The 57,530-nt window shown below is 73.2% G+C and carries 51 protein-coding genes and 1 riboswitch (2 of these 52 only partly in view); of the genes, 5 read left to right on the top strand and 46 right to left on the bottom strand.

Annotated elements, in window-relative coordinates:
- The 5 genes from JT723_RS27435 to JT723_RS27410 all read right to left on the bottom strand — a co-directional run.
- On the bottom strand, positions 1-333 hold the beginning of the coding sequence (locus JT723_RS27435) for a bifunctional 3,4-dihydroxy-2-butanone-4-phosphate synthase/GTP cyclohydrolase II (protein WP_205047489.1). The gene continues 1,023 nt to the left of window position 1, outside the view; 333 of the gene's 1,356 nt are visible here — the first part of the coding sequence; it begins with the start codon at positions 331-333; its stop codon lies beyond the left edge, outside the window.
- Positions 330-1,004: a nicotinamide mononucleotide transporter family protein gene (locus JT723_RS27430; protein ID WP_205047488.1), complete on the bottom strand. Its 675-nt coding sequence runs from the start codon at positions 1,002-1,004 to the stop codon at positions 330-332. Before JT723_RS27430 ends, JT723_RS27435 begins: the two co-directional genes overlap by 4 nt.
- Positions 1,001-1,600: a riboflavin synthase gene (locus JT723_RS27425; protein WP_205047487.1), complete on the bottom strand. Its 600-nt coding sequence runs from the start codon at positions 1,598-1,600 to the stop codon at positions 1,001-1,003. The genes JT723_RS27430 and JT723_RS27425 overlap by 4 nt, the downstream gene beginning before the upstream one ends.
- Before the next feature lies 1 nt (position 1,601).
- Positions 1,602-2,945, bottom strand: coding sequence for a bifunctional diaminohydroxyphosphoribosylaminopyrimidine deaminase/5-amino-6-(5-phosphoribosylamino)uracil reductase RibD (gene ribD, locus JT723_RS35480; protein ID WP_307864023.1), 1,344 nt, complete (start codon positions 2,943-2,945; stop codon positions 1,602-1,604).
- 124 nt (positions 2,946-3,069) lie between these two features.
- Positions 3,070-3,200, bottom strand: a riboswitch (FMN riboswitch).
- Positions 3,201-3,623: 423 nt separating this feature from the next.
- Complete coding sequence (locus JT723_RS27410; RefSeq protein WP_205047486.1) at positions 3,624-4,796, bottom strand: ROK family transcriptional regulator; 1,173 nt, start codon at positions 4,794-4,796, stop codon at positions 3,624-3,626.
- A gap of 75 nt (positions 4,797-4,871) precedes the next feature.
- Here JT723_RS27410 and JT723_RS27405 point away from each other — a divergent pair, with 75 nt between their 5' ends.
- A complete protein-coding gene (locus tag JT723_RS27405; protein WP_205047485.1) occupies positions 4,872-6,086 on the top strand; it encodes an MFS transporter in 1,215 nt (404 codons plus the stop codon).
- Between the two features lie 48 nt (positions 6,087-6,134).
- Here JT723_RS27405 and JT723_RS27400 read toward each other — a convergent pair whose 3' ends face one another.
- Both JT723_RS27400 and JT723_RS27395 read right to left on the bottom strand, forming a co-directional pair.
- Positions 6,135-7,187, bottom strand: coding sequence for a uracil-xanthine permease family protein (locus JT723_RS27400; protein ID WP_205047484.1), 1,053 nt, complete (start codon positions 7,185-7,187; stop codon positions 6,135-6,137).
- Between the two features lie 326 nt (positions 7,188-7,513).
- A complete protein-coding gene (locus tag JT723_RS27395) occupies positions 7,514-8,356 on the bottom strand; it encodes a helix-turn-helix transcriptional regulator (RefSeq protein ID WP_205047483.1) in 843 nt (280 codons plus the stop codon).
- A gap of 142 nt (positions 8,357-8,498) precedes the next feature.
- Here JT723_RS27395 and JT723_RS27390 point away from each other — a divergent pair, with 142 nt between their 5' ends.
- Positions 8,499-9,209 carry a DUF5995 family protein gene (locus JT723_RS27390; RefSeq protein WP_205047482.1) on the top strand — a complete coding sequence of 237 codons (711 nt, stop codon included), beginning with the start codon at positions 8,499-8,501 and terminating at the stop codon, positions 9,207-9,209.
- Here JT723_RS27390 and JT723_RS27385 read toward each other — a convergent pair.
- The 8 genes from JT723_RS27385 to rpe form a co-directional block, all read right to left on the bottom strand.
- Complete coding sequence (locus JT723_RS27385) at positions 9,170-10,873, bottom strand: flavin monoamine oxidase family protein (RefSeq protein WP_205047481.1); 1,704 nt, start codon at positions 10,871-10,873, stop codon at positions 9,170-9,172. The two genes, JT723_RS27390 and JT723_RS27385, sit on opposite strands and share 40 nt — an antisense overlap.
- The gene (locus JT723_RS27380) at positions 10,870-11,655 is read right to left on the bottom strand and encodes a carbon-nitrogen hydrolase family protein (protein ID WP_205047480.1); all 786 of its coding nucleotides are present in this window, start codon (positions 11,653-11,655) and stop codon (positions 10,870-10,872) included. Before JT723_RS27380 ends, JT723_RS27385 begins: the two co-directional genes overlap by 4 nt.
- Positions 11,656-11,916: 261 nt before the next feature.
- Positions 11,917-12,900, bottom strand: coding sequence for a DUF2382 domain-containing protein (locus JT723_RS27375; RefSeq protein ID WP_205047479.1), 984 nt, complete (start codon positions 12,898-12,900; stop codon positions 11,917-11,919).
- A 130-nt stretch (positions 12,901-13,030) separates the two neighbouring features.
- Positions 13,031-13,486 carry an Lrp/AsnC family transcriptional regulator gene (locus JT723_RS27370; RefSeq protein WP_205047478.1) on the bottom strand — a complete coding sequence of 152 codons (456 nt, stop codon included), beginning with the start codon at positions 13,484-13,486 and terminating at the stop codon, positions 13,031-13,033.
- 21 nt (positions 13,487-13,507) lie between these two features.
- Positions 13,508-14,956, bottom strand: coding sequence for a GuaB1 family IMP dehydrogenase-related protein (locus JT723_RS27365; protein WP_205047477.1), 1,449 nt, complete (start codon positions 14,954-14,956; stop codon positions 13,508-13,510).
- Positions 14,957-15,031: 75 nt separating this feature from the next.
- Complete coding sequence (locus JT723_RS27360) at positions 15,032-15,328, bottom strand: barstar family protein (protein WP_205047476.1); 297 nt, start codon at positions 15,326-15,328, stop codon at positions 15,032-15,034.
- Positions 15,329-15,417: 89 nt separating this feature from the next.
- Positions 15,418-16,431, bottom strand: coding sequence for a sugar-binding transcriptional regulator (locus JT723_RS27355; protein WP_251513618.1), 1,014 nt, complete (start codon positions 16,429-16,431; stop codon positions 15,418-15,420).
- A gap of 87 nt (positions 16,432-16,518) precedes the next feature.
- A complete protein-coding gene (gene rpe / locus JT723_RS27350; protein WP_205047475.1) occupies positions 16,519-17,184 on the bottom strand; it encodes a ribulose-phosphate 3-epimerase in 666 nt (221 codons plus the stop codon).
- A gap of 200 nt (positions 17,185-17,384) precedes the next feature.
- Here rpe and JT723_RS27345 point away from each other — a divergent pair, with 200 nt between their 5' ends.
- The gene (locus JT723_RS27345; RefSeq protein WP_205047474.1) at positions 17,385-19,505 is read left to right on the top strand and encodes an MMPL family transporter; all 2,121 of its coding nucleotides are present in this window, start codon (positions 17,385-17,387) and stop codon (positions 19,503-19,505) included.
- 428 nt (positions 19,506-19,933) lie between these two features.
- On the opposite strand, the gene JT723_RS27340 is transcribed toward JT723_RS27345, so the two are convergent.
- The 3 genes from JT723_RS27340 to def form a co-directional block, all read right to left on the bottom strand.
- On the bottom strand, positions 19,934-21,376 hold the full coding sequence (locus tag JT723_RS27340; protein WP_372441388.1) for an RsmB/NOP family class I SAM-dependent RNA methyltransferase: 1,443 nt from the start codon (positions 21,374-21,376) through the stop codon (positions 19,934-19,936).
- A 63-nt stretch (positions 21,377-21,439) separates the two neighbouring features.
- Positions 21,440-22,372 (bottom strand): methionyl-tRNA formyltransferase, encoded by a 933-nt coding sequence (gene fmt / locus JT723_RS27335; protein ID WP_205047472.1) that lies wholly within the window; start codon positions 22,370-22,372, stop codon positions 21,440-21,442.
- A gap of 31 nt (positions 22,373-22,403) precedes the next feature.
- Complete coding sequence (gene def / locus JT723_RS27330; RefSeq protein WP_205047471.1) at positions 22,404-22,949, bottom strand: peptide deformylase; 546 nt, start codon at positions 22,947-22,949, stop codon at positions 22,404-22,406.
- 162 nt (positions 22,950-23,111) lie between these two features.
- Between def and JT723_RS27325 the strand changes: the two genes are divergently transcribed.
- Entirely contained in the window at positions 23,112-23,564 is a 453-nt protein-coding gene (locus JT723_RS27325; RefSeq protein WP_205047470.1) for a hypothetical protein, read from the top strand.
- A gap of 527 nt (positions 23,565-24,091) precedes the next feature.
- Here JT723_RS27325 and JT723_RS27320 read toward each other — a convergent pair.
- From JT723_RS27320 to pyrR, 14 genes are all read right to left on the bottom strand, one after another.
- Complete coding sequence (locus tag JT723_RS27320) at positions 24,092-26,200, bottom strand: primosomal protein N' (protein ID WP_205047469.1); 2,109 nt, start codon at positions 26,198-26,200, stop codon at positions 24,092-24,094.
- 165 nt (positions 26,201-26,365) lie between these two features.
- On the bottom strand, positions 26,366-27,589 hold the full coding sequence (gene metK, locus JT723_RS27315; protein ID WP_205047468.1) for a methionine adenosyltransferase: 1,224 nt from the start codon (positions 27,587-27,589) through the stop codon (positions 26,366-26,368).
- A gap of 209 nt (positions 27,590-27,798) precedes the next feature.
- Positions 27,799-29,103, bottom strand: coding sequence for a bifunctional phosphopantothenoylcysteine decarboxylase/phosphopantothenate--cysteine ligase CoaBC (gene coaBC / locus JT723_RS27310; RefSeq protein ID WP_205047467.1), 1,305 nt, complete (start codon positions 29,101-29,103; stop codon positions 27,799-27,801).
- Between the two features lie 117 nt (positions 29,104-29,220).
- Positions 29,221-29,493 (bottom strand): DNA-directed RNA polymerase subunit omega, encoded by a 273-nt coding sequence (gene rpoZ / locus JT723_RS27305; protein ID WP_033174507.1) that lies wholly within the window; start codon positions 29,491-29,493, stop codon positions 29,221-29,223.
- A gap of 68 nt (positions 29,494-29,561) precedes the next feature.
- On the bottom strand, positions 29,562-30,185 hold the full coding sequence (gene gmk / locus JT723_RS27300; RefSeq protein WP_205047466.1) for a guanylate kinase: 624 nt from the start codon (positions 30,183-30,185) through the stop codon (positions 29,562-29,564).
- Between the two features lie 37 nt (positions 30,186-30,222).
- Positions 30,223-30,546: an integration host factor gene (locus JT723_RS27295; protein ID WP_031515413.1), complete on the bottom strand. Its 324-nt coding sequence runs from the start codon at positions 30,544-30,546 to the stop codon at positions 30,223-30,225.
- 324 nt (positions 30,547-30,870) lie between these two features.
- Positions 30,871-31,719, bottom strand: a complete 849-nt coding sequence (gene pyrF / locus JT723_RS27290; RefSeq protein ID WP_205047465.1) for an orotidine-5'-phosphate decarboxylase — start codon at positions 31,717-31,719, stop codon at positions 30,871-30,873.
- Positions 31,716-32,825, bottom strand: coding sequence for a quinone-dependent dihydroorotate dehydrogenase (locus JT723_RS27285; protein WP_205047464.1), 1,110 nt, complete (start codon positions 32,823-32,825; stop codon positions 31,716-31,718). The genes pyrF and JT723_RS27285 overlap by 4 nt, the downstream gene beginning before the upstream one ends.
- 310 nt (positions 32,826-33,135) lie before the next feature.
- A complete protein-coding gene (gene carB / locus JT723_RS27280; RefSeq protein ID WP_205047463.1) occupies positions 33,136-36,447 on the bottom strand; it encodes a carbamoyl-phosphate synthase large subunit in 3,312 nt (1,103 codons plus the stop codon).
- On the bottom strand, positions 36,440-37,573 hold the full coding sequence (locus JT723_RS27275) for a carbamoyl phosphate synthase small subunit (RefSeq protein ID WP_205047462.1): 1,134 nt from the start codon (positions 37,571-37,573) through the stop codon (positions 36,440-36,442). Before JT723_RS27275 ends, carB begins: the two co-directional genes overlap by 8 nt.
- Positions 37,570-38,208, bottom strand: a complete 639-nt coding sequence (locus JT723_RS27270) for a PH-like domain-containing protein (protein WP_205047461.1) — start codon at positions 38,206-38,208, stop codon at positions 37,570-37,572. Before JT723_RS27270 ends, JT723_RS27275 begins: the two co-directional genes overlap by 4 nt.
- Complete coding sequence (locus tag JT723_RS27265; protein ID WP_205047460.1) at positions 38,205-39,494, bottom strand: dihydroorotase; 1,290 nt, start codon at positions 39,492-39,494, stop codon at positions 38,205-38,207. Before JT723_RS27265 ends, JT723_RS27270 begins: the two co-directional genes overlap by 4 nt.
- A gap of 2 nt (positions 39,495-39,496) precedes the next feature.
- Positions 39,497-40,480, bottom strand: coding sequence for an aspartate carbamoyltransferase catalytic subunit (locus JT723_RS27260; protein WP_205047459.1), 984 nt, complete (start codon positions 40,478-40,480; stop codon positions 39,497-39,499).
- 92 nt (positions 40,481-40,572) lie between these two features.
- A complete protein-coding gene (pyrR, locus tag JT723_RS27255) occupies positions 40,573-41,169 on the bottom strand; it encodes a bifunctional pyr operon transcriptional regulator/uracil phosphoribosyltransferase PyrR (RefSeq protein WP_205047458.1) in 597 nt (198 codons plus the stop codon).
- 185 nt (positions 41,170-41,354) lie between these two features.
- On the opposite strand from pyrR, the gene bldD reads away from it, so the two are divergent.
- Positions 41,355-41,855 (top strand): transcriptional regulator BldD, encoded by a 501-nt coding sequence (gene bldD / locus JT723_RS27250; protein WP_073502771.1) that lies wholly within the window; start codon positions 41,355-41,357, stop codon positions 41,853-41,855.
- 78 nt (positions 41,856-41,933) lie between these two features.
- Here bldD and fusA read toward each other — a convergent pair whose 3' ends face one another.
- From fusA to alaS, 14 genes are all read right to left on the bottom strand, one after another.
- Positions 41,934-43,979, bottom strand: a complete 2,046-nt coding sequence (gene fusA / locus JT723_RS27245) for an elongation factor G (RefSeq protein WP_205047457.1) — start codon at positions 43,977-43,979, stop codon at positions 41,934-41,936.
- Positions 43,980-44,422: 443 nt separating this feature from the next.
- Positions 44,423-45,880 carry a pyridoxal phosphate-dependent decarboxylase family protein gene (locus JT723_RS27240; protein WP_205047456.1) on the bottom strand — a complete coding sequence of 486 codons (1,458 nt, stop codon included), beginning with the start codon at positions 45,878-45,880 and terminating at the stop codon, positions 44,423-44,425.
- A 101-nt stretch (positions 45,881-45,981) separates the two neighbouring features.
- Positions 45,982-46,407 (bottom strand): transcription antitermination factor NusB, encoded by a 426-nt coding sequence (gene nusB / locus JT723_RS27235; protein WP_205047455.1) that lies wholly within the window; start codon positions 46,405-46,407, stop codon positions 45,982-45,984.
- A gap of 2 nt (positions 46,408-46,409) precedes the next feature.
- The gene (gene efp / locus JT723_RS27230; RefSeq protein WP_205047454.1) at positions 46,410-46,976 is read right to left on the bottom strand and encodes an elongation factor P; all 567 of its coding nucleotides are present in this window, start codon (positions 46,974-46,976) and stop codon (positions 46,410-46,412) included.
- Between the two features lie 53 nt (positions 46,977-47,029).
- Entirely contained in the window at positions 47,030-48,136 is a 1,107-nt protein-coding gene (locus JT723_RS27225; protein ID WP_205047453.1) for a M24 family metallopeptidase, read from the bottom strand.
- Between the two features lie 77 nt (positions 48,137-48,213).
- The gene (locus tag JT723_RS27220; protein WP_240166257.1) at positions 48,214-49,122 is read right to left on the bottom strand and encodes a P-loop nucleotide/nucleoside kinase family protein; all 909 of its coding nucleotides are present in this window, start codon (positions 49,120-49,122) and stop codon (positions 48,214-48,216) included.
- 406 nt (positions 49,123-49,528) lie between these two features.
- The gene (gene aroQ / locus JT723_RS27215; RefSeq protein WP_205047451.1) at positions 49,529-49,969 is read right to left on the bottom strand and encodes a type II 3-dehydroquinate dehydratase; all 441 of its coding nucleotides are present in this window, start codon (positions 49,967-49,969) and stop codon (positions 49,529-49,531) included.
- Positions 49,966-51,078, bottom strand: a complete 1,113-nt coding sequence (gene aroB / locus JT723_RS27210; RefSeq protein WP_205047450.1) for a 3-dehydroquinate synthase — start codon at positions 51,076-51,078, stop codon at positions 49,966-49,968. The genes aroQ and aroB overlap by 4 nt, the downstream gene beginning before the upstream one ends.
- Positions 51,075-51,602, bottom strand: a complete 528-nt coding sequence (locus JT723_RS27205) for a shikimate kinase (protein ID WP_251513614.1) — start codon at positions 51,600-51,602, stop codon at positions 51,075-51,077. Before JT723_RS27205 ends, aroB begins: the two co-directional genes overlap by 4 nt.
- Positions 51,599-52,783 (bottom strand): chorismate synthase, encoded by a 1,185-nt coding sequence (gene aroC / locus JT723_RS35475; protein ID WP_240166256.1) that lies wholly within the window; start codon positions 52,781-52,783, stop codon positions 51,599-51,601. The genes JT723_RS27205 and aroC overlap by 4 nt, the downstream gene beginning before the upstream one ends.
- 109 nt (positions 52,784-52,892) lie before the next feature.
- Positions 52,893-53,723 (bottom strand): shikimate dehydrogenase, encoded by an 831-nt coding sequence (locus tag JT723_RS27200; RefSeq protein ID WP_205047448.1) that lies wholly within the window; start codon positions 53,721-53,723, stop codon positions 52,893-52,895.
- Positions 53,720-55,555 (bottom strand): endolytic transglycosylase MltG, encoded by a 1,836-nt coding sequence (mltG, locus tag JT723_RS27195; protein ID WP_205047447.1) that lies wholly within the window; start codon positions 55,553-55,555, stop codon positions 53,720-53,722. Before mltG ends, JT723_RS27200 begins: the two co-directional genes overlap by 4 nt.
- A 101-nt stretch (positions 55,556-55,656) precedes the next feature.
- Entirely contained in the window at positions 55,657-56,121 is a 465-nt protein-coding gene (gene ruvX, locus JT723_RS27190; protein WP_205047510.1) for a Holliday junction resolvase RuvX, read from the bottom strand.
- A gap of 59 nt (positions 56,122-56,180) precedes the next feature.
- A protein-coding gene (gene alaS / locus JT723_RS27185; RefSeq protein ID WP_205047446.1) for an alanine--tRNA ligase crosses the window boundary here: on the bottom strand, positions 56,181-57,530 show its 3' portion. 1,320 nt of this gene lie beyond the right edge of the window; only the last 1,350 of its 2,670 coding nucleotides appear in the window; the start codon falls outside the window, past its right edge; its stop codon occupies positions 56,181-56,183.

Raw genomic sequence — 57,530 nt, 5'->3', positions numbered from 1 at the left:
GTACTGCGGGGCGGCGTCGACCGACACGGTGAAGGCGGTGCGCATCGACTCGGTGTTGGCCGCCACCATCTGCGGCAGGTCGAGCCGGTCCAGGTCGTGCGGCTCCATCGGCACGCAGATCAGCCCGCGGCACTCGCTCATCATGAACGCCACGGTCTCCGGGGTGATCTTCTCCGCCGCGACGATCAGGTCGCCCTCGTTCTCCCGGTCCTCGTCGTCCACGACCACGACCGGGCGGCCCGCGGCGATCTCGGCGACGGCGCGCTCCACCGGGTCGAGGCCGAGGTCGGCCTCGTCGTACCAGTCGTCCTGCAGTGCGGTCACGGCGCTCATGCCGTCACTCCTTCCGCGACGGTGCTGCTCGGCTTCGCCCGGCCGGGCAGGTCCGCGGCGCTGCGGGTCTGCTGCCACCAGGCGTACATCCCGGCGATCACCAGGACGAAGTAGACGATGTAGACCAGGCCGGAGAAGGGCAGGCCGCTGTGGAAGTTCAGCGGCACCCCGACCAGGTCGACGGCCAGCCAGGCGAACCAGAACTCGACCCAGCCGCGGGCCTGCGCGTACATCGCGGCCAGCGTCCCGACGAAGATGTACGCGTCCGGCCACGGGTTCCACGACAGCTTCGGGTAGGCCAGGAAGAGCGCGGCGACCGCGACGGTGCCGGCCGCGGTGGCCGCCACCAGCACCGCGCGCTCGCGCCACGTCGCGAACCTGATCGCCAGCTGCCCGCTGCCTGCCCGGCCGCGCCGCCACTGGTACCAGCCCCACACCGCGACGGTGATCACCACAAACTGCTTGCCGACACCGCCGCCCAGGTGCGCCGACCAGAAGGCCGCCACGAGCACGACACCCGACAGCAGCTGGACCGGCCAGGTCAGCATCGCCCGCCGCCAGCCCAGCGCCAGCGCGCCCAGGCCCAGCAGGTTGCCGATCATGTCCGACCACATGACGTGCTGGTCGAAGGCGGTGAAGGCCTCGCTGTTCAGCCAGTGCAGTGCGCTCATCGCGCATCCCCCGGCGTCATCATCCGCTCGACGTACTTGGCGATCACGTCGACTTCCAGGTTCACCGGGTCGCCCGGCTGCTTGATGCCCAGGGTCGTCAGCGCCAGCGTCGTCGGGATCAGGCTGACGGTGAAGTAGTCGGCCGCGGCCTCCACGACGGTCAGGCTGATGCCGTCGACGGTGATCGAGCCCTTCTCCACCACGTACCGGGACAGTTCGGGCGGCAGCGAGACCTTCACGATCTCCCAGTGCTGGGCGGGCGTGCGGTCCAGGACCGTGCCCGTGCCGTCGACGTGCCCCTGCACCAGGTGCCCGCCGAGCCGCCCGCCCAGCGCCATCGGGCGCTCCAGGTTGACCCGCGACCCGGGGCGCAGCGCCCCGAGGCTGGACCGCTTGAGCGTCTCGGCCATCACGTCGGCGGTGAAGGTGCCGCCGCCGAACTCCACGACCGTCAGGCACACGCCGTTCACCGCGATCGAGTCGCCGTGCTTGGCGCCCTCGGTCACGACCGGGCCGCGCACGGTGAAACGCGAGGCCTCGGACTGCTCCTCGACGGCGGTGATCTCACCCAGTTCTTCGACGATTCCGGTGAACACGTCACTTCTCCTGTGCAGCAGTGGGAACGGCGGTGACCCGCAGGTCGGGACCGAAGCGGGCGACGTCTGTCACGTCGAGCCGCAACGCCTGCGCGATGGTGCTGATTCCTGCGTCGCCGAGCGCGGAAGCGCCGGCGCCCAGCAGGGCGGGGGCCAGGTAGCCGACGACGCAGTCGACGGCACCCGCGGCCACGAAGGCCCCCGCGAGGGTCGGCCCGCCCTCCAGCAGAACGGAACGGATGCCGCGGGCGTGCAGCTCGGCCAGGAGGGTGTGGACGTCAAGGCCCACGCCCTCGGGGCGGAAGGCGGCGGCACGGGCCGACCCGACCGGTTCCGCCGGGGCGGGGGGCGCGGTTTGTGAGGCTCCGGGTGCCGTGGGCTCCGCCGGCTCCGCTGCCGCGGGGGGCGTGGTTCGTGCGGCTCCGGGTGCCGCGGGTGCGGTGGGTTCCGTGCTTCCGGCGGCCACGGGTGCGGTGGGCTCGGCGGGTTCCGCCGGCGCGGGGGGCGCGGGCTCCGCAGTTCCGGGTGCCGCGGGTCGGCGGGGGGCGTAGGGGATGCGGACGACCTCCACGTCGTCCGGGAGGTGGCTCGTGTCGGCGTCCTTCGACACCGCGATCAGCGTCGGGGCCGCGTCGTCCAGCACCCGCGCGCCCCTCGGGGTCCGCGCGCGGGAGTCCACGACCACCCGCAGCGGCTGGACCGCGTCCGGGATGCCGCGCACCGCCAGGTGCGGGTCGTCGGCCAGCAGCGTGCCGGAGCCCGCCACCACCGCGTCCGCCTCCGCCCGCAGCCGGTGCACGTCCGCGCGGGACTCCGCCGAGCTGATCCAGCGGCTGCTGCCGTCCGCCGCGGCGATGCGGCCGTCGAGGGTGGCCGCGTACTTCCAGCGCACGAAGGGGCGCCCGCGGCGCACCGACGTCAGCCACGCGACGTTGACCGCCTCGGCCTCGGCCGCCAGCAGGCCGCCCTCGACGTCCACGCCCGCCGCACGCAGCGTTGCCGCGCCGCCGGACGCGGCCGGACTCGGGTCCGACACCGCGTGCACCACCCGGGCCACCCCGGCCTCGATCAGCGCCTGCGCGCACGGGCCGGTCCTGCCGGTGTGGTTGCACGGCTCCAGCGTCACCACGGCGGTGCCGCCGCGGGCTGCCGCGCCCGCGGCGCGCAGCGCGTGCACCTCGGCGTGCGGGCCGCCGGCCTTGCGGTGCCAGCCCTCGCCGACGACGGTGCCGGCCGTGTCGAGGATCACACAGCCGACGACCGGATTCGGGGCGGTGGCGCCGAGGGCGCGGGCGGACAACGCGATCGCTCGGCGCATCGCGTCGGTCTCTGTGGTGGTGGCCACCGGGTCCTCCTGCCGCATCGGGCACGGACTCCGGGGCGAGCGGACGTCTGGTCACGGCCGGGGCACCGCGGTTGCGCGGGCCTGAGCGGCCCGCGGCACGGCGGCGCACCGTTGTGAACGTCCGCCGCGCACTGCCTCCCATCCGGACTTTCACCGTCGGTCCAGGAATTTCACCTGGTCAACCGGCCGCTGGATGCGGACGGGTCGCGGACTATAACCGCCGGTTCGGAATTACACCGACCCCGGAGTGCGCAAACGTCACTGGTACGGGGTCCAGTCTGCCACGCCTCCCCGGCCGGACTCCAGGGGGTTCCCTTCCGGCACCCTCCCGGGGTGCGGTGGGTCGGTGCCGCGCGGTGCGGTGTCCCCGGGGGTGCGCCTGCTCTGTGCGGTGGGTCGGTGCCGCTTCGGGGGTATCTCCTCGGCCTGCGCGCCTCGGCCCTTTCCGAACGAGGCGGCGGGAGTCGCGCGCACGCCTGCGGGGACACCCCCGAACCGTCCCCCTGCGTTCGTTGGCGGCTTGCGGTTCGCCGGTGTGCACGAGCCTGCAGTCGCCGACGGTGGGGCACCGGCCACCGGGAGACCGTTCGACGAACTGCAACACGCACGGGTCTGGGGGCACCCCCACGCGGAGCTGTGGGGGAGGGTGGGAAACAGACCCGCGCCGGCAGGCGCGGGTCAGGGGGTTGGGGGGAAGAGGGCGTTCTGGGCGGTGTCCATGGCCGTGATGACGGCGCCGCGGAGGATGGGGCCCGAGGGGACGGCGGTGGGGCGGACTTCGGTGCGGAGGGGGGAGAGGGTGGCCAGGGTGGACGCCACCCGGGCGGCGAGGTCGGGGCCGCCCGCGGCGCCGACCTCGCCGGCCAGAATGATCTGGCCGGGGTCGAGCACGGCGCAGACCGCGGCCGCCCCGAGGGCGATCCGCCCGGCGAGTTCGTCGAGGAAGCCGGGCGTCCCGGCGAGCACGGCAGAGGCGGCGGCGGCCGCGTCGGAGCCGTGGAGGGCAAGACCGTGGGCGCGGGCCAGGTCGCAGACGGCTCGGCTCCCGGCGAGCCCGTGGAATCCGTCGTCGCAGTTGGTGGAGGTGGGAAGCCGCCCGGATGAGGAGATCGGCAGGAAGCCGACCTCACCGGCACCGCCGGAGTTGCCGCGCCGCAGGCGCCCTTCGAGGACGAGTGCGGCGCCGACGCCGCCGCCGATCCACAGCAGGACGAAGGTGTCGGCGCCGGCCCCGCGGACCCGCTGCTCGGCGACGGCGGCGAGGTTGACCTCGTTCTCCAGCAGCACGGGCACGCCGAGCCTGCCGCGTACCTCGTCGACGAAGTCGCCGTGCCAGGCGGGCAGTTCCCCGGTGGTGCTGAGCCGACCGGTGACCGGGTTGACCAGGCCCGGCGCACCGAAGGCGACGGTGTGCAGGGGTTTGCCGCCGGCGGCGCCGAGCAGCAGGTCGACGCCGCCGGCGATGGTGCGGGCGGGGTCGGCGTCGTAGGGGACGGTGAGGTCGGCGCGGGCGACGGTGCGGCCGAGGAGGTCGGCGATCTCGACGCCGATGCTTTCGACGCGGACATCGAGCCCGGCGACGTACGCCCGGTCGGCGACGATGCCGTAGACCCGGGCGTTGGGGCCGCGCCTGGCGGCGCCGGACTCGCCGACGACCTCGATGAGGCCGGAGTCCTGGAGGCGTTCGACGAGGTCGGCGACGCTGGGCCGGGACATGCCGGTGAGTTCCTTCAACTGCGCGGCGGTGAGCGGCCCTTCCTCCTGGAGCAGCCGCAGGGCGAGCCGGTCGTTGATGGCCCTGGCCGTACGCGGTGACGCGTTCCGGCCGGGCTGCGCGCGGGTAGCGGTCATGCGGGCGATCCTCCCAGAAGCCGGTGGCTTCATACGCCTTAACTTTCAGGCAGGCTTCCTGATAGTTTACGCACCATGACGACGAACGCTCCCAGGGCCGGGTGGTCTCCCGCCAGGGTACGTACCGCCCATCTGGCCATTGCCACGATCTTTGCCGTGCACGGCGCGGTCCAGGGCACGTTCGCCACCCGCATCCCGTGGATCAAGGACCATCTCGGGCTGAGCGCGGGCGCGTTGGGCATCGCGCTGGTGTGCCCCGCGATCGGCTCGATGCTGACGATGCCGCTGGCGGGGCGGCTGATGCACAAGCTCGGGTCGCGGACCGCGCTGCGGCTGCTGCTGGGCCTGTGGTGCGCGGCCCTGTCGCTGCCCGCGCTGGCGCCGGGCCTGCCGTGGCTGTGCCTGTCGCTGCTGGTCTTCGGCGGCAGCGCCGGCATGGCCGACGTGGTGATGAACGCCATCGGCGTGGACGTCGAGGAGCACAAGGGCAAGTCGATCATGTCGGGCCTGCACGGCATGTGGAGCGTGGGCACCCTGACCGGTGCCGCGATCGGCGTGCCGGCCGCGCACGCCGGGCTCGACGGGCGGATCCACCTCGGCGTGGTGTCCGGCGCCCTGGTGGTCGTCGGCTTCCTGGTGTGCGCGAAGGTGCCCGACCTGCACCCGGCGCCGGAGGAGGACGCGCCGCCGCGCTTCGCGCTGCCGCCGCGTGCCGCGCTGGTGATCGGCGCGATCGGCTTCTGCGGGGTGTTCGCCGAGGGCGGCACCGCGGACTGGTGCGCGGTCTATCTGCGGGACATCGCGAACGCCTCGCCCGCGGTGGCGGCGCTGGCGTACACCGCCTTCTCCTGCACGATGGCGACGGCCCGGCTGCTGGGCGACTTCGCGGTGCGCCGGCTGGGCGCGGTGACCGCGATCAGGGCCGGCGGGGTGGTCGCGACCGCCGGCGGGCTGCTGGTGGTGCTGGCGCACGCACCGGTTCCTGCCATCGCCGGCTTCGCGCTGATCGGCGTGGGTATATCCGTGGTGGTGCCGCTGTGCTTCGCGGCGGCCGGGCGCAGCGGGCCGAACCCGAGCCAGGCCATCGCGGGTGTCGCGACCGTCACGTACACCTCGGGGCTCGTCGCGCCTGCGGCGATCGGCGGGATCGCCGGAGCGAGTTCGCTCACGGTGTCCTTCGGCCTGGTCACCGTGCTGACGCTGGGTCTCGTGGTGGGTGCGGGCGTGGTCAGGCCGGCCCCCGTGAAGGTGGCGGGTTCGCCGGCGCCGGCCGGCGTCGCCGCCGAGTAGCCCGCCGGGCGGCGGGCGGCCCCGACCGGAGTGGGAGCCGGTCCGGTGTCACCCGCCGCCCGGCGCCTCCCTTTCGCGCAGGTGGGCGGGCGCGGCCAGGCGCAGCGCGTGGTAGCCGGCCAGGACCAGGATGGTGCCGAGCGCGATGCCGCTGAGCGAGAAGGTGTCGGTGATCCGCAGGGTCACGTTGCCGATGCCGGCGACGACACCGCCGGCGATGGGCACCAGGTTGAGCGGGTTGCCGAGGTCGACCCGGTTGTCCACCCAGATCCTGGCGCCGAGCAGCCCGATCATGCCGTAGAGGATGACGGTGATGCCGCCGGGGACCGCGGCGATGACGGCGCCGAACTTGGGGCACAGGCCGAAGAGGATCGCGAAGCCGGCGGCTGCCCAGTAAGCGGCGGCGGAGCAGATCCGGGTGGCGGCCATCACGCCGATGTTCTCCGCGTAGGTGGTGGTGGCGGGGCCGCCGAGCGCGGTGGCCAGGACCGTCGTGCCGCCGTCGGCGGCGATCGCGGTGCCCAGGACCGAGTCGAGGCGGTCGCCGGTCATCTCCCCCACCGCCTTGACGTGACCGACGTTCTCGGCGATGAGCACGATGACCACCGGCAGCGCGACAAGGACCGCGGAGCCGTCGAAGGCGGGCGCGTGGGTGCTGGGCCAGCCGAACCAGGGGGCGTCGCCCACCCGATGCAGGTCGAGCCGCCAGTGGCCGCCCGTGTGGCCCGCGGGGGTGTGCTTGACGCCGATGCGGCCGAAGACCCGGTCGAAGAGCCAGGAGACGCCGTAGCCGAAGAGCAGGCCCAGGAAGATCGCCACGCGGCCCCAGAAGCCGCGCAGCGCCACCAGGGCGAAGCCGGTGAACAGCAGTGTGAGCAGCGCCGTCCACTGGTCCTGCGGCCAGTACGTGCCGGCGGCGACCGGCGCGAGGTTGAACCCGATCAGCAGCACCACCGCCCCGGTGACCGCGGGCGGCAGGACGGCGTGCACGACGCCAAGGCCGACGGTGCGGCCCCAGCTGAGCCGCTCGTCGGGGCGGACCACCGCCCCGGGCAGTGGGCTGCGGCCGTCGCCGTGCACTGTCCAGCCCGCACCGCGCACCCTGTGCCTCGCCTCCCGCCGCCCGCAGACCCGTGGGGTCTCACCGTAGGCGGGGGTGTGCGGCGGGGCCCCGGCGCGCGCCCTGCGGGTCACGCGGTCGGCTCAGGGGGGTGGGGTGGCCGCATCGCGGCTGGTGGGAAGAGTTCGGCGGACGCGCACGGGGGAATCGCGCCCGCCGAACCGAGAACCACGTTACCGGCGCGTCGGCCCGGAGCGGGAGCCCGGAAGGGGCAATTCCTTCCGCGGGATTACGCCATGGCATACGTTCGCCGCCATCTCGGTTGCCCCGGAGGGGAGTTGACCGTATTTCGGCGGGCGGCGCGGGGTCAGCCGACGGTCAGGTCCTGGAGGCCGACCACCCGCAGGAGTTGCAGCCGCTCGTACGCCTCGGTGCCGGGCCGTGCGGTGTAGACGATCAGCCGCTGGTCGTGCCCGGTGCTGAGCAGCACCTCGCAGTCCAGTTCCATGTCGCCGACGACCGGGTGCCGGAAGCGTTTGGTGTCCGAGCGCCGGACGGCCACCTGGTGCTCGGTCCACAGCCGTTCGAAGTGGTCGCTGGCCGCCCGCAGTTCTGCGACCAGGCTCGCGGCAGCCGGGTCGTCGGGGCGGGCGGCGAGCACGGCCCGCAGGTGCGCGACATGGGTGCGCAGCAGCGTCTCGTGGTCCTCCGGCGGGAAGATGTCCATCGCCGAGGGCTCGGTGAAGGCGCGGCGCACGGTGTTGCGCATCCGCGGCGGGCGCCCTGACACGTCGCCGAGCAGCGCGGAGGCCATCGTGTTCTGCACCAGGACGTCGCCGATGTCGCTGACGACCTGGGCGGGTGTGTCGTGCAGCCGGTCCAGGACCAGCAGCAGCCCGGGGCGTACGTGGCTGCTGCCGCCGGTCTCCCGCGGCGGCTCCTCTCCCGCCAGGTGGAAGACGTGGTCGCGCTCGTCGCAGGTCAGCCGCAGCGCGCGGGCGAGCGCGCCGAGCATCTGCCGGGAGGGGCGGGGGCCGCGGGCCTGTTCGAGGCGGGTGTAGTAGTCGACGGACATGCCGGCCAGCTGGGCCACCTCCTCGCGGCGCAGTCCCGGGGTGCGGCGCCGGGCGCCGCCGCCCAGCCCCACGTCGGCGGGGTTGAGCCGGTCGCGGCTGCGGCGGAGGAAATCGGCGAGTTCTGCTCTGTCCACCCCTCCAGCATGGGGCCGGTGCGGCCGGCTATCCAGGGAGTGCCACTCCCCCGATAAGGCGGCACCCGCCGCGCCGGTGCGCTGCGGGCCCGGTCCGGCGTGCCGGGTGGCGCACCGGCCGCGGGTGCGGACACTGGGGCGCATGGTGATGGATGTGGCCGGTGTGCTGGACCGGATGCGGGGTGTGCAGACGGGTCTGCCGGACGGCGACGGGGTCGCGGTCTTCAACCGGGTCTATGCCGCGGTGACCGAGGAGGTGCGGCGGCGGCTCGCCGCCGGGGACTTCGCGGACCGGGCGGCGGCGGGCGAGCTGGCGGTACGGTTCGCGGGGCGGTATCTGGCGGCGGTGGCCGACGACGCGGCGGGCCGGCGCCCGCCGGCCTGCTGGCGCCCGCTGTTCGCGATGCGCGCCCACCCGGGTGTCAGGCCGCTGCAGTTCGCATTGGCGGGGATCAACGCGCACGTGGGCCACGACCTGGCGCTCGCGGTGGTGGACACCTGCACCGCGACCGGGCGGGCGCCGGCCGGCCTGGAGGCGGACTTCGACCGGGTCGGCGAGGCGCTGACCGCGATCGAGGAGGAGGTGCGGGAGCTGCTGATGCCGGGTCCTGACCTGCTGGAGGCCGCGGACCCGCTGACGCACCTGGTCGGCTCGTGGTCGCTGGCCAGGGCCAGGGACGCGGCCTGGGCCGCGGCCCGGCTGCTGTGGGCGCTGCGCGGCACCGGCGACGCCCGCGACGAGTGCGTGAGCCGGCTCGACGCGGGCGTGGGGCTGATCGGGCGGCTGCTGCTGACGCCGGTGGGCGGCGGGCGTCAGTCCTCGGGCAGCATGACGGGCGAGATGTCCTCGTAGACGTCGCCGGGTCCGGGGTTGAGCGGGTCGGTGCTGCCGCCGAGGTGGTGCATGACACCCCACACCGCGTTGAGCGCGGTCTGCACCGCGCCCTCCGCCCACCCCGCGGTCCAGGAGATGTCGTCGCCCGCGAGGAACAGCCCGCGCCGGTCGGCGGGCAGCGCGTCCTGCATGAAGTGGGTGAACAGCCGCCGCTGGTAGCGGTAGTGGCCGGGCAGGTTGGCCTTGAAGGCGCCCATGAACCACGGCTCGTTCTCCCAGGAGACGGTCACCGGGTTGCCGATGAGGTGCTTCCTGATGTCGACGCCCGGGTAGATCTCGCCGAGCGACTTGAGCATGACCTCCATCCGCTCGTGCGCGCTCAGCGGCAGCCATTTCAGGCTGTCGTCGCACCAGGTGTAGGACAGGCAGATCGCGGCGGGCCGGTCGGGGCCGTCGTCGAGCAGGTAGGTGCCGCGGGTCATCCGGTCGGTGAGCGTCATCGACATCACGTCCCGGCCGGTGCGCGGGTCCTTGTCGAGCCAGAAGGGCCGGTCGACGGGCACGAAGAGCTTGCTGGACTCCATGTAGTGGGTGCGCTCCATCGCCGTCCAGTGGTCGATGGGGAAGAGCGCGTCGTCGCAGGCGATCTTCGACAGCAGCAGCCAGGACTGGGCGGTGAAGACCGCCGCCTTGTAGGTGCGGATGTCGCCGGTCGCGTCGGTGACGGTGATCCGGTTGCCCGCGGTACGGTGCAGCCCGGTGACGGCGGGGCGCGGCTGCCCGCCGTGCAGCGAGGCGAGCGAGGTGCCGCGCGGCCAGTGCACCGCCTTGTCCGGCTCCCGCTCCCACAGCCGCTGCGGGAGCTGCTGGCTGCCGCCGTCGATGCCGCGGTGGTCGTCGTCGGCGCCGGTCATGACGACCCGCAGGATCTCCAGGATGGAGTTGGGGAAGTCGGTGTCCCAGCCGCCGGTGCCGAAGCCGACCTGGCCGAATATCTCCCGGTGCCGGAAGGACCTGAAGGCGGGCGAGTCGCACAGGAAGCCGTAGAAGGTCTGGTTGTCCAGCTTCTCCACCAGCGCCGACCAGATCGCCCGGATGGCCGGCACGTCCCGCTCGCGGAGCGCGCGCTGCATGGCGGAGAAGTCGGCGCCGTCCTCCAGGCAGGCGTTCCAGGCGTGCATGACCTGGTGGTAGACCTCGGGGAGGTCGTCGAGGGAGGTGGCGTAGTGCGACTCGCCCTTGAGGTCGACGACCGTCGAAGGGGTGCAGGGCGCCAGCGGGTTGGGGAAGGGCGTGCTGTGCAGGCCCACCAGGTCGGCGTAGTGCCAGAAGGCGGTGGAGGACGGCGGGAAGCGCATCGCGCCCATCTCGGCGGTCAGTGCCCGGTCGCAGCCGTCGAACCCGACGGTACGCAGCCGGCCGCCGATCCGGTCGGCCTCGTAGACGACCGGGCGCAGGCCCATCTTGAGCAGCTCGTACGCCGTCACGATGCCGGACAGGCCGCCGCCGATCACCGCGACCTCGGTGCCGTGCTCCGCGGGCGGCACCGAGCCGAGGCCCGCGGGGTGGGCGAGGAAGTCGTCGTAGGCGTAGGGGAAGTCCGGGCCGAACATGGTGATGGGCGGTTCGGTCTGGGCCTCGATGTGCTGCTCGTCGTGGACGGCGGTGGGCACGGACGTCATGGGCGGGGGCTCCTGGCGAGGGTGCGGTAGAGGTCGGGGCGGCGGTCGGTCAGGTACGGGGAGTCCTTGCGGGCCGCGGCGGCCGTCTGCGGGTCGACGTCGGCGAGCAGCAGCCCGGGGGCCGCGCCGGCCCGGGCGCGGACCTCGCCGTCGGGTCCTGCCAGGCAGCTCAGCCCGGCGAAGTCGAGGTCGCCCTCACGGCCGCAGCGGTTGGCGTAGGCGATGTGCAGGCCGTTCTCGTACGCCCTGGCCGGCACCAGGAGCCTGGGGACGGTCTCGTAGGGCCGCATCAGGGCGGTGGGCACGGCCAGCAGGTCGGTGCCGGCCAGCGCGTGCGCCCTCGCGGTCTCGGGGAACTCGATGTCGTAGCAGATCAGCAGCCCGATCCTGAGGCCGTCGAGGTCGGCCTGCACGACCTGCTCGCTGCCGGGGGTGAAGGCCGCGCGCTCCTGGTCGCCGTACAGGTGGGTCTTGCGGTAGGTGGCCAGCAGGGCGCCGTCGGGGCCGACGAGGCTCGCGCAGTTGTGAACGGCGGAGCCGGCCCGCTCCAGGTGGCCGAAGACGACGGCGACACCGTGGCGGGCGGCGGCCTGCCGGACCTGGCGTACGGCAGGGCCGCCGGGGTCCTCGGCCAGCGCCGCGGCCTGCGGGCCGAGCACATAGCCGGTCAGCGACAGCTCGGGGGCGACCAGCAGCCGGGCGCCGCGCTGCGCGGCCTGTGCGGCGGCGGCGTCGAGCGCGGCGGTTCCGGGTGGGCAGCCCTGGGCGAGAGCGATCCGCAAGGAGGCCTCTTTCACCTGGTCAGCGGGGGCAGGAGGGGACTACCTCGACGCTAACCGGCGCCGCGGACCGGCGGAAGAGCCGAACATTGCGCCCACAGGTGCGATCCGTTGCGTCTTGCCCGCTCCTCCCGGCGATCCGTTGCGCCGCCGGGCGCGGACACGGTTCGGTCGGACCGTCCCGCCCGGTGGCGGCCGCGGCGGGCACACCGGCGCCCGGCGCTCCCGCTGCCGGGAGGTGCCGGGCGTCGTACGGCGTGCGTCTCAGCGTTCGGGGCGGCCGCCGCGGGAGGGTTTGTCACCGGGAAGGGTGTCGGTGGGGCCTTCCATGTCGGCCTCGATCCGCTCCTTGCGGACCCGCCCGTGCACCTTCTTCTGCTCGACGTGCTCCTCGACGCGCATCCGGACCCGCTCCTTGGCGACGACCTCGGTCTCCACCACGGGGCTCTCCTCGTGCAGCGTCACGAAGCGCTCGGCCTCGCTGATCTCCGCTCCGGAGCGCAGCGCCTCACGGTCGGACGCGCTCAGCGGCTCGCGTTCGAGCTTGACCTCCTCGTGCCGCAGCGGCACGGTCTGCTCGACCTCCTCGACCTCGACGTACTTGTGCAGCCTGGCCTTCCCCGAGGCGTGGCGTTCGACCTTGACGTGCATCTCCTCCTCGGAGCGCGTCATCATCTCGGCCTCGGCGTCGCCCGCGCCCGCGCGTTCGGGGGCTCCGCTGCGGCCGGACGCGAAGGCGGCACCCGATCCTGCACCGGCGGACTGCGCGGCGGTGGTGTCCATGCCGCTGCCGCCGGCGGAGCGCCCGCGGCTGATGTCGGTGCCGATGTCACCGCTGGACTTGGTGGCCGCTGCGCCACCGGCTCCGGCAGCCCCCGCGGCTCCTGCCGCGCCCATGGACTTGTCGGGCGACATGCCCTTGCCGCCGGTCCGTTCGATGCCGTAGTAGCGGTAGAGGTGCTGCTCCTCCTCGACCGACAGGTGGCCGCCGGAGTCGACGTCGACGTTGGGCGCGCCCTTGATCTTCTCCTTGGGGTAGGGCACCTCCAGATGGTCCTGGACCAACCGCGCGGAACGGGTGGGCACGAAGGTCTCGTTGCTGCCGAAGAACCCGGTCTTGACCGTCACCCACTCGGGGTTTCCGGACTTGTCGTCCAGGTACATGTGCTTGGCGTCGCCGACCTTCTTGCCTTCGGCGTCATGGACCGGATGGCCCACCACCTGGGGTATCTGTTCGCGCGTGATCATGTCGCCTCCTCGGGGCTGCCGTGACCTGGGAACGGTCAATGAACGGATTACCCGGGAGATTCCGGCAAAACCTAGGAATCCGGACAAAATCCGTAAATCATCGCCCGGTCCGGTAAAGCCGCAGGTCGGATCAGCCGGGGCTGCCCGCCCCGTACCGGCGCAGCAGCGGCGAGAGCACCAGCACCGACTTCGTACGGGTCACGAACGGCTCGCCCGCGATACGTTCCAGCACCTGCTCGAAGTGCCGCACGTCGGCGGCGAAGACCTGCACCACCGCGTCCGCCTCACCGGTCACCGTGGAGGCGGACGCCACCTCGGGGTAGCGGGACAGGCCGCGCCTGATGTCGGCGGGCGAGGTGTTGTGGCGGCAGTACAGCTCCACCAGCGCCTCGGTCTGCCAGCCGAGCGCGGCCGGGTCGACCCGTACGGTGAAGCCGGTGATCGCGCCCGCCGCCAGCAGCCGGTCGACCCGGCGTTTGACGGCAGGCGCGGACAGGCCCACCTCGGCGCCGATGTCGGCGTAGGAGCGGCGGGCGTCGGCGGCCAGGGCGTGGACGATGCGTTCGTCGAGTTCGTTCAGCGGCACGAGCCCCGACGCTACCTCCGGCTACTGCCAGCTGGCGTGCAAGGGCTTGCCCTCGGCGTATCCCGCGGCGCTCTGGATGCCGACGATCGCGTTGCGCTCGAACTCGGCGAGCGAACCGGCACCCGCGTAGGTGCACGAGCTGCGCACCCCCGCGATGATCGCGTCGATCAGGTCCTCCACACCGGGCCGCGCCGGGTCCAGGAACATCCGCGAGGTGGAGATGCCCTCCTCGAACAGCGCCTTGCGCGCCCTGTCGTACGCCGACTCGTCGCTGGTGCGGTTGCGGACCGCGCGGGCCGAGGCCATCCCGAAGGACTCCTTGTACAGCCGCCCGTCGGCGGTCTGCTGCAGGTCGCCGGGCGACTCGTACGTGCCGGCGAACCACGAGCCGATCATCACGTTGGACGCGCCGGCCGCCAGTGCCATCGCCACGTCCCGCGGGTGGCGCACCCCGCCGTCGGCCCACACGTGCTTGCCGTACCTGCGGGCCTCGGCCGCGCACTCCAGGACCGCGGAGAACTGCGGCCTGCCCACCCCGGTCATCATCCGGGTGGTGCACATCGCGCCGGGTCCGACCCCGACCTTGACGATGTCGGCGCCCGCCTCGACCAGGTCGCGCACCCCTTCGGCGGCGACCACGTTTCCCGCGACCAGCGGCACCGCCGGGTCCAGGGCGCGCACGGCACGCACCGCGGCGATCATCGACTCCTGGTGGCCGTGCGCGGTGTCCACCACGAGGGTGTCCACCCCCGCCTTGAGCAGCTGCTCGGCCTTGCCCGCCACGTCGCCGTTGATGCCGACCGCGGCGGCGATCCGCAGCCGCCCCTCGGCGTCGACGGCCGGCTCGTAGAGCGTGGCGCGCAGCGCGGCCGTACGGGTGAGGATGCCGGCCAGCCGCCCGTCCGCGTCGACCGCGGGGGCCAGCTTGCGGTGGGCGTCGACCAGCCGGTTGAAGGCGTCCCGCGGGTCGATGCCGGCGTCCAGCACCAGCAGGTCGGTGGACATCACCTCGGAGACCTGCGTGAAGCGGTCCACCCCGGTCAGGTCGGACTCCACGACCACACCGACCGGGCGGCCGTCCTCGACCACCACGGCGGCGCCGTGCGCCCGCTTGGGCAGCAGCGCCAGCGCGTCGGCGACGGTCTGGCCGGGGGCCAGCGTGATGGGGGTGTCGAGCACCAGATGGCGCTGCTTGACATAGCCGACGACGTCGGCGACGACGTCGATCGGAATGTCCTGCGGGATGACGACCAGGCCGCCGCGGCGGGCCACGGTCTCGGCCATCCGGCGGCCGGCGATGGCGGTCATGTTGGCGACCACCAGCGGAATGGTGGTGCCCGTCCCGTCGGGGGACCTGAGGTCCACCCCCTGGCGGGAGCCCACCGCGCTGCGGCTCGGCACCATGAAGACGTCGTCGTACGTCAGGTCGTACGGAGGCTGAACATCGTTGAGGAAACGCACGTACTTCATATTTGCACGGGCGGGCCCGCGCTGCCTACGGACGAACCTCCGGCAGTTGCCGCCGGCCGCTGTTGCTTCCTCCAGTCATTCCTCCAGGACCACCCGCAGCTCGGTGTCGGTGTCCCGCCAGAACAGCTCGGCGTCCCGCAGGATGTCCTTCACGATCCGCCACTCCCGGGGCAGCACCGACGCGAAGCCGTGCCAACCGCGCACGTGCAGCCGGCGCCCGCCGGGCTCCGCCGGCCACCAGGACAGGTCGGTCAGGCAGTCGGCGAGGGCGTCCCAGTTGCGGCCGAACCAGTCGGGCAGGCCCAGGTCGGCGGTGCACCGATCCATGAACGCCTGCCGGTCGCCGACGCCGGTCAGGTCGAGCACGAGCATGCGCCGATGCTGCCACAGCAGGTCACGCCCGGCGCGGCAGCGCGCCCGCGCCGCGCCGGGCGCCGTCCGCGCAGGTGCCGGGCCGGCGCTCAGGCGCCGTCCGGGTCGGCGCGGTCCAGGGCCGGGCGGCGGACCGCCCCGGTGGAGCGCAGCAGCTGGTCGGCCGCCGCGGTGTCGGTGACCAGGCTCGTCACCAGCCCCGAGCGCAGCACCGCGTCGATCGCGGCGGCCTTGCGCGTACCGCCCGCGATGGCCAGCACCTCGGGGATGCGGCGCAGCCGGTCCGCCTCGATGGTGATGCAGCGCTCGCCCAGGTCGCGGCCGACCCTGCGGCCCTGCGAGTCGAACAGGTGCGAGGACATCTCGGCGGCCACCCCGAGCCCGGCGTAGTGCTCCCGCTCGGCGTCGGTCAGCGCGTCGTGGACGGTGGACACGCCCGCCTCCCACGAACCGACCGACACCACCGCGACCGTCACCTTGTCGAAGTAGCCCATGGCCGCCGCGATACCGCTCTGGGCGCGCAGCGCCGCCGCCGTCGCCGGGTCGGCGAGCACCATCGGCGCGTACAGCGGGTGCGCCTCGCCGCCGGAGACGGCAGCCGCCGTGCGCACCGCCTCGACCGAGCCGCGCTCGGTGGTGCCGACGTCGTAGACGCCGGTGAGCTGCACGACCGTGCAGGGCGCGAGCCGGTCCAGCGCGTTGGCCATGGTGATGATGGACCGGCCCCAGGCCAGGCCCAGCACGTCGCCGTCCGAGACCAGCTCGCCGAGCAGGCCCGCGGCGACCGCGCCCAGGTTCTCCGGGTCGGGCGCGTCGGCCTGGTCCGGCGGGGTCTGCACCACGACCGCGTGCCGCAGCCCGTAGTGCACGCGCAGGGCGTCGGAGCGCTCGGCGTCCAGCTCCGCGGGCACCCGGATCTCGATCCTGACCAGGTCGCGCTCCAGCGCCGTCTCCAGCACCCGGGCCACCTTGAAACGGCTGACCCCGAACTCCTCGGCGATCTGGATCTTGGACTTGCCCTCCAGGTAGAAGCGGCGTGCCATCGCCGCAGCCTGAACCATCTCTCCGGGGCCCATGCGCACGTGCGTGCGACCTGTGCTCACGTCGGTTCTCCCCAGTTGCCCTGCTGATCGGCTCCGCGTTCATCCTCGCAGACGCCGGGGGTTACGGGCGCGTAGCCCGGGGCCCGGTCAGTGCCGGTGGACCGCGGCGGCCTGCTCCCGCAGCGCGCGCACTGCCGCCGCCGGGTCGTCGGCGCCGTAGACCGCGGTGCCCGCGACGAAGTTGTCCGCGCCCGCCTCCGCGCACCGCTCGATGGTCTCCGCCGAGACCCCGCCGTCCACCTGCAGCCACAGCTCCAGGCCGTGCTTGTCGATCAGCGCCCGGGTGCGGCGGATCTTGGGCAGCATGATGTCCAGGAAGGGCTGGCCGCCGAAGCCCGGCTCGATCGTCATGATCAGCAGCATGTCCAGCTCGGGCAGCAGGTCCTCGTACGGCTCGATCGGCGTCGCGGGCCGCAGCGCCATCGACGCGCGTGCCCCCTTGTGGCGGATCTCCCGGGCGATACGGACCGGGGCCCGCGCCGCCTCCGCGTGGAAGGTCACCGAGGACGCACCCGCCTCGACGTACGCCGGCGCCCACCGGTCCGGGTCCTCGATCATCAGATGGCAGTCGAGCGGCGTGCCGGTCGCCTTGCGCAGCGACTCCACCACGGGCAGACCCAGCGTCAGGTTCGGTACGAAGTGGTTGTCCATCACGTCGACATGGAGCCAGTCGGCGCCCTCGACGGCCTTCGCCTCGTCGGCGAGCCGCGCGAAGTCCGCGGACAGGATGCTGGGGCTGATCTGCACGCTCATGCGCCCAGCAAACCAGATCCCCGACCACCGGGGAAAACCCGTCCCGCCCCCCGATCGCACTGCGTGACAAGCCCCTCGCACTACACGGAACCACCGAGCGGAAACGGAACACCGGTGCGATGCTGATGCCTGGCCGCTCTCCCGGCTCCCACGGGAGAGCACGGGGGCCACCACCGAGCGGACCATGGGGGATCACGCGGATGGCGGGCGAAGCGGGACGGTTGGCGCACCTGGTGTGCGGGCGGCGCAGCAAATGGGTCGTGCTCGTACTGTGGCTGGTCGTGCTGGTGGCGCTCGCGCCGCTGGCGACCAAGCTGATGGATGCCGAGAAGAACGACGCGGCCAGCTGGCTGCCGGGCCAGGCGGAGTCCACCAAGGTCCTGGAACTCCAGAAGAAGTTCGTGCCCGAGTCCGCACCCGCGGTCGTCGTCTACACCCGCCCCGGCGGCCTCACCCCCGCCGACGTCGCCACCATCGGCCGCAACACCGCCGCCATGCGCACCACCACCGCCCACGGCATCATCGGCTCCCGCACCGTCGGCCCCCTGCTCGACCGCAGGCAGTCCCCGCGCGCCGCCCAGGTCATCGTGCCCATCACCGTCGAGGAGAGCGGCTGGAACTCCGTCGAGGACGCGGTCAACCAACTGCGCTCCATCGCCGGGCAGAACGCCGACGGGCTCCAGGTCCACATCACAGGACCCGGCGGTTACGCCGCCGACTCCAACAAGGCCTTCGCCGGCATCGACGGCACCCTGCTGTACGCGGCGCTCGCCGTCGTCATCGTCATCCTGCTGATCACCTATCGCAGCCTCAGCCTGCTCCTGCTGCCCGTACTCTCCGTCGTCGCCGCGCTGTTCACCGCAGAAGCACTCATCTACCTGCTCGCCCGGCACGCGGGCCTGGTCGTCAACGCGCAGAGCGCCGGCATCCTCACCGTCCTCGTCTTCGGCGCCGGCACGGACTACGCCCTGCTGCTCGTCGCCCGCTACCGCGAGGAGCTGCGCAACCACGAGGACCGGCACGAGGCCATGGCGCTCGCCCTGCACCGGGCGGGACCCGCCGTCATCGCCAGCGCCGCCACCGTCGCGCTCAGCATGCTGTGCCTGCTCGCCGCCGACATGAACTCCACCTCCGGCCTCGGCCCGGTCGCCGCCATCGGCGTCGCCGTCGCCCTCATCTCCATGGTCACCCTCTTCCCCGCACTGCTGGTCATCGTCGGCCGCTGGGTCTTCTGGCCGGTCGTCCCGCACGTCGGCACCCCCGAGCCGACCAGGACCGGCGTGTGGGCGGGCATCGGCCGCCGGATCAGCCGCCGGCCCCGCGCCGTGTGGGTCACCACGACGGCCGCGCTCGGCGTGCTCTGCTTCGGCCTGCTGTCCGTCAAGGCCGTCGGCCTCGCCCAGGCCGACACCTTCACCAACACCCCCGACTCGGTCGTCGGCCAGCGCATCCAGGACCGCTACTTCCCCGCGGGCGGCGGCCAGCCCATGGTCGTCATCGCCGACGCCGGCTCCGCGGCCCAGGTCACCTCGGCCCTGCGGGCCATCCCCGGCGTCGTCCCCGGCTCCGTCGGCACACCGCCCGGGGTGACCCCGCAGAAGGACGGCCTGGTCTACCTCGAAGCCACCCTCACCGACCGCCCCGACAGCAGCGCCGCCCGCACCACCGTGGACCGTGCCCGCACCACCCTGCACCGGATCCCCGGGGCCGACGCCAAGGTCGGCGGCGGGTCCGCCGTCCTCAAGGACACCGCGCAGGCGTCCGCGCGTGACAACAAGCTCCTGATCCCGGTGATCCTGCTGGTCGTGATGCTCATCCTGGCGGTGCTGCTGCGCGCCCTGGTCGCACCGCTGGTGCTCATCGCGACCGTCGTCCTGTCCTTCGCCGCGGCCCTCGGCGTCAGCTCCGTCGTCTTCCGCCACGTCTTCGGCTACGCCGGCGAGGACACGGCCTTCCCGCTGTTCGTGTTCGTCTTCCTGGTCGCCCTCGGCATCGACTACAACATCTTCCTGATGACCCGCATCCGGGAGGAGAGCGCCGCGCTGGGAACGCGGGAGGGGGTGCGCACCGGGCTTGCCGCCACGGGCGGCGTCATCACATCGGCGGGCCTCGTGCTCGCCGGCACGTTCGCCGTGCTGGGCACGCTGCCCGTCGTCGCCTTCGCCGAGATCGGCTTCGCCGTGGCTTTCGGGGTGCTCCTCGACACGTTCGTCGTCCGGTCGGTGCTTGTCTCTGCGATCGCCTTGGACCTCGGCGACCGCATCTGGCTCCCCTCCCGCCTCTCCCCGAGGGAGACCCCGCGCAGTTCCCCGCGCCCCTGAGGCCCTGCCCCTTGCGGTGGGCTTGTCTCGCAGTTCCCCGAGCCCCTGGGTGATTGCCACTTGCGGTGGCGTTGCTTTCCTTCCGCCCGTTCGGGCGGGGCGCGCAGTTCCCCGCGCCCCTGAAAAACGCTCCCCCTCGCAGACCAAGGGACGCCCACCCTGCGGGAAGCGGGCAACAACCAGGGGCGCGAGGAACGGCGCGACCAGCCACAACCCCGCAGGCAGGCAACGCACCGCAAGAGGCAGGACCTCAAGGTGCGCGGGGAACTGCGCGACAAGTCACAACCCAGCCGCAGGCAGGCAACGCACCGCAAGAGGCAGGACCTCAAGGGGCGCGGGGAGCTGCGCGACCAGCCCACCGCCGGGTGGAGGCCGGACGACCGGGGCTGGGCCGGGGGGAAGGGGGCACCCTCTGGGAGGACCCGGCGTCAGGCGGTGCGGCGCAGGAGCGCCAAAAACATGGCGTCGGTGCCGTGGAGGTGCGGCCAGAGCTGGACGTCGGGGCCGGGGCCGAGCCTCGGGACGTCAGGGAAGAAGGGCCGGGCGTCGAGCAAGTCGACGCCAGGCGTACGGGCGAGGACGTCGTCCACGACCGCCCGGGTCTCGGCGGGGTGCGGCGAGCACGTGGCGTACCCGACGACTCCCCCGACCCGCACCGCCCGCAGCGCCTCGGCCAGCAGCCCCCGCTGCAAGGGCGCGAAGCCCTTGACGTCCTCCTCGCGCCGCCGCCACCGCGCCTCGGGCCGCCGGCGCAGGGCGCCGAGCCCGGTGCAGGGCACGTCGACGAGCACCCGGTCGAAGGACCCCGGCGCCCACGCCGGGTGCGTGCCGTCGGCGACGACGACCTGGTAGGGGCCGGGATTCCCGGCAAGGGCGCGGGCGACGAGCCGCGCCCGGTGCGGCTGCTTCTCCGCGGCGACGAGCGTGGCGCCGCGCCCGGCGGCGAGGCCGGCGAGAAGGGCGGCCTTGCCGCCGGGCCCCGCGCACCCGTCGAGCCACCGCTCGTCGCGGCCTTCCACGGGCACCGCGGCGAGGGCCGCGGCGACGAGCTGGCTGCCCTCGTCCTGGACGCCGGCCCGGCCTTCGCGTACCGCGTCGACCGCGGCGGGGTCGCCGCCCTCGGCGAGGCGGACGGCGTAGGGGGACCAGCGGCCCGGCTCGGTGGCGCCTTCCGGCAGCGACGCGGCGACCTCGGCGGCGGTGGACCGGCCGGGCCGGGCCACCAGGGTGACCTCGGGGCGTTCGTTGTCGGCGGCCAGCAGGTCCTCGATGCCGGCCCGCCCGCCGCCGAGGGCGTCCCACAGCGCGGAGACGATCCACCGCGGGTGCGAGTGCACGACGGCAAGGTGCTGCTCGGCGTCCTCGTCGTAGGGCGGCGCGACCTGGTCGAGCCAGCCGTCGAGGTCCTGTGCGGCGACCCGCCGCAGCACCGCGTTGACGAAGCGCGCCCTGCCCTCGCCGAGCACGACCCGGGCGAGGTCGACGGTGGCGGAGACGGCCGCGTGCGGCGGGATCCTGGTGGCGAGCAACTGGTGCGCGCCCAGCGCGAGGACGTCGAGCACCGGCGGGTCGACCTCGCGCAGCGGCCGGTCGACGCACGCGGCGAGCACGGCGTCGTACGTCCCCTGGTGGCGCAGCGTCCCGTAGACCAGCTCCGTCGCCAGGGCGGCGTCGCGCCGGTCGAACTCCCGGCCCTTGCCCGCGGCTTCGCGCTCGGCGGCCCGCAGCAGCCCGGGCAGCACCAGGTTGGCGTACGCGTCGCGCTCGTCGACGGCACGCAGCGCTTCGAAGGCGAGCACCCGCACGGGGTCGCGCTGGGGGCGCCGGTAGGGGGTGCCCTGGGGGCGTCTCTGCTGGTCTTTCGCGTTCAAAGTGCTCCGCATCCTCGTCCTCGGCTCCCCGCCAGCGTACGTCCCACCCTGGACGGACCCGGCTCAGCGGCCCAGGGTGGTGCCCGCGGGCAGGTGGGTGCCGCGGGACCAGGCAGCCGCGGGCATCCGCTTCTTGCCCTGCGGCTGGACCTCGCCCAGCAGGACGGCGTGGCTGCCGGTGCCGACGTGCACGGAGTTCTTGCCGACGGCCAGCTCGCCGGGCGCCAGGTCCGTACGGTCCGGCACCAACGTGACGGGACCGAGCTTGAGGCGCTCGCCGCCGACGAGGGTCCACGCACCGGGAGCCGGGGTGCAGCCCCTGATCAGCCGGTCGACCCGCAGCGCGGGCGCGGACCAGTCCACGGCGGCGTCCTCGACGGTGATCTTCGGGGCGACGGTGACGCCCTCAGCGGGCTGCGGCCTGGCCGAGAGCCGGCCGTCCTCGATGCCGTCCATCGTGGCCACGAGCAGGCCCGCCCCGCTCACCGCCAGCCGGCCCAGCAGGTCGCCGCTGGTGTCCGTGCCGCGGATCTCCTCGGTCACCACGCCGTAGACCGGCCCGGAGTCCAGGCCCTGCTCGATCAGGAAGGTGGAGGCGCCGGTCACCTCGTCGCCGGCCATCACCGCGTGCTGCACGGGCGCGGCACCGCGCCAGGCGGGCAGCAGCGAGAAGTGCAGGTTGACCCACCCGCGGGCGGGCACGTCCAGTGCGACCTTCGGCAGCAGCGCACCATAGGCGACGACGGGGCAGCAGTCGGGGGCGATCTCCCGCAGCCGGTCGAGGAAGTCCTCGTCCCGCGGCCTGGCGGGCTTGAGCACCTCGATCCCGGCGGCCGCGGCCCGCTCGGCCACGGGGCTGGCCACGAGCTTGCGCCCGCGGCCGGCGGTGGCGTCGGGTCGGGTCACGACGGCGGCGACCTCGTGCCGTCCCGAGGCGATCAGGGCGTCGAGCGCGGGTACGGCGACCTCGGGGGTGCCGGCGAAGACGAGCTTCATCGTGCGGGGTGTGCCTCTCGGTTCGACGGTGTCACAGGGCACGGCCGGACGTACCGTGCGGGGAGATCCTGACCTGCGGCGCGGGCTCCCCCGCCCACTCGGCCTCCCGGATCGCCCGCATCGCCGCGGCCCGCTGTTCGGGATCGAGCCGGTCGACGAAGATGATGCCGTCCAGGTGGTCGGTCTCGTGCTGGATGCAGCGGGCCAGCCGCTGCGTGCCCTCCACGGTGACCGGATCGCCCCACATGTTCACGCCCCGCGCCACGACGCCGTACGCCCGCCGGCAGTCGTACGTCAGCCCGGGCAGCGACAGGCAGCCCTCGGGGCCGTCCTGCTCCTCCTCGGTCAACGTCAGGTCAGGGTTGATCAGATGGCCCAGCTCGCCGTCCACGAAGTACGTGAACACCCGCAGCGACACGCCCAGTTGCGGCGCGGCAAGGCCCGCACCGGGGGCGGCCTGCATCGTCTCGGTCAGGTCCTTGACCAGGGTGCGCAGTTCCGCGTCGAACGTCGTGACCGGCCGCGCCGTCATGCGCAGCACCGGGTCGCCGAACAGGCGGATGGGCTTGACGGTCACGGGGCGCTTCTCCTGCCGGACGGGGACGACTGCCGATTCTAGTTCGGCCAGCGAGAGGGGTGCACACCCGGCCGCGCGCCCCCGGGGCGTGACTCCGAGGGCTGGTGGCGCGTTGGTCAGGAGAGTTCGACCCATGTAACCGTCGGTTGGAGAGGCCTGTTGATGCCCGACCACGCAACCCCTGACGCCCAGGCGCGGGCAAGTCTGCACCTGCTGGTGAGGGACATCGAGAGGGTCCGCCGGCAGGTGGACGCGCTGCGGACCCTCACCGCTCAGCTGGGCAACGTCTACCGTCCGCGGCGCAGCGGCCCCACGGCCGGTTTCGTGGTCTACGGGCGGGCGCCCGCGCCAACGGTGCGGCTCGCGCAGGAGCTTCGGGACAGTGTCGAGACGCTGGTCACCGCAGCGGTCGAGTTCGACCGCTCGCTCGGCTTCTCCTGGGACGCGGTCGGCTCCGCACTCGGGGTCACCAAGCAGGCGGTGCACCGCCGCTACGGGGGCCGCCGCCCTGCGGCGCCCCCCTCCTCGCCCGAGGACCAGGCCCTCCCCACCGTGCCGGCGGCCCGCTCCATGCCCGCCGACCCCGTCTTCCCCAGCCCCCGCCCCCACGCCTGACGGCGTGGGACCGTTTTCCCACCCTCCCCCACAGCTCCGCGTGGGGGTGCCCCCAGACCCGTGCAGGTAGTGGGACAGGTGACAGGTCCCCAGTGGCCGGCACCGCACCATTGGCGCAGCAAAGCCCACCTCGCCGCCAACCACCCGCAGGGACGACGGGGGTGCCTGCGCAGGCTGACAGCTCACCGTCAGCCGCCGACGCGCCGGAGGGGACGATTCGGGGGTGTCCCCGCAGGCATGCGCGCGACTCCCGCCGCCTCGTTCGGGAAGAGCCAAGGCGCGCATGCCGAGGAGATACCCCCGAAGCGGCACCGCCCCCCGAACAGGGCAGGCGTACCCGGAAGCAGGGCCTAGGCCGTGTTTTGGAAGTCCCGCCTGCCCCGCGACGCCTGGCACGCACGCTCGCTGCGTTGTCGGAGTCGTCCGAGCAGGCCCACTACGAGGACGACCCTCCGCCTTGCGATCGCACGCACCAGACGCCGCGGGGCCCGCCCTGTGGGCGGACGGCGCTACTTCCAAAACACGGCCTAGCCGATGTCCGTCGGGTCGAGCCGGACCGCGACGGGCTCGCCGCCGCCCCGGGTCGCACGGGCGACCTGCGCCGACTTGAGCGCCGCGGCCAGCGCCGCGCCGCTCCCCGGCGGCACCCGCAGGAGCAGTCGCTCGCCGCCGGCAGGCCCCGCAGGAACCGGCCCGAGCTGATCCGTCCCCGGCGGCAACCGCGCGAGCGCCAGCAGCTCCGCCACCGCCGCGGCCGGCCCGCTCACCGACGCCATCCGCGACACGGGCGGAAACCTCAGTTCCGCCCGCTCCGCCAGCTCCCGCACCGCGTGCCCCGCCGGATCCCACCGCACAAGCGCCTGCACGGGCCGCAGCGTGGGCTCCGCGAGCACCAGCACGGTGCCCCCCTCCCCCGCCGGCCGCACCAGCGCCGCCGCAGCCGCCCACCGCCGCAGCGCCTCCTCCGCCGCCCGCAGGTCGGGCCGGTTCAGCAGCGCCCAGCCGTCGAGCAGCAGCGCGGCGGCGTAACCCGGCCCCTCCGCGACCGGCTCCGCACCCGGCGTGGCGATGACGAGCGCGGGCGCGGCACCGACCGAGGGGAGTACGGTGTCGCGCCCCGACGTCCGCACCGGCACCCGGGGAAAGGCGCGGCCCAGCTCCTCGGCGGTGCGCCGCGCACCGACGACCTGTGCCCGCAGCTTGAACCCCCCGCACTCCTGGCAGTGCCAGTCCGCCGCGGGCCGCCCGCACCACCCGCAGGACGGCGTACCGCCGCGCTCGCGCAGCTCCAGCGGCCCCGCGCAGGCCGCGCACCTGGCGGCGGCACGGCAGGTGTCGCAGGCCAGCCGGGGGACGTAGCCGCGCCGGGGCACCTGGACGAGGACCGGGCCGCGGGCGAGGGCGTCGCGGGTGACCTGCCAGGCAAGCGAGGGCAGCCGGGCGGCGCGGGCGGCGGCGTCCCTGGCCTGGTCGGCGTCGCCGACGGTACGGATCAGCGGCGCCGCGGCCCGTACCTGCTCGCGGGCGGCGGCCAGCGGCAGCGCCCAGCCGCTGTCGACGAGCTGCGCGCCCTCCACGGTGCCGGTGAGGCCGCCGAGCAGGAAGGCGGTGCGCTCCTCCGCGGCCCGCAGCAGCAGGACGTCCCTGGCGTGCGGCTGCGGCGCGTGCGGTTCGGCGTGGCTGGAGTCGCCGTCGTCCCAGAGGGCGACGAGGCCGAGGTCGGCGACGGGCGCGAACATCGCGGCGCGGGTGCCGACGACCGCGCGGACCGCGCCGCGGCTGACCGCGAGCCAGCGGCGGTACCGCTCCTCGGGGCCGGCGTCGGCGGTGAGCATGACGTGGCGGCCCTCGCCCAGCAGCTCGGTGAGGGCGGCGTCGGCGCGGGCGACGGAGCGCCCGTCGGGCAGGACGGCCAGGGCGCCGCGCCCGGAGGCGAGCGTCGCGGCGACGGCGCGGGCCAGCTCGGCGGGCCAGTGCGGCCCGGGGAGGGCGAGCCAGACCGCCCGCGGGGTGTCACCGCGGGCGAGGGCCTGCAGGTAGGCGGGGCCGGTGGCGTAACGGGACCAGGTGCCCGGCTCGGGCGGTGCGGGCGCGGGCAGCGGCTCAGGCGAGGCGTCCTTCTCGGCGCGGGCCATCCGCGGGGGGACGGCGAGCTGGACGACGTCGGCGAGCGCGCCGGCGTAGCGGTCGGCGACCTGGCGGCACAGGGTGAGCAGCGCCGGGGTCAGCACGACCTCGGGCGAGAGGACCTGGGCCAGCGGGGCGAGCGGGCCTGCGTAGTCGCTCTCGGTGCGGCGCTCGACGATGAAGCCGTCGTGGAGGGTGCCGCCCTCGCGGTGCCCCTTGACGACCCGGGCGCCGAAGCGGACGCGGACCCTGACGCCGGGCTGGGCGTCGGCGTCCATCGCCGCGGGTACGGCGTAGTCGAAGAACTGGTCGAGGTGCAGCAGCCCCTTGTCCACGAGGACGCGGGCGACGGGCAGCCCCTCGGCCAGTTGCGCTCCGCGCCAGGTGCGGGGTTTGGCTTTGCGCGCGGTGGTGCGGATCAGAGCGAGCTGCTCGGCCGCAGGGGGTTCTTCGGGGCTCACCCCACGAAGTCTTGCAGACGGCTCCGACAACGCACGTAGGTGCCACATACGGTGACAGAACGGCCTCAGCACCGCTGTGGTTGCGCGCGCAGTTCCCCGCGCCCCTTGTGGCTTGCCCTCTGGAAGAGGGTGAGCGATTTCAGGGGCGCGGGGAACTGCGCGACGAGCCACGACGGCGCGGTAGGCGACGGCCTACCGCAAGGGGCAGTGGGGCTAGAGGCCCGCGGCCGTGCGGAGGGCGTCGACGCGGTCGGTGCGCTCCCACGTGAAGTCGGGGACGTCACGGCCGAAGTGACCGTACGCGGCGGTCTGCGCGTAGATCGGGCGGAGCAGGTCGAGGTCGCGGATGATCGCGGCCGGGCGCAGGTCGAAGACCTGCGAGATGGCCTGCTCGATCTTCTCGACATCGACGTTCTCCGTACCGAAGGTCTCCACGAAGAGACCGACCGGCTCGGCCTTGCCGATGGCGTAGGCGACCTGGACCTCGCAGCGCGCGGCGAGACCGGCCGCGACCACGTTCTTGGCGACCCAGCGCATCGCGTAGGCGGCCGAGCGGTCGACCTTGGACGGGTCCTTGCCGGAGAAGGCCCCGCCGCCGTGGCGGGCCATACCGCCGTACGTGTCGATGATGATCTTCCGGCCGGTGAGGCCCGCGTCACCCATCGGGCCGCCGATCTCGAACCGCCCGGTGGGGTTGACCAGCAGCTTGTAGCCCTCGGTGTCGAGCTTGATGCCGTCGTCGAGGAGCGCCTTGAGCTCGACCTCGACGACGAACTCGCGGATGTCGGGGGCGAGCAGCGACTCCAGGTCGATGTCGGAGGCGTGCTGCGAGGACACCACGACGGTGTCGAGGCGTACGGCCTTGTCGCCGTCGTACTCGATGGTGACCTGGGTCTTGCCGTCGGGGCGCAGGTACGGGATGGTCCCGTTCTTGCGGACCTCGGTGAGGCGCTTGGAGAGCCGGTGGGCCAGCGTGATCGGCAGCGGCATCAGCTCGGGCGTCTCGTCGGAGGCGTACCCGAACATCAGGCCCTGGTCGCCGGCGCCCTGCTTGTCCAGGTCGTCGTCGGCGCCCTCGCCCGCGGCACCCTCGACCCGCTTCTCGTAGGCGGTGTCGACGCCCTGCGCGATGTCGGGGGACTGCGCGCCGATGGACACCGAGACACCGCACGAGGCGCCGTCGAAGCCCTTCTTGGACGAGTCGTACCCGATGTCGAGGATCTTGTTGCGCACCAGGGTGGCGATGTCCGCGTAGGCGGTCGTCGTCACCTCGCCCGCGATATGCACCTGGCCGGTCGTGATCATCGTCTCGACGGCCACCCGGGATGCGGGGTCGGCCGTCAGGAGTGCGTCGAGGATCGTGTCGCTGATCTGGTCAGCGATCTTGTCTGGGTGGCCCTCGGTGACGGACTCCGAGGTGAAGAGGCGGCGGGACACATCGCTCCCTGGGGTTGCAGCGGCTGCTGGCTGAATCTTGGCGGAGTGCACAGGGCTGCGCCCGGCACTCCGCGGCCAGTTTATCGGTCGCGCCGCTCGGACGGGCACGGCATCTCGTTCCTTGGATATGCCAACACCGGCTTCCCGGCGTCCTGCGGTACGACGATCAGCCCCGCACCGCCACCATAACGGATGATTTGTCCGTTTCGTTACGGCCGACCGGTGGATTTCCCGGCGGAGGTCCCCGTGGACTCCCCCGAGGGCTCCGCCGCGGCGGCTGCGGGCAGCCGGGCGGCGACCAGGTCCCACACCGTGTCGGCGAGCGCCTCCTTCGGGCCGAACGGCACCGGCGTCTGGCTGCCGTCCGCTCCGAGGACGACCGCCTCGTTGTCCTCCCGGCCGAAAGCCATGTGCTCCCCCACCTCGTTGACCACCAGCAGGTCGCAGCCCTTGCGGGCGAGCTTGGCGCGGCCGTGGGCGAGGACGTCGTCGGTCTCGGCGGCGAAGCCGACGACCAGCTGCCCGCCGCGCGGCCGGTCCGCGGACAGCTCGGCGAGGATGTCGGGGTTGCGGACCAGGGCGAGCGGCGGGGGCTCCTCCCCGTCCTTCTTCTTGATCTTGGCGGCGGCGTAGTCGGCGGGCCGGAAGTCGGCGACGGCGGCGGCCATGACCACGACGTCGGCGTCGCCCGCGGCCTTGAGCACCGCCTCCCGCAGCTGCGCGGCGGTGCCGACCCGGACCACGTCGGCGCCCGCCGGGTCGGCCAGCGCGGTGTTGGCGGCGACCAGGGTCACCCTGGCGCCGCGGGCGACCGCGGTACGGGCCAGCGCGTAGCCCTGCTTGCCCGAGGAGCGGTTGCCGAGGTAGCGGACGGGGTCCAGCGGCTCCCGGGTGCCGCCGGCGCTGACGACGACATGGCGCCCTGCCAGGTCGCGCGCCCCGGGGCCGCGGGCGATCACCCTGCGGCAGACCTCGTAGATCTCGGCGGGGTCGGGCAGCCGGCCCTTGCCGGTGTCGACGCCGGTGAGCCGGCCGACCGCGGGCTCGATGACGACGGCGCCGCGGCGGCGCAGGGTGGCGACGTTCTCCTGGGTGGCGGGGTGCTCCCACATCTCGGTGTGCATGGCGGGCGCGAAGACGACCGGGCAGCGGGCGGTGAGCAGGGTGTTGGTGAGCAGGTCGTCGGCCAGGCCGTGGGCGGCCCTGGCGAGCAGGTCGGCGGTGGCGGGGGCGACGACCACCAGGTCGGCGTGCTGGCCGATCCTGACGTGCGGCACCTCGTGGACGCCGTCCCAGACCCGGGTCGAGACGGGGTTGCCGGACAGCGCGGACCAGGTGGCCTCGCCGACGAAGTGCAGGGCGGAGTCGGTGGGCACGACCGTGACGTCGTGGCCCGACTCGGTGAGCCGGCGCAGCAGCTCGCAGGCCTTGTAGGCGGCGATGCCGCCGCTCACCCCGAGTACGACCCGTGGCCTGCCGCCCGCCGTGTGCCCGCCGTCAGCCTCGCGCGTCATCGTCTCTCCCGCAGGTGTCGAAGGAACCGCTCGTCCCATGACACACCACAGGCCCGGCGGTCGCGCCGCCGGGCCTGTGGTGTGCTGCCGTACGGATGCCGTACGTGCGCGAGCGCGTCAGTGCGCGGGGGCCTCGACGGCCTCCGAGGTCAGCAGACCCGCGTTGATCTCGCGCAGTGCGATCGAGAGCGGCTTCTCGTGGACGTGGGTGTCCACCAGCGGGCCGACGTACTCCAGCAGGCCCTCGCCGAGCTGCGAGTAGTACGCGTTGATCTGGCGCGCGCGCTTGGCCGCGTAGATCACCAGGCTGTACTTGGAGTCGGTGGCCTCGAGCAGCTCGTCGATCGGCGGGTTGATGATGCCCTCGGGCGTGGTGATGGAAGAGGACACGCTCTACCTACCCCTACTGATTGGATGGCGCCGGCCGCGAAAGCGGCAGGCGGGGAAACTCACGGCGTTCAGACAATCTCCATCAAGGCTAGCAGCTCACGCGCTACATCCTCGACGGAGGTGTTGACAAGGGTCTGGTCGAACTCGGACTCGGCGGCCAGTTCGATGCGGGCGGCGGCGAGCCGCCGCTCGATCACCTCGGGCGACTCGGTGCCGCGGCCGGTGAGCCGGCGGACCAGTTCGTCCCAGCTGGGCGGGGCGAGGAAGACCAGGTGGGCGTCCGGCATGGACTCGCGGACGAGCCGGGCGCCCTGGAGGTCGATCTCCAGCAGCACCGGCTCGCCCGCGCTGAGCTTGTCGAGCACCGCACGGCGGGGTGTGCCGTAGCGGTTGCCGGCGAATTCGGCCCATTCCAGCAGTTCGCCGTTCGCGACGAGTTTGTCGAACTCGTCGTCGTCGACGAAGAAGTACTGCACACCGTGCTGTTCGCCGGGGCGCGGCTTGCGGGTCGTGGCCGACACCGAGAGCCAGACCTCGGGATGCACCGTGCGCAGATGTGCGACGACCGTGCTCTTGCCGACCCCCGAGGGGCCGGAGAGCACGGTCAGCCGCGGACGTCTGACCGGGGGGGTCGGTGCGACCCCCTGCGAAGCGAGGGGGCGCGTTGCCCCCCGGGAGACTGCATTGCTCATGGAGCGATTATCCCTGGTTCCCGGAGGTGCCGGGACCTCAGGCGGCGGTACCGCCGAACTCGCGCTCCAGAGACGCGATCTGGTTCGAGCCAAGACCGCGCACTCGGCGGCTCTCGGAGATGCCGAGCCGTTCCATGATCTGCTTGGCGCGCACTTTCCCGACACCGGGGAGGGATTCGAGCAGGGCGGAGACCTTCATCTTGCCGATGACGTCGTTCTCCTGGCCTTGCTTGATGACCTCGTGAAGGGAGGCGCCGGAGTGCTTGAGTCGGTTCTTGACCTCGGCGCGCTCCCGGCGAGCCGCGGCGGCCTTTTCGAGCGCGGCAGCGCGCTGTTCAGGGGTAAGGGGCGGAAGAGCCACGCCTACGTCACCTCGGATGTAGAGCAATCGGATATGGACCGTGTGAAACACACTCGCCCCGCACCTGCGGGACGAAGAGCCGCGCGGGTGAACTGCGCGCTCCTGTCGGAGACTAGCGGTCCGGACGGCTCAAGTCAGCGAGAACCAACGAAAAGTCCTGGTCAGCCTCGATCCGAGGGGATATTTGGGACAAAGCGGAACACCTCGCGGCCCCAATCACGCCGGTGGTTGAAACCGGCCCTTTTTCGGTTCGATATTCGACCGCATTACCGGACGGTATTACCGCACTATTGCCCCGCTCCCAGCGGCCTTCCGTCGAACGGATCAGACCCCTTCGACGGCCTCGCGCACCTCGTCGGTGTAGCGCGCGGCTGCGGCACGCAGCGCGGCCGCGTCCGGGCCGTGCCTGAGCACCCCGCGGCTCACGCTCGGCAGCACATTCCCGAGTGCCGCGCCGAAGACACCCGGGAGGTCCGCGGGCGTCGCGCCCTGCGCGCCGACACCGGGGGCCAGCAGGGGGCCGTTCACCGCCAGGTCCACGCCCGCCTCGCCCAGCGTCGCACCCACCACCGCGCCGACCGAGCCGAGCGGTGCCGCGCCGGCGTTCTCCGCCCGGATGTCGTCCAGCATCAGCTGCGCGACCGACCGGCCGTCGCCCGCCGCGGCCCGCTGCACCTGCGCGCCCTCCGGGTTCGAGGTCAGCGCCAGCACGAAGACGCCGGAGCCGGAGATCCGCGCCGCGTCCAGGGCGGGCCGCAGCGAGCCGAAGCCCAGGTAGGGGCTCACCGTGAGCGCGTCGCTGAACAGCGGCGAGCCCTTGTCCAGATATGTGGCGGCGTACGCGGCCATCGTCGAGCCGATGTCGCCGCGCTTGGCGTCCATCAGCACCAGCGCGCCCGCCTCCCGGGCCTGGGCCACCGCGCGCTCCAGCACCGCGATGCCGCGCGAGCCGAAGCGCTCGAAGAACGCGGACTGCGGCTTGAAGACCGCGACCTGCTCGCCCAGCGCCTCCACCACGGTCATGGTGAAGCGCTCAAGTCCCGCGACACCGTCGTCGAGGCCCCAGTCGGCCAGCAGCGACGCGTGCGGGTCGATGCCCACGCACAGCTGCCCGCGGGTGTCCATGGCGCGGCGCAGCCGCGCGCCGAAGGCTTCCTGCCGCTCGGTCGTCATGAGGTGACCTTCCTGGTGTCGGCGCCGACCGCGTCGGCGAGGGTGGCGTACGGGCTCGCGGCAAGCCTGGCGGCCAGCCCCTTGTGGACCGCGCGCATCCAGAACGGCCCCTGGTAGACGAAGGCGCTGTACCCCTGTACGAGGGTGGCACCGGCGAGGATGCGCCGCCAGGCGTCCTCCGCGGTCTCGACACCGCCGACGCCGACCAGGGTGATCCGGTCGCCCACCCTCGCGTACAGCCGCCGCAGCACCTCCAGCGAGCGGTCGGCGAGCGGGGCGCCGGACAGCCCGCCGGTCTGCGCGACCACCGCGGGGTCCGAGGTCAGGCCGAGCCCCTCGCGGGCGATCGTGGTGTTCGTCGCGATGATGCCGTCGAGCCCCAGCTCCACCGCCAGGTCCGCGACCGCGTCCACGTCGGCGTCCGCCAGATCCGGCGCGATCTTCACCAGCAGCGGCACCCGCCGCCCGGTGACCGCACGGTCCGCGGCCTCCCGTACGCCCGCGAGCAGCGGCCGCAGCGCCTCGGTCGCCTGCAGGTTCCGCAGCCCAGGGGTGTTCGGCGAGGACACGTTGACGACCAGGTAGTCGGCGTACCGCGCCAGCCGCTCGGCCGAGGTGACGTAATCCTGTACGGCCTCACCCTCGGGGACGACCTTCGTCTTGCCGATGTTGACGCCGACGGTCGTCGGGAAGACCGTGCGCCGCCGGGCCAGCCGGGCGGCGACGGCGGCGGAGCCGTCGTTGTTGAAGCCCATCCGGTTGATCAGCGCCCGGTCCCCCACCAGCCGGAAGAGCCGCGGCGCCGGGTTGCCCGACTGCTGCTGCGCGGTGACCGTGCCGATCTCGACGTGGTCGAACCCCAGCATCGACATGCCGTCGATCGCGACGGCGTTCTTGTCGAACCCGGCCGCCAGGCCGAACGGCCCCCGCATCCGCTGCCCCAGCGCGGTCGTCGCCAGGCTCGCGTGCGACGGCGCCAGCACGGCGGCGATCGCCGCCCGCAGACCGGGGACGCGGGCGGCGGCCCTGATCCACCTGAACGCCAGGTGGTGCGCCTTCTCGGCGTCCATCCTGCGGAAGACCAGCCGAAAGAACAGGTGGTACATGGCCTCGCCTTGTCTCGTACGCTGCGCCCGTCCGGGCCTGGTTCTGTCCCCCGTGGGCGCGCACCCTTGCGCAGGACGGCGCCTGACAGGGGCGCGGGGAACTGCGCGCTCAGCCCTCCCCCAGGGCTTTGCCTGGGGGTGCCCCCATCTCGCTTCGCTCGCGGCCGGTGGTCCGGCACAGACCGAACAGCCCCTTCGGGCCGGTGACGACCCGCGCGTGGGTGGGAGCTGAGCGCGCAGTTCCCCGCGCCCCTGGGGGGCACCGCCGACCGCAGCGGCACCCCCCAGCCACCGCGGTCGGCGGGGGGCGTTATTCGCCCCGGCTCGCGGTGAGCCGAGCCGCATGCTCCTGCAAGGAGCACACCCCGATCCCACCGGAGGTCAGCGCATCGATGCCCTGGACCGCGGCGGCGAGTGCTTGGACGGTGGTCAGGCAGGGGATGCCGCGGGCGACGGCGGCGGTGCGGATGTCGTAGCCGTCCAGGCGGCCCCCGGTGCCGAAGGGGGTGTTGACGATGAGGTCGATCTCGCCTTCGTGGATCAGTGTCACCACGGTGGGCTCCCCGCCGGGCCCTGTGCCTTCGGACTGCTTGCGGACCACCCGCGCCGGGATCCCGTTGCGCCGAAGGACCTCCGCCGTCCCGGACGTGGCCAGCAGCTCGAAGCCGTGCTCGATCAGCGCCCGGGCCGGGAAGATCAACGCCCGCTTGTCCCGGTTGGCGACCGAGATGAAGGCCCGGCCCTTGGTCGGCAGCGCACCGTACGCACCGGCCTGCGACTTCGCATATGCCGTCCCGAAGACCGCGTCGATGCCCATGACCTCACCGGTCGAGCGCATCTCCGGACCGAGGATCGTATCGACCCCCCGCCCCTGCGGATCCCGGAAACGGGACCAGGGCAGCACCGCTTCCTTGACCGAGATCGGCGCGTCCAGCGGCAGCGTCCCCCCGTCCCCGCTCGCGGGCAGCATCCCCTCGGCCCGCAGCTGTTCGATGGTGGCGCCCAGGGAGATCCGGGCGGCGGCCTTCGCCAGCGGCACCGCGGTCGCCTTGGAGGTGAACGGCACGGTCCGCGACGCACGCGGGTTGGCTTCCAGGACGTAGAGGATGTCCCCGGCCAGCGCGAACTGGATGTTGATCAGCCCCCGCACCCCGACACCGGCCGCGATGGCCTCGGTCGACGCGCGCAGCCGTTTGATGTCGTGCCCGCCCAGCGTGATGGGGGGCAGGGCGCACGCGGAGTCGCCGGAGTGGATACCGGCTTCCTCGATGTGCTCCATCACCCCGCCCAGGTACAGCTCGTGGCCGTCGTAGAGGGCGTCGACGTCGATCTCGATCGCGTCGTCGAGGAACCGGTCGACCAGCACGGGCCGGTCCGCACCGATCTCGGTGGACTCCGCGATATACGAGGCCAGGCGGGCCTCGTCGTAGACGATCTCCATGCCCCGCCCGCCCAGCACGTAGGAGGGCCGGACCAGGACGGGGTAGCCGATCTCGTCCGCGATGGCCTTCGCCCCGGGGAACGAGGTGGCGGTGCCGTGCTTCGGCGCGGGCAGTCCGGCCTCGGCCAGCACCCGTCCGAACGCCCCCCGGTCCTCGGCCAGATGGATCGCCTCAGGAGACGTACCCACGACGGGCACCCCGTTGTCCTTGAGCGCCTGGGCCAGGCCCAGGGGTGTCTGGCCGCCGAGCTGGACGACCACACCCGCCACCGGCCCCGCGACGGTCTCGGCGTGGACGATCTCCAGGACGTCTTCCAGGGTCAGGGGTTCGAAGTAGAGGCGGTCGGAGGTGTCGTAGTCCGTGGAGACGGTCTCGGGGTTGCAGTTGACCATCACCGTCTCGAACCCCGCGTCGTGCAGCGCGAACGAGGCGTGGACGCAGGAGTAGTCGAACTCGATGCCCTGCCCGATCCGGTTCGGCCCCGACCCCAGGATGATCACCGCGGGTTTCGCCCGTGGCGCGACCTCGGTCTCCTGGTCGTAGGAGGAGTAGAAGTACGGGGTCGCAGCCGCGAACTCCGCCGCGCACGTGTCGACGGTCTTGTAGACCGGGCGGATGCCGAGCGCGTGCCGGACCTCGCGGACGACGTCCTCGCCCAGCGAGCGGATGCCGGCGATCTGGGCGTCGGAGAACCCGTGCCGCTTGGCCTCGGCCAAAAGCTCCGGATCCAACCGGTCGGCTGCGGCCAGCTCCACCGCGTACTCGTGGATCAGGAAGAGCTGGTCGACGAACCAGGGGTCGATCTTGGTGGCCGCGAAGACCTCCTCGGGGGTGGCGCCGGCGCGGATCGCGTCCATGACGGTGTTGATCCGCCCGTCGGTCGGCACCCCCGCCGACGCCAGCAGCTCCGCCTTGTCCCCCACGGGGGAGACGAAGTCGAACTGCGAGCCCTTCTTCTCCAGCGACCGCAGCGCCTTGTTCAGCGCCTCGGTGAAGTTCCGGCCGATCGCCATCGCCTCACCCACCGACTTCATCGTCGTGGTCAGCGTCGCATCGGCCGCGGGGAACTTCTCGAAGGCGAACCGCGGCACCTTGACGACGACGTAGTCCAGCGTCGGCTCGAACGACGCCGGCGTCTTCAACGTGATGTCGTTGGGGATCTCGTCCAGCGTGTAGCCCACCGCGAGCCGCGCGGCGATCTTCGCGATCGGGAAACCCGTCGCCTTCGACGCCAGCGCCGAGGAGCGCGACACCCGCGGGTTCATCTCGATCACGATGACCCGGCCGTCCTCGGGGTTCACCGCGAACTGGATGTTGCACCCGCCGGTGTCGACACCGACCTCACGGATCACCGCGATGCCGATGTCGCGCAGCACCTGGTACTCCCGGTCGGTCAGCGTCATCGCCGGCGCCACCGTGATCGAGTCGCCGGTGTGCACGCCCATCGGGTCGAAGTTCTCGATCGAGCACACCACCACCACGTTGTCATGCCGGTCCCGCATCAACTCCAGCTCGTACTCCTTCCACCCCAGGATGGACTCCTCAAGGAGCACCTCCGTGGTCGGAGACAGCGTCAGGCCCTGCCCGGCGATCCGCCGCAGCTCGTCCTCGTCGTGCGCGAAACCGGAACCGGCGCCGCCCATCGTGAACGACGGGCGCACCACCACCGGGTAACCGCCCAGGGTCTCCACCCCGGCCAGGACGTCGTCCATGGAGTGGCAGATCACCGAACGCGCCGACTCGCCGTGCCCGATCTTCGCGTTCACCGCCTCCACGACGCCCTTGAACAGCTCCCGGTCCTCGCCCTTGTTGATCGCCTCGACGTTCGCGCCGATCAACTCCACCCCGTACTCCGCCAGCGTCCCGTCCTCGTGCAACGAGATCGCCGTGTTCAACGCCGTCTGACCACCCAGCGTCGGCAGCAGCGCGTCCGGCCGCTCCTTCGCGATGATCTTCGCCACGTACTCCGGAGTGATCGGCTCGACATACGTCGCATCCGCGATCTCCGGATCCGTCATGATCGTCGCCGGGTTCGAATTGACCAGCACCACCCGCAGACCCTCGGACTTGAGCACCCGGCACGCCTGCGTACCCGAGTAGTCGAACTCCGCCGCCTGACCGATGACGATCGGACCCGAACCGATGACCAGAACGGACTGGATGTCGGTGCGCTTAGGCACGCTGGGCCTCCATGAGCTGAGTGAAGCGGTCGAACAGGTACGCGGCGTCGTGCGGGCCCGCGGCGGCCTCGGGGTGGTACTGCACGCTGAATGCCGGGCGGTCGAGCAGCCGGAGCCCCTCGACCACCTGGTCGTTGAGGCAGACGTGGCTGACCTCGGCGCGGCCGTAGGGGGTGTCGCTGACCTCGTCGAGCGGGGCGTCCACGGCGAAGCCGTGGTTGTGCGCGGTGACCTCGACCTTGCCGGTGGCGCGGTCCTGGACGGGCTGGTTGATGCCGCGGTGGCCGTACTTGAGCTTGTACGTGCCGAAGCCGAGCGCCCGGCCGAGGAGTTGGTTGCCGAAGCAGATGCCGAACAGCGGGGTCCCGCGTTCCAGGACCGCCTGGATGACGGTGAGGTCGGCGGTGGCGGGGTCGCCGGGGCCGTTGGACAGGAAGACGCCGTCGGGGGCGACGGCGTAGACGTCCTCGACGCTCGCGGTGGCGGGCAGCACGTGGACCTCGATGCCGCGCTCGGCCATCCGGTGCGGGGTCATGCCCTTGATGCCGAGGTCGAGTGCGGCGACGGTGAAGCGCCGTTCGCCGACGGCGGGGACGACGTACGGCTCGTCGGTGGCGACCTCGGCGGACAGGTCGGCGCCGGTCATCTCGGGGGCCTGCCGGACCCGGGCGAGCAGGGTGCCCTCGTCGGCGAGCGCGTTGCCGGAGAAGATGCCGACCCGCATAGCGCCGCGCTCGCGCAGGTGCCGGGTCAGGGCGCGGGTGTCGATGCCGCTGATGCCGACGACGCCCTGTGCGGCGAGTTCGTCGTCCAGGGAGCGGCGGGAGCGCCAGTTGGACGGGACGCGCGCGGGGTCGCGGACGACGTAGCCCGCCACCCAGATGCGCGACGACTCGGGGTCCTCGTCGTTGACGCCGGTGTTGCCGACGTGCGGGGCGGTCATGACGACCACCTGGCGATGGTAGGAGGGGTCGGTCAGGGTCTCCTGGTAGCCGGTCATGCCGGTGGAGAAGACCGCCTCGCCGAAGGTCTCGCCCACCGCCCCGTAGGCGCGGCCGCTGAAGGTGCGGCCGTCCTCCAGGACGAGTACGGCGGGCGTCGTGGCCGCCCGGGCGGAGGTCGTCATTGTGCGCCTTCCTTCTCGTGGTGCCTGGTGCCCGGCTTGGTGTCGGTGAAGACGACGACGCTGTCGCCACTGAGCCGGGTGATGTGCTCGACCCAGGCCGGGTGGTCCGCGGCCCGGTCGGAGCGGAAGCCGGAGTCGATGAGGGTGCCGCCGTGCTCCCAGGTGACGACCAGCAGGCCGCCCTCGGTGAGCACCTTGCCCGCGATGCCCTTGTCGAGCCGGGCGCCGCGCAGGGCGGCGGCGGGCACGAAGAAGCCGGGGGCGCCGGTGCGGTCCACGTCCAGGCCCTGTTCGGTGAGGGTGAGCGCGGCCCGGCTGCGGACGCCGAGGCCGTGGGCGACGATCCGGTCGAGCCACTGACCTGCGGTGGTGCTGCCGTGGTAGCGGCCCCCCATGGTCAGCAGGGGCTGCCCGGTCCGTGCCGCCTCGGGGGCCTGCGGCAGTGCGGGCAGGCCGCCCTGCAGGGTGCGGCGCCACTGCCAGCCCTGGCGCATCAGCCAGTAGACGAGGCCGACGAACAGGAGCAGGCCGACGATCCAGCCGATCCGGTCGGTCCAGTCGGTGACCTTCGCCGAGTGCTTCTCCTCGCCCTGTGCGGTGGCCAGTGCGATGGCGAGCTGTGTGGCAGGTGTCATGTGAGCTTCCCGTCCATGACCGTGGCGCGGCCCCGCAGGAAGGTGGCGACGACGCGGCCCGGCAGCTCGCGGCCCTCGTAGGGGGTGTTGCGGCTGCGGGAGGCGAAGCCCGCGGGATTGACCACACCACGGTATGCGGGATCGAGCAGCACCAGGTTCGCGGGCTCGCCGGTGGCGACCGGGCGGCCGTGCCCGGCGAGCCTGCCGACGGCGGCGGGGCGGGCGGACATGCGGTCGGCGACGCCGGCCCAGTCCAGCAGGCCGGTGTCGACCATGGTGTGCTGGACCACGGACAGCGCGGTCTCCAGGCCGACCATGCCCATGGCGGCGGCGGCCCACTCGCAGTCCTTGTCCTCGTGCGGGTGCGGGGCGTGGTCGGTGGCGACGCAGTCGATGGTGCCGTCGGCGAGGGCCTTGCGCAGCGCCATGACGTCGGCCTCGGTGCGCAGCGGCGGGTTGACCTTGTAGACCGGGTTGTAGGAGCGGACCAGTTCGTCGGTCAGCAGCAGGTGGTGCGGGGTGACCTCGGCGGTGACGTCCCAGCCCTTGGACTTGGCCCAGCGGACGATCTCGACGGAGCCCGCGGTCGACAGGTGGCAGATGTGCACCCGGGAGCCGACGTGGGCGGCCAGCAGGACGTCGCGGGCGATGACCGACTCCTCGGCGACCGCGGGCCAGCCGGTCAGGCCCAGCTCGCCGGAGACGGTGCCCTCGTTCATCTGGGCGCCCTCGGTCAGCCGCGGCTCCTGGGCGTGCTGGGCGACGACGCCGTCGAAGGCCTTCACGTACTCCAGCGCCCTGCGCATGATGACGGCGTCGTCCACGCACTTGCCGTCGTCGGAGAAGACCCGCACCTGGGCGGCGGAGTCGGCCATGGCGCCCAGTTCGGCGAGCTGCTTGCCCTCCAGGCCCACGGTGACGGCGCCGACCGGCTGGACGTCGCAGTAGCCGGACTCCTTGCCGAGCCGCCAGACCTGCTCGACGACGCCTGCGGTGTCGGCGACCGGGAAGGTGTTGGCCATGGCGTGGACCGCGGTGTAGCCGCCGGCCGCGGCGGCGCGGGTGCCGGTCAGCACGGTCTCGGAGTCCTCGCGGCCCGGTTCGCGCAAATGGGTGTGCAGGTCGACCAGGCCGGGCAGCAGGATGTGGCCCGCGGCCTCGACCACGGTGGCGCCGGGCGCTTCGAGGCCGGTGCCGATCTCGGTGACGGTGCCGCCGCTGATCAGGACGTCCTGGGCCGCGCCGCCGAGGATCCGCGCCCCGCGGATCAGGATGGTCTCGCTCATGGTCACTTGCTCTCCTCGGTGCGGGCGCTGTCGGATCGGTCGGTGCTGATGGCCGGTTCTGAGCCGCCGAGCAGCAGGTAGAGCACGGCCATGCGGGTGCTGACGCCGTTGGCGACCTGCTCGACCGCGGTGCAGCGGGGCGAGTCGGCGACCTCGGCGGTGATCTCCATGCCGCGGTTCATCGGGCCGGGGTGCATGACGATGGCGTGTTCGGGCAGTGCGGCCATCCGCTGGCCGTCCAGGCCGTAGCGGCGGGCGTACTCGCGCTCGGTGGGGAAGTAGGCGGCGTTCATCCGCTCGCGCTGCACCCGCAGCATCATGACGGCGTCGGACTTGGCCAGGACCGCGTCGAGGTCGTAGGAGACCTCGCAGGGCCACTGCTCGACGCCGATCGGCAGCAGGGTGGGCGGGGCGACCAGGGTGACCCTGGCGCCCAGCGTGGTGAGCAGCAGGACGTTGGAGCGGGCGACGCGGCTGTGCAGGATGTCGCCGACGACGGTGACCCGGCGGCCGTCCAGGTCGCGGCCGACGCCGGAGAGCCGGCGGCGCATGGTGAAGGCGTCGAGCAGGGCCTGGGTGGGGTGCTCGTGGGTGCCGTCGCCCGCGTTGACGACGGAGGCGTTGATCCAGTCGGAGGTGGCGAGCCGGTGCGGGGCGCCGGAGGAGTGGTGCCGGATGACGACGGCGTCGGCGCCCATCGCCTCCAGGGTCAGCGCGGTGTCCTTGAGGGATTCGCCCTTGGACACCGAGGAGCCCTTGGCGGAGAAGTTGATCACGTCGGCTGACAGCCGCTTGGCGGCGGCCTCGAAGGAGATGCGGGTCCGCGTCGAGTCCTCGAAGAAGAGGTTGACGACGGTGCGGCCGCGCAGGGTCGGCAGTTTCTTGATCGGCCGGTCGGCGACGCGGGCCATCTCCTCGGCGGTGTCGAGGATCAGCAGGGCGTCGTCACGGGTGAGGTCCGCGGCCGAGATCAGGTGGCGCTTCATCGGGGTCTCCGGGTGTGCTGGGGCCTGGCGGGGCGGGCGGAGCGGGCATGCGGCGGCGCAGGACCCCTGGGCGGGGTCCTGGCGTGGCGGCGCTACTCGTCCGCGGCTCTGCCGTTGCGTGCGCCGGGCTCGCGCTGGCCGAGCAGGACGCTGTCGCGCCCGTCGTGCTCGGCGAGCAGGACCCTGACGGTCTCGCGCTGCGAGGTCGGGAGGTTCTTGCCGACGTAGTCGGCCCTGATGGGCAGCTCGCGGTGGCCGCGGTCGACCAGGACGGCGAGCTGCACCGCGCGGGGGCGGCCGATGTCGTTGAGCGCGTCCAGGGCGGCGCGGATGGTGCGGCCGGAGAAGAGCACGTCGTCGACCAGGACGACGAGCCGGCCGTCGATGCCGTCGCCGGGGATGTCGGTGGTGGCCAGTGCCCGCGGCGGGTGCAGCCGCAGGTCGTCGCGGTACATGGTGGTGTCGAGCGAGCCCACCGCAGTCTCGCGGCCGGTGATCTCGGCGAGTTTGCCGGCCAGCCGGCGGGCCAGGAACACCCCTCGGGTGGGGATGCCCAGCAGCACCACGTCGTCCGCGCCCTTGGCGCGCTCGACGATCTCGTGGGCGATACGGGTCAGGACGCGGGCGATGTCGGGTGCTTCGAGCACCGGTCGGTCCTGCGGTCCTGCGGTGGTGCGGTCTTCGACCATGGGTCGGGGACCTCCTTCCCCGCCTCACGGGACGGGCATTAAAGGACGTCGGGGGTACGGCTTCACGGTATCAGGTGACACAGACCGCGCAGGTCAGGGACCGGTCGGACCCTTTCGGCTTGACGAGCACGGATTACGCTGCGTAACCTCACAGTGAGTCACCGAGTTTCCGTCCGGGGAGCCATATGTCCAGCGATTACGCCAAACAGCTCGGAGCGAAGCTCCGTGCCATCCGCACGCAGCAGGGCCTTTCTCTGCACGGTGTCGAGGAGAAGTCCCAGGGCCGCTGGAAGGCAGTGGTCGTGGGGTCGTACGAGCGCGGCGACCGTGCCGTGACCGTGCAGCGCCTCGCCGAACTGGCCGACTTCTACGGCGTGCCCGTCCAGGAGCTGCTGCCGGGCACGACGCCCGGCGGGGCCGCGGAGCCGCCGCCGAAGCTCGTGCTCGACCTGGAGCGCCTGTCGCAGGTGCCGCCGGAGAAGGCGGGGCCGCTGCAGCGCTACGCGGCCACGATCCAGAGCCAGCGCGGCGACTACAACGGCAAGGTGCTGTCGATCCGGCAGGACGACCTTCGGACGCTCGCCGTGATCTACGACCAGTCGCCGTCGGTCCTGACCGAGCAGCTCATCGGCTGGGGTGTGCTCGACGCCGACGCGCGGCGCGCGGTCCAGCACGAGGAGAACTAGCTCAAACCTGCAGAAACGTCCCGCCGCCTGTCCCGTGCGGCCCCCTCCCCCGGTCGGGGAAGGGGGCGCCGGACCCCGTCAGCGGGGTGGTGCGGGCGCGTAGCCCGCGGGCCGGGTGGTGAAGGAGCCGCGGCCCTGGGTGCGGCTGCGCAGTGCGCTCGCGTAGCCGAACAGCTCGGCGAGCGGCACCGTGGCCGTCACGACCTGGCTGCCCCCGGCGGCGGCGGAGCCGGAGACCCGGCCGCGGCGGGCCGCGAGATCGCCGAGCACCCCGCCGACGCAGTCGCCGGGCACCGTCGCGGTGACCTCGACCACCGGTTCGAGCAGTTGCATCGCACAGGCGGCAAGCGCCTCCCGGAGCGCGAAGCGGCCCGCCGTGCGGAAGGCCATCTCCGAGGAGTCCTTCGGGTGGGTCGCCCCGTCGGCGAGGGTGACCCGCAGCCCGGTCACGGGGTGGCCGCCGAGCGGGCCTTCCACGAGCGCGTCACGGCAGCCCTCCTCGACCGCCCGCACGTACTCGCGCGGCACCCGCCCGCCGGTCACGGCGGACGCGAACACGAACTCCTCCTCTCCCGGCTGCACGTCGATGACGACATGGGCGAACTGCCCGGCGCCGCCGTCCTGCTTGACGTGCCGGTGGACATGGCCGGTCACCCCGCGCAGCACGGTCTCCCGGTAGGCGACCTGCGGACGGCCGACGGCGACCTGCAGGCCGTGGGCGCGGCGGATCTTCTCCACCGCGACCTCCAGGTGGAGTTCGCCCATGCCGGCGAGCACCAGCTGACCGGTCTCCCGGTCGGTGCGCACCGCGAGCGACGGGTCCTCCTCGGCCAGCCGGGCCAGCGCGGCGACCAGCCGTTCGGTGTCGGCGTTGCGGCCCGCCTCGACGGCCATCGCGACGACCGGCGCGGCCACCGGCGGCGGCTCCAGCACCAGCGGGGCGCCGGGCGTGCAGAGCGTGGCACCGGCGCGGGCGGCCTTCGGTCCGACGACGGCGACGATGTCGCCGGCGACGGCCTTGTCCATCTCCGCGTGCCGGTCGGCCTGGACCCGCAGGATGCGGCCGATCCGCTCGTTCCTCCGCGTTCCCGCGTCCAGCACCGTGTCCCCCTTCCGCAGTGTTCCGGAGTAGATCCGCAGGTACGTCAGCCGCCCGGTGGCCGTGGCGCTGACCTTGAAGACCAGCCCCGCGAAGGGCGCCGCCGGGTCGGCGGGGCGCTCCGCGGGCAGGTCGCCGTCGGTGCCGCGCACCGCGGGGACGTCCAGCGGCGACGGCAGGTAGGCGGTGACGGCGTCGAGCAGCGGTTCGACACCGCGGTTGCGGTAGGCGGAGCCGCACAGCACCACGACGGCCTCACCGCTGCGGGTGAGGTCGCGCAGCGCCGCCGTCAGCGTCGCCGCACCGACCGGCGCGCCGGTGCAGAACTCCTCCAGCACCGCGGGGTGCAGCTCCGCCACCGCCTCCTCCAGCAGCCGGCGCCGTCGCCGCGCCTCGGCCAGCAGGTGGCCTGGCACGTCGCCTTCGGTGTACGTGTCGGCGCCGTCGGCCCAGACCAGCGCGCGCATCGCGACCAGGTCGACGACACCGGTGAAGCCGTCCTCGCGCCCGATCGGCAGCTGCACGGCCAGCGGTACGGTGTGCAGCCGCCGCCGGATGGAGTCGACCGCGGTGTCGAGGTCGGCGCCGGCCCGGTCGAGCTTGTTGACGAAGGCGATCCGCGGGACGCCGTACCGGTCGGCCTGGCGCCACACCGACTCGCTCTGCGGCTCCACGCCCGCCACGGCGTCGAAGACGGCGATGGCGCCGTCCAGGACCCGCAGCGAGCGTTCGACCTCGTCGGCGAAGTCGACGTGGCCCGGTGTGTCGATCAGGTTGATGCGGTGGCCGTCCCAGTCGCAGCTGACGGCCGCCGCGAAGATGGTGATGCCGCGGTCGCGCTCCTGCGGGTCGAAGTCGGTGACGGTCGTGCCGTCGTGGACCTCACCGCGCTTGTGGGTGGCGCCGGTGAGGTAGAGGACCCGCTCGGTGACGGTGGTCTTGCCCGCGTCCACGTGGGCGAGGATGCCGAGGTTGCGGACGGCGGTGAGCGGGTTGGCGGTCTGGCGGTCATGGGTGCTGCGCACGGCCCTGGGCCTTTCGGGTGTTTCAGGGAAGAGGGCGGGCGCGATTCCCCGGGCGCACGGTGCCCCGCCGTTGCGGGGCGCAGCGCCCCCACGTCCGGCCGGGGGTCCGGCAGACGGGCAGGCAGGCGATGCGAGGTGCGTCAGGGGGTCCGGGGCCGGCCGCGCAGCCGGCGCCGGAGGCGGGAAGACACCAGGATCACCCGGTGCCGCGACGCGGGGATGACGGCACTGCTGCGCGTACGCACGGCCGGTCTCCCCTCGCTCGTCAAAGGGCGCGCCACCCGACGCCGTCGGCGTGGTGGTCGGCGCGCGATTCCAGGCGTGAGCGTAGCCCGGCCCCGCTCCGCGGACATCCGGTTTTTCCGGCGACAGGCGGCCCGCACCGCCCTTCGGGTCGCGCGCTGCGCGTCAGCCGGCCCGCCCGGTGCCCGGGCCGCCGTGGCTCACGGCGTGTACAGCCGGGAGACCACCTCAGGCAGCAGCCGCTCGGTCAGCGGTGCGGGCAGCGCCTGGAGGACGGCGAGCACCGGCGCCATCCGCTGCGGGAGTGCGCCGTCGGCGCCGACCCCGGCGACCTCCAGGGCCAGCGCGACCTCCGCCGGGCCGATCGTGGCGGGGTCGAGGGCGGCGGCGACCTCCGCGACGCCCGGGTCGACGGTGGCGGGGCCGAGCGCGCGGGCGCGCGGGACGGCGGCGGCCAGTTCCGCGAGCAGTTCCGCGATACGGGCGGGGTCCGCGACGGCCGCGGTCACCGTCAGGTGCAGGTTCGCGGGGGAGCCGGCGTGGGCGGGCTGCGGCTGGAGGTACCAGCCGCGCAGCCGCATCTCGTCGGCGACCACGAAGGGGTCGGTGCCGGGGTCGTCGGCTGCGACCGCGACCAGGGAGGCGTCCGGTTCGCCGAGCACCCGCAGGCCGTCGACGGCCGCGATGCCGTCGACCAGCAGTGCGGTCGCCTCGTGCACCCGGCGGGCCAGCTCGACGTATCCGCCGGTTCCGACGTGCTGCAGCACCGCCCAGGCGGCGGCGAGCGGGCCTGCGGACTTCGTGCCCTGCAAGGTGGCGTTGACGACCGGGTAGCCGGGCCAGGAGGCGTGTGCGAACCAGCCGTGCCTGCGCAGCTCCGCGTCCCGGAAGAGCAGCACGGAGGCGCCCTTGGGGGTGTACCCGTACTTGTGCAGGTCCACCGACAGCGAGCTGACGCCGGGCACGGACAGGTCGAAGGGCGGCGGTGCTGCGATGCCGGCGGCGAGCCTGCGGTGCCCCAGGTACCAGCCGCCGATGCAGGCGTCGACGTGGCAGAGCACGTCGCGCTCCGCGGCGGCCGCGGCGACATCCGGCACCGGGTCGACGACGCCGTGGGCGTAGGAGGGCGCGGAGGCCACCACGAGGGCGGTGCGCGCGGTGACGGCGGCGGCGACGTCCTGCGGGCGCATCCGGAAGGTGCGGGGGTCGACGGGGACGGTCACGGGGGTGAGCCCGAAGAGCGCGGCGGCCTTGTGGAAGGCGGCGTGCGCGGTCTGCGGCAGGACGATCTCGGGCGCGTCGACCCCGCGGGTGCGCCGGGCGTGCTCGCGGGCGGTGAGCACGGCCAGCAGGCAGCTCTCGGTGCCGCCGCTGGTGAAGGTCCCGGCGGTGGCCGGGCCGCCGCCGAGCAGCCGGGCGGCCTGCCGGACGACGTCGTTCTCCAGGGTGACGACGCTGGGGAAGGCGGTCATGTCCAGGCCGTTGACGCCGGCGAAGGCGGCCTGCGCACGGGCCGCGAGGCCGTCGAGGCCCGGGAGACCGGAGTCGTAGACGTACGCCATGGTGCGGCCGCCGTGCACGGGCAGGTCGGCGGCCCGCAGCTGTGCCAGGCGGGCCAGGATCAGGTCACCGCTGTCGGGGGCTGCCGCGTCGTCCATGCCGCGGAATCTAGGCCAGGCCCCGCGGCAGACACCAGGCCCGAAGCAGAATATTGTTCATCTTCTGCTGTCGGGCCTGGTCACAGGGGTAGGGCAGGCGGTCAGCGCGGCAGGGTGGGCTTCAGCTCCATCAGCTTGCCGAGCAGGCCGTTGACGAACGAGGGGGACTCGTCGGTCGAGAACTCCTTGGCCATCTGCACCGCCTCGTCCAGCACGACGGCGTCCGGGACGTCGTCCTCCCAGATCAGCTCGTACGCGCCGAGCCGCAGCACGTTGCGGTCCACCACGGGCATGCGGTCCAGAGTCCAGCCCACCGCGTGCGCGGACAGCAGGTCGTCGATCGGCTCGGCGTGTGCCGCGTACCCCTCGACCAGCTGCATCGTGTACTCGGTGACCGGCGGCTGCCGGTCGTCGGTCCGGGCGAGCCGGATCCAGTCCGCCATGACGGTCACCGGGTCTGCACCCCGCTGTTCCGCCTCGAAGAGGATCTGGAAGGCGCGCTTGCGGGCCTTGTTCCGGGCAGCCACGGTTAGCTGTTCACCCGGCCGAGGTAGTCGCCCGTACGGGTGTCGACCTTCACCTTTTCACCCGTCGTGATGAACAGCGGGACACCGATCTCGTAGCCGGTCTCCAGCCGCGCCGGCTTGGAGCCGCCGGTGGAGCGGTCGCCCTGCACACCGGGCTCGGTGTACTCGATGACCAGCTCGACGGACGCGGGCAGCTCGATGTACAGGGGCGAGCCCTCGTACATCGCCACGACGGCCTCGAAGCCCTCCAGCAGGTAGTTGGCGGCGTCGCCGACGACCTCGGGGCTGACCGTGATCTGGTCGTAGGTCTCGGTGTCCATGAAGACGAAGTCGGTGCCGTCCTTGTAGGAGAACTGCATGCCGCGCTTGTCGACGTTGGCGGTCTCGACCTTCACACCCGCGTTGAAGGTCTTGTCGACGACCTTCCCGGAGAGCACGTGCTTCAGCTTGGTGCGCACGAAGGCGGGGCCCTTGCCGGGCTTGACGTGCTGGAACTCGACTACGGTCCAGAGCTGGCCGCTGTCGAGCTTGAGCACGAGGCCGTTCTTGAGGTCGTTCGTGGTGGCCACGGTTGCGGAATCTCCTGAAAGTGCTGCTTCGGGACCGCGGAGACCCGCGCCCGTCACAGGGCGAGGAGTTCCTTGGTCGTGATGGTGAGTAGCTCGGGTCCGCCGTCCGCCAGGGGGCGTACGACGAGGGTGTCGTCGATGCGGACGCCGCCGCGGCCCGGAAGGTGGACCCCCGGTTCGACGGTGACCGGCACGCAAGCGTCCAGTTTACCCATGGCCGCAGGTGACAACTGAGGGTCCTCGTCGATTTCCAGGCCCACACCGTGCCCCGACCACTGCGCCACACCGTCCCCGTGGCCCGCGGCCACCAGCGGCTGGCGGGTCGCCCGGTCCACGTCACGGCAGGCCACACCCGGTGCCAGGGCCTCGCGGCCGGCCCGCTGGGCGCTGAAGACCAGGTCGTACAGATCGATCTGCCAGCCGGCCGGAGCCGTACCGATCACGAAGGTGCGGCCCACCTCGCAGCGGTAACCGCGGTAGCACGCGCCGAGACGCACCGTGAGGAAGTCGCCCTCCTCGACCCGCCGGTCGGTCGGCACATGGCGGGCCGTGCCCGAGTGCGGACCGGTGCCCACCGAGGTGGGGAAGGCGGCGCTGTCGGCGCCGTGGTCGACCAGCCGCCGCTCCAGCTCCAGCGCCAGGTGCCGTTCCGTGCGGCCCACCAGGATCGACTCGAGCAGCTCGCCGAGCGCCTGGTCGGCGATCTCCGCGGCTATCCGCAGGGCGGCGATCTCGTGCTCGTCCTTGACCAGCCGCAGCTGCTCGACGGCCCCGCCGAGGTCGGACAGCGGCAGCGCGTCGGCCACCGAGCCGATCGCGCGGTGCCGCGCCACCGTCAGGTGGTGCTCCTCGACCGCGAGGGAGTCCGCGTGCCGCTCCCTGGCCAGCGTCGCCGCGGCCACGGCCGCGTCGCCGTCCGGTGACGGCAGCACCGTCGAACGCAGGTCGTCGGGGTCGGTGTCGCCCTGGTCGTCGGGCGGCGGGCGCAGGTGTACGAGGGTGTCCTCGGCTCCCGGGCCGACCAGCAGCGCGGACCCGGGCGGCGCACAGCCGGCCAGATAGCGGACGTTCGCCGGCCGCGTCACGAGCGCGGCACCCAGCCCTGCCGCCGCGCACCGCTCGCGCAGCCGGTCCCTGCGGGTCGCATGCACCTCGGCCATGCCGTGAGCTTATGGCGCGCGCCCCCGCCCCGCCCCTTTTCGCCCACCGAAGGGGGTTCTGCCTGGTCGCAGCCCCGCTACCAGACCGGCGGGCCCTGGATGCTGCGGGCCACGACCCGGTCCAGGGCCGCCGCGGCGGAGGCCACGTCCAGGTGCGAGTTGTCGATGATCGGCAGGCCGGAGCCGTACCAGCCGGCCATCCGGCCGTGGATACGGGCGACCTCCTCGTCCGACAGCCGCCGGTTGCCCGTGCGCTCGGCATTGCGGGTCAGCACGATGTCCAGGCCGGGCAGCAGGACCACCGGGAGCAACCCGGGGCCGACGTGCCGCTTCCAGCCGCCCAGGCCCACCGCGGGGCGGTCGGGGAAGACGGCGTCGTCGATGATGCACGACACTCCGTTGGCCAGGAAGTTGCGGGCGGCGAAGCCGCAGGTGCGGCGGGCCAGGCGGTACTGCGCCTCCGAGTGCTCGTTCCACCCGGCCTGCGGGTCGGCGAAGCCGGCCCGCACCCACTCGCGCACGTCGTCCAGGCTGATGTGCGCGGTCGGGGCGCCGCGGGTGTCCGCCCAGTGCCGGGCGATCGTGGTCTTGCCCGCGCCCGCCGCGCCGATCAGCAGCACGGCCACCGGGCCGTGCGCGCCGCCCGACAGCGAGCCGTTGCCTTCCGGCGCCGGCACCTGAACGGGGGCCGCCGGGGGCAGCGGGAAGTGCCCGGTGACGCTTACGGCCGGCGGCGTCGCGCCGCCGCCGGGCTGCGGTGCGCCCACAGCGTGCTGCATGTCGGCCGGCTCCATCTCCTGCGGGGTGCGCTGCCGCGCGGGGTGACATCGGATCGAACGGTACCGTCCCCGTGCGTTCTGTGGTGAACGCCCGGGGTTCCCCGCGAGTGCCCGTCCGCGGGCCGCGGTGGCTGTACGGCTCCCCTTGCGCGGGGGCGCGCCTCTTCGGCGGGGCCGAGCCATCCTCTTCGGCGGGGCCGAGCACATAGGGGCGCGGGGAACTGCGCGACCAGCCCACCACCACCGTCGTGTGACGACGGACCGCCACCACCCCAGGCGGCGCTGGGGGTACCCCCAGGCGAAGCTCTGGGGGCGGAACTGCGCGACCAGCCGTCGACAAGCTGCACGTCGTCACCGGCCCGAAGGGGCAGATCGGTCCGTGCCGGACCACCGGCCGGTGGGGGCTGGGCGCGCAGTTCCCCGCGCCCCTGATGGCTCGGCCTCGCCGAAGAGGCACCCCCCTCAGCCTCCGCGGCCAGCGGATGGCTCGGCCCCGCCGAAACGGCGCCCGCGCGGCGCCAGCCGCAGATCAGATGCAGCCCCGCGCCCCTGGGGGTTGCCCCCTTGCGCAAGGGGGACGCCCGAGCCACCGCGGGCAACGGGGAGCGGCCGTCTAAGCCGGAGGAATGGCGGCCAGGGCCTGCAAGGCCAGGTCGTAGGACGTGAGGCCGAAGCCGGCGATCGTGCCGGAGGCGACCGCCGCGATGACGGAGGTGTGCCGGAAGACCTCGCGGGCGTAGGGGTTCGAGATGTGCACCTCGATCAGCGGTGCGGTGCGTTGCGCCGCGGCGTCGCGCAGGCCGTACGAGTAGTGCGTGAAGGCGCCCGGGTTGAGGACGACGGGAATGCTCCCGTCGGCGGCTTCGTGGAGCCACCCGATCAGCTCGGCTTCGTCGTTGGTCTCGCGGACCTCGACATCGAAACCGAGTTCCGCCCCGGTCTTGCGGCACTGCTCGACCAGGCCGGCGTAGGACGTGGAGCCGTACACGTCGGGCTCGCGGGAGCCGAGGCGGCCGAGGTTGGGGCCGTTGAGCACCAGGACGGGGCGGGTCACGCGGACACCTCCCCGTACGCGGCGAGCAGCACGGCGGGGTCGGGGCCTTCGAGCACCGTGGGTTTGCCGAGGCCGTCGAGGACGATGAAGCGCAGCAGGTCGCCGCGGGACTTCTTGTCGACCTTCATGGTCTCCAGCAGCCGCGGCCACTGGTCGCCGCGGTAGGTCAGCGGCAGCCCGACCGCGCCGAGGACGGCGCGGTGCCGGTCGGCGGTGGCGTCGTCCAGGCGGCCGGCGAGCCGGCCCAGCTCCGCGGCGAAGACCATGCCGACGGAGACGGCGGCACCGTGCCGCCAGTTGTAGCGCTCGTTCTTCTCGATGGCGTGCGCGAGGGTGTGGCCGTAGTTGAGGATCTCCCGCAGCCCGGACTCCTTGAGGTCGCTGGAGACGACCTCGGCCTTGACGCGGATCGCCCGCTCCACGAGTTCCGCGGTGTGCTCGTAGCGGGGACTGCGGGCGGCCTGCGGGTCGGCTTCGACGAGGTCGAGGATCACCGGGTCGGCGATGAAGCCGGCCTTGATGATCTCGGCGAGGCCGCTGACGTAGTCGTGTTCGCCGAGCGAGTCGAGTGCGGCCAGGTCGCACAGGACGCCGGCGGGCGGGTGGAAGGCGCCGACGAGGTTCTTGCCCTCCGCGGTGTTGATGCCGGTCTTGCCGCCGACGGCCGCGTCGACCATGCCGAGCACAGTGGTGGGGACGGCGATCCAGCGCACCCCGCGCAGCCAGGTCGCGGCGACGAAGCCGGCCAGGTCGGTGGTGGCGCCGCCGCCGACGCCGACGATGACGTCGGTGCGGGTGAAGCCGGTCTGGCCGAGGGCCTTCCAGCAGTAGGCGGCGACCTCGGCGGTCTTGGCCTCCTCGGCGTTGGGCAGCTGGATGGCGATGGCCTCGTAGCCCTGCTCGGCGAGGTCCTCGCGGACGGCCTCGCCGGTGCCGGCCAGCGCCTCGGGGTGCAGCACGGCCACCTTCTTGGCCTTCGGGCCGATGAGTCCCGGCAACTCGCCGAGGAGCTGGTGGCCGATCAGTACGTCGTAGCTCTCCGTGCCCGCGGTGCCGGCGACGGCGATCCGGACGGGGGGCGCGGTCAGTGCGGGGTTCTCGCTGCTCATGCGTCCTTCAACTGGAGTGCGTCGAGTACGGCTTCTGCCACGTCCTCCGGGGTGCCCTCGTCGGTGGCGACGACGGCCCTGGCGACCTCGGTGTACAGGGGGCGGCGCGCTTCCATCAGCTCGCGCCAGCTCTGCCGCGGGTTGACCGCGAGCAGCGGGCGGGGCGCGTCGAGGCCGACCCGGTGGACGGCGGCGTGCAGGCCGACGTCGAGGAAGACCACCGGCAGGCCGGTGAGCAGGACGCGGGTGGCGGCGTCCATGATGGCGCCGCCGCCGAGCGAGAGGACGCCGGCGTGGCCGGCGAGGGCCTCCCTGACGGCGGTGCGCTCCAGGTCGCGGAAGTGCGGCTCGCCCTCGTCGATGAAGATCTCCGGGATGGGCTTGCCCGCGGCGGCCTCGATGTCGGCGTCGGTGTCGCGGTAGTCCGTGCCGAGCCGGCCGGCGAGGATGCGGCCGACGGTGGACTTGCCCGCGCCGGGCGGGCCGACGAGGACGACGGCCGGCGGGCCTGCCGGGGCGGTCACCGGACGACCAGGTGGTCGAGGTAGCCGCGGATGCCGCGCCGGGTCTGGGCGACGGAGTCGCCGCCGAACTTCTCGGCGACGGCGTCGGCGAGGACCAGGGCGACCATGGCCTCGGCGACGATGCCGGCGGCGGGCACCGCGCACACGTCGGAGCGCTGGTGGTGGGCCTGTGCGGCCTCGCCGGTCGCGGTGTCGATGGTGGCCAGTGCGCGCGGCACGGTCGCGATGGGCTTCATCGCGGCGCGCACCCTGAGCAGTTCGCCGGTGCTCATGCCGCCCTCGGTGCCGCCGGAGCGGCCGGAGGCGCGGCGCACCCCGTCGGGTCCCGGCAGGATCTCGTCGTGCGCCTGGGAGCCGGGCACGCGGGCGAGGTCGAAGCCGTCGCCGACCTCGACGCCCTTGATGGCCTGGATGCCCATGAGGGCGCCGGCCAGCCGGGAGTCCAGCCGGCGGTCCCAGTGGACGTGCGAGCCGAGGCCGACGGGCACCCCGTAGGCGAGGACCTCGACGACGCCGCCGAGGGTGTCGCCGTCCTTGTGCGCCTGGTCGATCTCGGCGACCATCGCGTCGCTCGCGGCGGTGTCGAGGCAGCGCACCGGGTCTGCGTCGAGTCTGGCCTCGTCGCCCGGCACCGGCAGGACGCCGCGGGGGGCCTTGGCCGTGCCGAGTTCCACGACGTGGGAGACGATCTCGATGCCCGCGGTCTCCTTGAGGTAGGAGCGGGCGACGGCGCCGAGCGCGACCCTGGCCGCGGTCTCGCGGGCGCTGGCGCGCTCCAGCACCGGGCGGGCCTCGTCCAGGTCGTACTTCTGCATGCCGGCCAGGTCTGCGTGCCCGGGGCGCGGCCGGGTCAGCGGGGCGTTGCGGGCAAGGCCGGCGAGGATCCCCGGGTCGACCGGGTCGGCGGCCATCACCTGCTCCCACTTGGGCCACTCGGTGTTGCCGACCATGACGGCCACCGGGCTGCCCATGGTCAGCCCGTGCCGGACCCCGCCGAGGAAGGTGACCTCGTCGCGCTCGAACTTCATGCGCGCCCCGCGCCCGTACCCGAGCCGGCGCCGTGCGAGCGCGTCACCCACCATGTCGGTGGTGACGGGCACCCCGGAGGGCAGCCCCTCCAGTGTCGCGACGAGTGCGGGTCCGTGCGACTCCCCCGCGGTCAGCCAGCGCAACCTGCTCAACGGTGCTCCCTCGAAAACGCCTGCCGTCTCTCGCCCCGATCCTCCCACGTTTCCCCTGACGGCCAGGACCCCCGTCCAGCGTGCGGGACGCCTCGCGGGGGGCCTGCGGTCAGCGTGTGCCGAGTGCGGCCTCGCCTGCGGTGCGCATGGCGGCCAGGGGGGCGGGGGTGCGGCCGGTGTGCTGTTCGACCTGGAGGACGGCCTGGTGGACCAGCAGGTCGAGGCCGCTGACGACGGGGGCGGCGCGGTGGGTCCAGGCGGCGGCCAGCGCGGTCGGCCACGGGTGGTAGAGGACGTCGAAGAGGGTGCCGGGGTGGTCGGGGACCGCGGCGGCCAGGTGGTCGGTGGCGCCCGCCGGGGTGGTCGCGACGACCAGCGGCTCGCCCAGCGCCTTGGCCGCGTCGTCCCAGTCGGCGGTGCGTACGGTCACGCCGAGCCGGGTCCCCCACTGCTGCATCTGCGCGGCGCGGGCCGGGCCGCGGACGTACGCGGTGACCTCGCCGGTGCAGATGCGGGCGAGTGCGGCCAGCGCGGAGGACGCGGTGGCGCCGGCGCCGAGGATCGCCGCCGACGGCACCGAGGTGACGCCGCGTTCGCGCAGGGCGGCGAGCATGCCGGGGATGTCGGTGTTGTCGCCGCTGCGGCGGCCGTCGGGGCCGAGGACGACGGTGTTGACGGCCTCCACGGAGGCGGCGGTGTCGCTGACGCTGTCCAGCAGCGGGATCACCGCGCGCTTGAGCGGCATGGTCAGCGACAGCCCCGCCCACTCGGCCGGGTCGAGGCCGTCGAGGAAGCCGGGCAGGGCCTCCTCGTCGACCTCGAAGCGGTCGTAGCGCCAGTCGGCCAGGCCCATGGCGGCGTACGCGGCCCGGTGCAGGACCGGGGACAGCGAGTGCGCGATGGGCGAGCCGAGGACGGCGGCCCTGCGACCGGCGGTCATCCGTGGGCCTTCTGGTAGGCGTTGAAGTCCGCCACGTTCTTCTGGTGCACGGAGTAGCTGTTGGTGAAGCGGGTGTCGCCGGGTTTGACCGTGACGAAGTACAGCCAGTTGCCCTCGGTCGGGTTGAGCGCCGCCTTGATGGCGTCGTGCCCGGGGCTGTCGATCGGCCCGGGCGGCAGGCCCTTGTTGTCGTAGGTGTTGTACGGCGACTTGAAGTGGATGTCCTTGTTGCTGGTGTTGAGGGTCGACCGGCCCATCGCGTAGTTGATGGTCGAGTCGAACTCCAGCTTCATGTTCTGGTCGAGCCGGTTGTAGACGACCCGGGAGACCTTGCCGAAGTCGCCGGGTGCCTGCGCCTCCGCCTGGACGAGGCTGGCGATCTCGATGATCTCCAGCGGGGTCTTGCCGACGCTCTTGGCGGCGGTCTCCAGGTTGTCCTCGGTGTACTCGGCCTTGGCCTGGTTGACCATCTGCTTGACGACGTCGACCGGCTTCATGCCCTTGCCCACGCTGTACTTGGCGGGGAAGAGGAAGCCCTCGACGTTGCCCTTGGCCCAGGCGGGCAGGCCGAGGTTGACGCCCTTGATCTGCTGGGCGGTCGTGCCGGTCTTCAGACCGAGCTTGGCGTCGATCTCGCTGTATATCCGGGTCGCCCGCCACCCCTCGGGGATGATCAGCGCGCTCTGCGACTTCGGGTCGAGCATCATCGTGACGGCCGCCGCCGCCGACATGTTCTTGTTCAGGACGTAGACGCCGGCCTGGATGGTCTGGCCCTTGGGGTTCTTGCGGGCCGCTTCGGTGAAGGCGTCGACGCTCTTGACCACGCCGGCGTTCTTGAGGAGGTTGCCCATCGTGGTCAGGGTCGAGCCCTTGGGGATCTCGACCTGGACCGAGGGGGTGCCGTTGCCCGAGTAGTCGGGGGCGGGGCCGAAGTGGTCCTGGTAGACGCCGTAGCCGTAGTAGACGCCGCCGGCGAGGCCGCCGCCGAGGACGAGCAGCACGGTCAGGCAGGCGCAGCCGCTGCGGCGCTTCTTGCCGCTCTTGGGCTGGCTCTTGCCGGAGCGGCGGCCGCCGCTCTCGTTGCCCGTCGGGAGGTCGTCGTCATCGTCGTCGTCGCGGTCGCGGTCGGCGAAGAAGGCGTGCTCGCGCGGGTCGGAGTCGTCGTCGGTGTTCCAGTCGCCGGTGCCGGCGGGGGCGCCGCGCAGCGGCCGGGCTGCGGGCTCCTGCGGGCGGGCGCCGGGTGCCGGCTGCTGGAGGCGGGCCTGGCCGGGTCCTGGCTGGCCCGGCTGGGCGCCTTGGGGCGGCTGCTGCTGCATGCCGGCGCCGGGCTGCTGGGGCTGCTGGCGGTACTGCTCCTGCGGCTGCGGCTGCTGCTGGGGGTACTGGCCGGTGCCCTGGCCGTAGTAGCCGGGCTGCTGCTGGCCGCCGTAGGGGTCCTGCTGCTGCGGGCGGCCGCCGTACGGGTCCTGGGTGCCGTAGCCGCCGGTGGGGTGCGACCCCGTGTCGTACGTCTGGTGCGACCCGGTGTCGTAGCCGTCGTAGCCGCTCTGCTGCGGGTGCTGCATCGGGTACTGCTGCTGCGGCGGCGGCTGCTGGGGGTACTGGCCGGTGCCCTGCTGCGGGTACTGCTGCTGCGGGTACTGCTGTGGATATTGCTGCTGGTACTGCTGCTGATGCTGACCTGTGGCGTACGGGTCCTGCCACTCGCCTCCCTGCGGCGGCTGCGGCTGCTGGGGCTGCTGGTAGCCCTGGCCCCGGTCGTACGCGTCGCCGAACAGCGGGTCGTCCGGGTGCCACGGTTCGGAGCCGGAGCCCCGGCCATAGTCAGTCATCGGTCCCCTTGGTACGCGGTCGGCATCGGGCCTGCCGACCTTGCGAAACGGGCGGCGCCAGAAGGCGCCGCCGTGTCGCGCGGAACGTTACCGTATCGCGATCAGATGGAGGATTGGACGCTCTCTCCGGGAGCTTTACCCGACACCCGTTCGGTCTCCAGTGCGGTCTGCAGAATGATGACCGCCGCAGCCTGGTCGACTACGGAGCGTCCCTTCTTCGCCTTCACACCCGAAGCCCGCAGGCCCTGTGCGGCCGTCACGGTGGTCATCCGCTCGTCCACGAGGCGCACCGGCACCGGTGTGATGATTTTCGCCACACTTCGCGCGAAGCCCCGCACCTTGGCCGCCGCAGGCCCCTCGGTGCCGTTCAGCGAGCGGGGAAGGCCGACGACGACCTCGATCGGCTCGTACTCGGCGACGATCGCGGCGAGCCGGCGCAGCGCCGCCGGGACGTCACGGCCCGGCACCGTCTCGACGGGAGTCGCCAGGATGCCGTCGGGGTCGCAGGAGGCGACCCCGATCCTGGCGTCCCCGACATCGACGCCGAGCCGCCGGCCGCGCCGCATCGCGGGCCTGCCGCCGGGCTCGGTGCCGCCGCCTTCCGCCGCTGCCGGGTCGCTCACGCTCAGGCCTTCTCTGCCACGAGGCGCTGCACGGCCTCGACGGCGTCCTGGACGGCGGCCGGGTTCTGGCCGCCGCCCTGGGCGACGTCGTCCTTGCCGCCACCGCCGCCGCCGAGGGCCTTGGCGGCGGTACGCACCAGCTCGCCGGCCTTGATGCCGCGCTCGCGCGCGGCCTCGTTGGTGGCGACCACGGTCAGCGGGCGGCCGCCGGCGACCGTGAACAGCGCCACGACGGCGGGCCGGCCGCCGGTGATGCGCTGCCGTACGTCGAGCACCAGCCGGCGCAGGTCGTCGGCCCCGGTGCCCTCGGGCACGGAACCGGTGACCAGGGCGACGCCCTTGACGTCCGCTGCGGACTGGGCGAGCCCCGCAGCTGCCTGCAGCACCTTCTCGGCGCGGAAGCGCTCGATCTCCTTCTCGGCGTCCTTGAGCCTGGCGAGCATGCCGGAGATCTTCTCCGGCAGTTCCTCGGGCCGGCCCTTGACCAGGTCGGTCAGCTGGGCGACGACGGTGTGCTCGCGGGCCAGGAAGTTGTACGCGTCCACGCCGACCAGGGCCTCGACGCGGCGCACGCCGGAGCCGATCGAGGACTCGCCGAGCAGCTTGACCAGGCCGAGCTGGGCGGTGTTGTGGACGTGGGTGCCGCCGCACAGCTCCTTGGAGAAGTCGCCGATGGTGACGACCCGCACGTGCTCGCCGTACTTCTCGCCGAACTCGGCGATGGCGCCCTGCCGTTTGGCCTCGGCGATGGGCAGCACCTCGGCGGTGACGTCGAGTTCGCGGGCCAGCACCTCGTTGATCTTCTGCTCGACGTCGGTCAGCACGCTGCCGGGCACGGCGGCGGGCGAGCCGAAGTCGAAGCGGAAGCGGCCGGGTGAGTTCTCCGAGCCGGCCTGGGCGGCGGTGGGGCCGAGGGCGTCGCGCAGCGCCTGGTGGGTCAGGTGGGTGGCGCTGTGGGCGCGGGCGATGGCCCGCCGCCTGACCAGGTCGATCTGGGCGAGCACGGCGGAGCCCACGGCGATCTCGCCGACCTGGACGACGCCCTTGTGCACGCTGACGCCGGGCACCGGCTGCTGGACGTCGCGGACCTCGACGACGGCGCCGCCCTCGACCCTGATCCTGCCGGTGTCGGCGAGCTGGCCGCCGCCCTCGGCGTAGAAGGGGGTGCGGTCGAGGACGACCTCGACCTCGTCGCCCTCGGTGGCGGCAGGCGCGGGCAGGCCGTCGACCAGCAGGCCGACGACGGTGGCCTCGTTGTGGTCGTCGGTGTAGCCGGTGAACAGGGTGCTGCCGGAGCGGTCGGCGACCTCGCGGTAGGCGGACAGGTCGGCGTGGCCGGTCTTCTTGGCGCG

The organism is Actinacidiphila bryophytorum, assembly GCF_016916835.1.
Lineage (GTDB): Bacteria > Actinomycetota > Actinomycetes > Streptomycetales > Streptomycetaceae > Actinacidiphila > Actinacidiphila bryophytorum.
This window is presented reverse-complemented; position numbering and strand designations above follow the sequence as displayed.

Coding starts and splice junctions, on each gene's coding strand:
- JT723_RS27260 (WP_205047459.1), bottom strand. CDS start 40,480: ATGAAGCGCCACCTGATCTCGGCCGCGGACCTCACCCGTGACGACGCC.
- JT723_RS27345 (WP_205047474.1), top strand. CDS start 17,385: ATGGCGGGCGAAGCGGGACGGTTGGCGCACCTGGTGTGCGGGCGGCGC.
- JT723_RS27220 (WP_240166257.1), bottom strand. CDS start 49,122: ATGTGCTCGGCCCCGCCGAAGAGGATGGCTCGGCCCCGCCGAAGAGGC.
- gmk (WP_205047466.1), bottom strand. CDS start 30,185: ATGAGCAATGCAGTCTCCCGGGGGGCAACGCGCCCCCTCGCTTCGCAG.
- JT723_RS27200 (WP_205047448.1), bottom strand. CDS start 53,723: ATGACCGCCGGTCGCAGGGCCGCCGTCCTCGGCTCGCCCATCGCGCAC.
- JT723_RS27385 (WP_205047481.1), bottom strand. CDS start 10,873: ATGACGTCCGTGCCCACCGCCGTCCACGACGAGCAGCACATCGAGGCC.
- JT723_RS27405 (WP_205047485.1), top strand. CDS start 4,872: ATGACGACGAACGCTCCCAGGGCCGGGTGGTCTCCCGCCAGGGTACGT.
- JT723_RS27265 (WP_205047460.1), bottom strand. CDS start 39,494: ATGAGCGAGACCATCCTGATCCGCGGGGCGCGGATCCTCGGCGGCGCG.
- coaBC (WP_205047467.1), bottom strand. CDS start 29,103: ATGACGCGCGAGGCTGACGGCGGGCACACGGCGGGCGGCAGGCCACGG.
- JT723_RS27320 (WP_205047469.1), bottom strand. CDS start 26,200: ATGTGGCACCTACGTGCGTTGTCGGAGCCGTCTGCAAGACTTCGTGGG.
- JT723_RS27390 (WP_205047482.1), top strand. CDS start 8,499: ATGGTGATGGATGTGGCCGGTGTGCTGGACCGGATGCGGGGTGTGCAG.
- pyrR (WP_205047458.1), bottom strand. CDS start 41,169: ATGGTCGAAGACCGCACCACCGCAGGACCGCAGGACCGACCGGTGCTC.
- fmt (WP_205047472.1), bottom strand. CDS start 22,372: ATGAAGCTCGTCTTCGCCGGCACCCCCGAGGTCGCCGTACCCGCGCTC.
- JT723_RS27225 (WP_205047453.1), bottom strand. CDS start 48,136: ATGGCCGAGGTGCATGCGACCCGCAGGGACCGGCTGCGCGAGCGGTGC.
- JT723_RS27375 (WP_205047479.1), bottom strand. CDS start 12,900: ATGATCACGCGCGAACAGATACCCCAGGTGGTGGGCCATCCGGTCCAT.
- pyrF (WP_205047465.1), bottom strand. CDS start 31,719: ATGACGACCGAGCGGCAGGAAGCCTTCGGCGCGCGGCTGCGCCGCGCC.
- rpe (WP_205047475.1), bottom strand. CDS start 17,184: ATGAGCGTGCAGATCAGCCCCAGCATCCTGTCCGCGGACTTCGCGCGG.
- JT723_RS27240 (WP_205047456.1), bottom strand. CDS start 45,880: ATGGACGACGCGGCAGCCCCCGACAGCGGTGACCTGATCCTGGCCCGC.
- JT723_RS27360 (WP_205047476.1), bottom strand. CDS start 15,328: ATGCTCGTGCTCGACCTGACCGGCGTCGGCGACCGGCAGGCGTTCATG.
- JT723_RS27325 (WP_205047470.1), top strand. CDS start 23,112: ATGCCCGACCACGCAACCCCTGACGCCCAGGCGCGGGCAAGTCTGCAC.
- JT723_RS27275 (WP_205047462.1), bottom strand. CDS start 37,573: ATGACGACCTCCGCCCGGGCGGCCACGACGCCCGCCGTACTCGTCCTG.
- JT723_RS27410 (WP_205047486.1), bottom strand. CDS start 4,796: ATGACCGCTACCCGCGCGCAGCCCGGCCGGAACGCGTCACCGCGTACG.
- ruvX (WP_205047510.1), bottom strand. CDS start 56,121: ATGCGGCGCGGCCGGCGGCTCGGCGTCGATGTCGGGGACGCCAGGATC.
- aroB (WP_205047450.1), bottom strand. CDS start 51,078: ATGAGCAGCGAGAACCCCGCACTGACCGCGCCCCCCGTCCGGATCGCC.
- JT723_RS27430 (WP_205047488.1), bottom strand. CDS start 1,004: ATGAGCGCACTGCACTGGCTGAACAGCGAGGCCTTCACCGCCTTCGAC.
- JT723_RS27365 (WP_205047477.1), bottom strand. CDS start 14,956: ATGAAGTACGTGCGTTTCCTCAACGATGTTCAGCCTCCGTACGACCTG.
- JT723_RS27270 (WP_205047461.1), bottom strand. CDS start 38,208: ATGACACCTGCCACACAGCTCGCCATCGCACTGGCCACCGCACAGGGC.
- mltG (WP_205047447.1), bottom strand. CDS start 55,555: ATGACTGACTATGGCCGGGGCTCCGGCTCCGAACCGTGGCACCCGGAC.
- JT723_RS27285 (WP_205047464.1), bottom strand. CDS start 32,825: ATGTACCACCTGTTCTTTCGGCTGGTCTTCCGCAGGATGGACGCCGAG.
- bldD (WP_073502771.1), top strand. CDS start 41,355: ATGTCCAGCGATTACGCCAAACAGCTCGGAGCGAAGCTCCGTGCCATC.